At 69.7% G+C, this 55,673-nt stretch carries 54 protein-coding genes, 4 pseudogenes and 1 riboswitch (1 of these 59 running past the window's edge); of the genes and pseudogenes, 32 read left to right on the forward strand and 26 right to left on the reverse strand.

Translation table 11 applies throughout. From position 1 onward, the window contains the following. The 5 genes and pseudogenes from EES42_RS45125 to EES42_RS32880 form a co-directional block, all read left to right on the forward strand. Positions 1 to 320, forward strand: a pseudogene (locus EES42_RS45125) (hypothetical protein); the annotation flags it as partial. A 116-nt stretch (positions 321 to 436) separates the two neighbouring features. Then, positions 437 to 1,474 (forward strand): LacI family DNA-binding transcriptional regulator, encoded by a 1,038-nt coding sequence (locus tag EES42_RS32865; protein WP_124721868.1) that lies wholly within the window; start codon positions 437 to 439, stop codon positions 1,472 to 1,474. 301 nt (positions 1,475 to 1,775) lie between these two features. Beyond that, positions 1,776 to 4,184: a glycoside hydrolase family 2 protein gene (locus EES42_RS32870; RefSeq protein WP_124721869.1), complete on the forward strand. Its 2,409-nt coding sequence runs from the start codon at positions 1,776 to 1,778 to the stop codon at positions 4,182 to 4,184. Between the two features lie 175 nt (positions 4,185 to 4,359). Then, positions 4,360 to 4,440, forward strand: a pseudogene (locus EES42_RS47385) (hypothetical protein); the annotation flags it as partial. 423 nt (positions 4,441 to 4,863) lie between these two features. Further along, entirely contained in the window at positions 4,864 to 5,397 is a 534-nt protein-coding gene (locus EES42_RS32880; protein ID WP_164495438.1) for a hypothetical protein, read from the forward strand. A 119-nt stretch (positions 5,398 to 5,516) separates the two neighbouring features. Here EES42_RS32880 and EES42_RS32885 read toward each other — a convergent pair whose 3' ends face one another. Beyond that, positions 5,517 to 6,161, reverse strand: a complete 645-nt coding sequence (locus EES42_RS32885) for a PH domain-containing protein (RefSeq protein ID WP_124721870.1) — start codon at positions 6,159 to 6,161, stop codon at positions 5,517 to 5,519. A 240-nt stretch (positions 6,162 to 6,401) separates the two neighbouring features. Here EES42_RS32885 and EES42_RS32890 point away from each other — a divergent pair, with 240 nt between their 5' ends. Next, positions 6,402 to 7,139, forward strand: a complete 738-nt coding sequence (locus EES42_RS32890) for a class I SAM-dependent methyltransferase (RefSeq protein WP_241196742.1) — start codon at positions 6,402 to 6,404, stop codon at positions 7,137 to 7,139. Between the two features lie 54 nt (positions 7,140 to 7,193). Here EES42_RS32890 and EES42_RS32895 read toward each other — a convergent pair whose 3' ends face one another. The 3 genes from EES42_RS32895 to EES42_RS32905 form a co-directional block, all read right to left on the reverse strand. After that, positions 7,194 to 7,901: a hypothetical protein gene (locus tag EES42_RS32895; RefSeq protein WP_124721871.1), complete on the reverse strand. Its 708-nt coding sequence runs from the start codon at positions 7,899 to 7,901 to the stop codon at positions 7,194 to 7,196. 231 nt (positions 7,902 to 8,132) lie between these two features. Continuing rightward, positions 8,133 to 8,738 (reverse strand): SMI1/KNR4 family protein, encoded by a 606-nt coding sequence (locus tag EES42_RS32900; RefSeq protein WP_124721872.1) that lies wholly within the window; start codon positions 8,736 to 8,738, stop codon positions 8,133 to 8,135. A gap of 81 nt (positions 8,739 to 8,819) precedes the next feature. Next, on the reverse strand, positions 8,820 to 9,635 hold the full coding sequence (locus EES42_RS32905) for an NAD(P)H-binding protein (protein ID WP_124721873.1): 816 nt from the start codon (positions 9,633 to 9,635) through the stop codon (positions 8,820 to 8,822). 85 nt (positions 9,636 to 9,720) lie between these two features. Between EES42_RS32905 and EES42_RS32910 the strand changes: the two genes are divergently transcribed. After that, the gene (locus EES42_RS32910; protein WP_124721874.1) at positions 9,721 to 10,143 is read left to right on the forward strand and encodes a winged helix-turn-helix transcriptional regulator; all 423 of its coding nucleotides are present in this window, start codon (positions 9,721 to 9,723) and stop codon (positions 10,141 to 10,143) included. A gap of 282 nt (positions 10,144 to 10,425) precedes the next feature. Here EES42_RS32910 and EES42_RS32915 read toward each other — a convergent pair whose 3' ends face one another. Continuing rightward, positions 10,426 to 10,977 (reverse strand): DoxX family protein, encoded by a 552-nt coding sequence (locus EES42_RS32915; RefSeq protein ID WP_124721875.1) that lies wholly within the window; start codon positions 10,975 to 10,977, stop codon positions 10,426 to 10,428. Between the two features lie 270 nt (positions 10,978 to 11,247). Here EES42_RS32915 and EES42_RS32920 point away from each other — a divergent pair, with 270 nt between their 5' ends. The 3 genes from EES42_RS32920 (at position 11,248) to EES42_RS32930 (ending at position 13,993) form a co-directional block, all read left to right on the forward strand. Continuing rightward, the gene (locus EES42_RS32920; protein WP_124721876.1) at positions 11,248 to 11,751 is read left to right on the forward strand and encodes an NUDIX hydrolase; all 504 of its coding nucleotides are present in this window, start codon (positions 11,248 to 11,250) and stop codon (positions 11,749 to 11,751) included. Between the two features lie 353 nt (positions 11,752 to 12,104). Then, positions 12,105 to 13,346: a DUF4303 domain-containing protein gene (locus tag EES42_RS32925; protein WP_124721877.1), complete on the forward strand. Its 1,242-nt coding sequence runs from the start codon at positions 12,105 to 12,107 to the stop codon at positions 13,344 to 13,346. After that, entirely contained in the window at positions 13,343 to 13,993 is a 651-nt protein-coding gene (locus EES42_RS32930; RefSeq protein WP_124721878.1) for a polysaccharide deacetylase family protein, read from the forward strand. The genes EES42_RS32925 and EES42_RS32930 overlap by 4 nt, the downstream gene beginning before the upstream one ends. Before the next feature lie 346 nt (positions 13,994 to 14,339). Here EES42_RS32930 and EES42_RS32935 read toward each other — a convergent pair whose 3' ends face one another. The 4 genes from EES42_RS32935 to EES42_RS47660 all read right to left on the reverse strand — a co-directional run bounded on the left by EES42_RS32935 (position 14,340) and on the right by EES42_RS47660 (position 18,307). Next, the gene (locus tag EES42_RS32935) at positions 14,340 to 15,314 is read right to left on the reverse strand and encodes an NAD(P)H-dependent flavin oxidoreductase (RefSeq protein WP_346775436.1); all 975 of its coding nucleotides are present in this window, start codon (positions 15,312 to 15,314) and stop codon (positions 14,340 to 14,342) included. 124 nt (positions 15,315 to 15,438) lie between these two features. Then, positions 15,439 to 16,143, reverse strand: a complete 705-nt coding sequence (locus tag EES42_RS32940; protein WP_124721880.1) for an alpha/beta fold hydrolase — start codon at positions 16,141 to 16,143, stop codon at positions 15,439 to 15,441. Positions 16,144 to 16,369: 226 nt separating this feature from the next. Continuing rightward, positions 16,370 to 17,710, reverse strand: coding sequence for an MFS transporter (locus tag EES42_RS32950; protein ID WP_241196778.1), 1,341 nt, complete (start codon positions 17,708 to 17,710; stop codon positions 16,370 to 16,372). Positions 17,711 to 18,013: 303 nt separating this feature from the next. Continuing rightward, positions 18,014 to 18,307, reverse strand: a complete 294-nt coding sequence (locus tag EES42_RS47660) for a MarR family winged helix-turn-helix transcriptional regulator (RefSeq protein WP_323138554.1) — start codon at positions 18,305 to 18,307, stop codon at positions 18,014 to 18,016. Positions 18,308 to 18,575: 268 nt separating this feature from the next. Between EES42_RS47660 and EES42_RS32960 the strand changes: the two genes are divergently transcribed. Further along, a complete protein-coding gene (locus EES42_RS32960; RefSeq protein ID WP_124721882.1) occupies positions 18,576 to 19,655 on the forward strand; it encodes a protein kinase family protein in 1,080 nt (359 codons plus the stop codon). 586 nt (positions 19,656 to 20,241) lie between these two features. Here EES42_RS32960 and EES42_RS32970 read toward each other — a convergent pair. Continuing rightward, on the reverse strand, positions 20,242 to 21,099 hold the full coding sequence (locus EES42_RS32970) for a bifunctional 5,10-methylenetetrahydrofolate dehydrogenase/5,10-methenyltetrahydrofolate cyclohydrolase (RefSeq protein ID WP_124721883.1): 858 nt from the start codon (positions 21,097 to 21,099) through the stop codon (positions 20,242 to 20,244). A gap of 22 nt (positions 21,100 to 21,121) precedes the next feature. Continuing rightward, a riboswitch (ZMP/ZTP riboswitch) is annotated at positions 21,122 to 21,207 on the reverse strand. Positions 21,208 to 21,571: 364 nt separating this feature from the next. Here EES42_RS32970 and EES42_RS32975 point away from each other — a divergent pair. Next, a pseudogene (locus EES42_RS32975) lies at positions 21,572 to 21,799 on the forward strand (aminoglycoside phosphotransferase family protein); the annotation flags it as partial. A gap of 125 nt (positions 21,800 to 21,924) precedes the next feature. Here the strand turns inward: EES42_RS32975 and EES42_RS32980 are convergent. The 7 genes from EES42_RS32980 to EES42_RS46600 all read right to left on the reverse strand — a co-directional run bounded on the left by EES42_RS32980 (position 21,925) and on the right by EES42_RS46600 (position 28,446). Further along, positions 21,925 to 23,166 carry an MFS transporter gene (locus EES42_RS32980; protein ID WP_124722211.1) on the reverse strand — a complete coding sequence of 414 codons (1,242 nt, stop codon included), beginning with the start codon at positions 23,164 to 23,166 and terminating at the stop codon, positions 21,925 to 21,927. 11 nt (positions 23,167 to 23,177) lie between these two features. Beyond that, complete coding sequence (locus EES42_RS32985) at positions 23,178 to 23,813, reverse strand: ArsR/SmtB family transcription factor (RefSeq protein WP_124721884.1); 636 nt, start codon at positions 23,811 to 23,813, stop codon at positions 23,178 to 23,180. Between the two features lie 92 nt (positions 23,814 to 23,905). After that, positions 23,906 to 25,435 carry a S1 RNA-binding domain-containing protein gene (locus tag EES42_RS32990; RefSeq protein ID WP_241196744.1) on the reverse strand — a complete coding sequence of 510 codons (1,530 nt, stop codon included), beginning with the start codon at positions 25,433 to 25,435 and terminating at the stop codon, positions 23,906 to 23,908. A 285-nt stretch (positions 25,436 to 25,720) separates the two neighbouring features. Beyond that, positions 25,721 to 25,924 carry a hypothetical protein gene (locus tag EES42_RS32995; protein WP_124721885.1) on the reverse strand — a complete coding sequence of 68 codons (204 nt, stop codon included), beginning with the start codon at positions 25,922 to 25,924 and terminating at the stop codon, positions 25,721 to 25,723. Between the two features lie 73 nt (positions 25,925 to 25,997). Then, positions 25,998 to 27,284 (reverse strand): alpha/beta hydrolase family protein, encoded by a 1,287-nt coding sequence (locus EES42_RS33000; protein WP_124721886.1) that lies wholly within the window; start codon positions 27,282 to 27,284, stop codon positions 25,998 to 26,000. A 262-nt stretch (positions 27,285 to 27,546) separates the two neighbouring features. Beyond that, positions 27,547 to 28,086, reverse strand: coding sequence for a GNAT family N-acetyltransferase (locus EES42_RS33005; RefSeq protein WP_124721887.1), 540 nt, complete (start codon positions 28,084 to 28,086; stop codon positions 27,547 to 27,549). 162 nt (positions 28,087 to 28,248) lie between these two features. Beyond that, the gene (locus EES42_RS46600; RefSeq protein WP_241196745.1) at positions 28,249 to 28,446 is read right to left on the reverse strand and encodes a hypothetical protein; all 198 of its coding nucleotides are present in this window, start codon (positions 28,444 to 28,446) and stop codon (positions 28,249 to 28,251) included. Positions 28,447 to 28,706: 260 nt separating this feature from the next. Here EES42_RS46600 and EES42_RS33015 point away from each other — a divergent pair, with 260 nt between their 5' ends. Together EES42_RS33015 and EES42_RS33035 are read left to right on the forward strand one after the other, a co-directional pair. Next, positions 28,707 to 28,904: a hypothetical protein gene (locus EES42_RS33015; RefSeq protein WP_124721889.1), complete on the forward strand. Its 198-nt coding sequence runs from the start codon at positions 28,707 to 28,709 to the stop codon at positions 28,902 to 28,904. A gap of 742 nt (positions 28,905 to 29,646) precedes the next feature. After that, positions 29,647 to 30,153, forward strand: coding sequence for a DUF6624 domain-containing protein (locus tag EES42_RS33035; RefSeq protein WP_124721890.1), 507 nt, complete (start codon positions 29,647 to 29,649; stop codon positions 30,151 to 30,153). Between the two features lie 132 nt (positions 30,154 to 30,285). Here the strand turns inward: EES42_RS33035 and EES42_RS33040 are convergent, their stop codons facing one another. Next, positions 30,286 to 30,561, reverse strand: coding sequence for a hypothetical protein (locus tag EES42_RS33040; RefSeq protein WP_124721891.1), 276 nt, complete (start codon positions 30,559 to 30,561; stop codon positions 30,286 to 30,288). A gap of 161 nt (positions 30,562 to 30,722) precedes the next feature. Here EES42_RS33040 and EES42_RS33045 point away from each other — a divergent pair, with 161 nt between their 5' ends. After that, entirely contained in the window at positions 30,723 to 31,328 is a 606-nt protein-coding gene (locus tag EES42_RS33045) for a dihydrofolate reductase family protein (RefSeq protein WP_124722213.1), read from the forward strand. Between the two features lie 317 nt (positions 31,329 to 31,645). Here the strand turns inward: EES42_RS33045 and EES42_RS33050 are convergent, their stop codons facing one another. After that, the gene (locus EES42_RS33050) at positions 31,646 to 31,849 is read right to left on the reverse strand and encodes a hypothetical protein (RefSeq protein WP_241196746.1); all 204 of its coding nucleotides are present in this window, start codon (positions 31,847 to 31,849) and stop codon (positions 31,646 to 31,648) included. A 7-nt stretch (positions 31,850 to 31,856) separates the two neighbouring features. Here EES42_RS33050 and EES42_RS33055 point away from each other — a divergent pair. The 3 genes and pseudogenes from EES42_RS33055 to EES42_RS33065 form a co-directional block, all read left to right on the forward strand. Then, positions 31,857 to 32,288, forward strand: a pseudogene (locus EES42_RS33055) (PadR family transcriptional regulator); the annotation flags it as partial. A gap of 138 nt (positions 32,289 to 32,426) precedes the next feature. Continuing rightward, positions 32,427 to 32,780 carry a hypothetical protein gene (locus EES42_RS33060; protein WP_124721893.1) on the forward strand — a complete coding sequence of 118 codons (354 nt, stop codon included), beginning with the start codon at positions 32,427 to 32,429 and terminating at the stop codon, positions 32,778 to 32,780. Positions 32,781 to 33,054: 274 nt separating this feature from the next. Further along, positions 33,055 to 33,585, forward strand: coding sequence for a GNAT family N-acetyltransferase (locus EES42_RS33065; RefSeq protein ID WP_124721894.1), 531 nt, complete (start codon positions 33,055 to 33,057; stop codon positions 33,583 to 33,585). Between the two features lie 655 nt (positions 33,586 to 34,240). Here the strand turns inward: EES42_RS33065 and EES42_RS33070 are convergent. After that, a complete protein-coding gene (locus EES42_RS33070) occupies positions 34,241 to 34,738 on the reverse strand; it encodes a MarR family winged helix-turn-helix transcriptional regulator (RefSeq protein WP_124721895.1) in 498 nt (165 codons plus the stop codon). A gap of 194 nt (positions 34,739 to 34,932) precedes the next feature. Between EES42_RS33070 and EES42_RS33075 the strand changes: the two genes are divergently transcribed. The 9 genes from EES42_RS33075 (at position 34,933) to EES42_RS33120 (ending at position 45,038) form a co-directional block, all read left to right on the forward strand. Then, a complete protein-coding gene (locus EES42_RS33075; RefSeq protein WP_164495418.1) occupies positions 34,933 to 36,153 on the forward strand; it encodes a cytochrome P450 in 1,221 nt (406 codons plus the stop codon). 13 nt (positions 36,154 to 36,166) lie between these two features. Further along, positions 36,167 to 36,364, forward strand: a complete 198-nt coding sequence (locus EES42_RS33080) for a ferredoxin (protein ID WP_124721897.1) — start codon at positions 36,167 to 36,169, stop codon at positions 36,362 to 36,364. After that, positions 36,361 to 37,632 (forward strand): NAD(P)/FAD-dependent oxidoreductase, encoded by a 1,272-nt coding sequence (locus EES42_RS33085; RefSeq protein WP_124721898.1) that lies wholly within the window; start codon positions 36,361 to 36,363, stop codon positions 37,630 to 37,632. Before EES42_RS33080 ends, EES42_RS33085 begins: the two co-directional genes overlap by 4 nt. A gap of 107 nt (positions 37,633 to 37,739) precedes the next feature. Next, a complete protein-coding gene (locus EES42_RS33090) occupies positions 37,740 to 38,537 on the forward strand; it encodes an SDR family NAD(P)-dependent oxidoreductase (RefSeq protein ID WP_124721899.1) in 798 nt (265 codons plus the stop codon). A 97-nt stretch (positions 38,538 to 38,634) separates the two neighbouring features. Continuing rightward, entirely contained in the window at positions 38,635 to 39,873 is a 1,239-nt protein-coding gene (locus EES42_RS33095) for a DUF4419 domain-containing protein (RefSeq protein ID WP_206433722.1), read from the forward strand. A 286-nt stretch (positions 39,874 to 40,159) separates the two neighbouring features. Beyond that, positions 40,160 to 41,260, forward strand: coding sequence for a helix-turn-helix domain-containing protein (locus EES42_RS33105; RefSeq protein ID WP_124721900.1), 1,101 nt, complete (start codon positions 40,160 to 40,162; stop codon positions 41,258 to 41,260). A 260-nt stretch (positions 41,261 to 41,520) separates the two neighbouring features. Further along, a complete protein-coding gene (locus tag EES42_RS33110; RefSeq protein WP_124721901.1) occupies positions 41,521 to 42,474 on the forward strand; it encodes an alpha/beta hydrolase in 954 nt (317 codons plus the stop codon). A 30-nt stretch (positions 42,475 to 42,504) separates the two neighbouring features. Continuing rightward, positions 42,505 to 44,130: a flavin-containing monooxygenase gene (locus tag EES42_RS33115; protein ID WP_124721902.1), complete on the forward strand. Its 1,626-nt coding sequence runs from the start codon at positions 42,505 to 42,507 to the stop codon at positions 44,128 to 44,130. Next, a complete protein-coding gene (locus EES42_RS33120; protein WP_124721903.1) occupies positions 44,127 to 45,038 on the forward strand; it encodes an SDR family NAD(P)-dependent oxidoreductase in 912 nt (303 codons plus the stop codon). The genes EES42_RS33115 and EES42_RS33120 overlap by 4 nt, the downstream gene beginning before the upstream one ends. 88 nt (positions 45,039 to 45,126) lie before the next feature. Here EES42_RS33120 and EES42_RS33125 read toward each other — a convergent pair whose 3' ends face one another. Next, complete coding sequence (locus EES42_RS33125; protein WP_124721904.1) at positions 45,127 to 45,957, reverse strand: SDR family oxidoreductase; 831 nt, start codon at positions 45,955 to 45,957, stop codon at positions 45,127 to 45,129. Positions 45,958 to 46,087: 130 nt separating this feature from the next. Between EES42_RS33125 and EES42_RS33130 the strand changes: the two genes are divergently transcribed. Next, positions 46,088 to 46,711: a TetR/AcrR family transcriptional regulator gene (locus tag EES42_RS33130; protein ID WP_124721905.1), complete on the forward strand. Its 624-nt coding sequence runs from the start codon at positions 46,088 to 46,090 to the stop codon at positions 46,709 to 46,711. A gap of 82 nt (positions 46,712 to 46,793) precedes the next feature. Then, positions 46,794 to 48,389 (forward strand): MDR family MFS transporter, encoded by a 1,596-nt coding sequence (locus tag EES42_RS33135; protein WP_124721906.1) that lies wholly within the window; start codon positions 46,794 to 46,796, stop codon positions 48,387 to 48,389. Positions 48,390 to 48,459: 70 nt separating this feature from the next. On the opposite strand, the gene EES42_RS33140 is transcribed toward EES42_RS33135, so the two are convergent. Together EES42_RS33140 and EES42_RS47665 are read right to left on the reverse strand one after the other, a co-directional pair. Further along, entirely contained in the window at positions 48,460 to 49,236 is a 777-nt protein-coding gene (locus EES42_RS33140) for a hypothetical protein (RefSeq protein ID WP_124721907.1), read from the reverse strand. A gap of 82 nt (positions 49,237 to 49,318) precedes the next feature. Beyond that, positions 49,319 to 49,645 (reverse strand): alpha/beta fold hydrolase, encoded by a 327-nt coding sequence (locus EES42_RS47665; protein ID WP_323186646.1) that lies wholly within the window; start codon positions 49,643 to 49,645, stop codon positions 49,319 to 49,321. A gap of 80 nt (positions 49,646 to 49,725) precedes the next feature. Here EES42_RS47665 and EES42_RS33150 point away from each other — a divergent pair, with 80 nt between their 5' ends. Beyond that, on the forward strand, positions 49,726 to 49,989 hold the full coding sequence (locus tag EES42_RS33150) for an LmrA/YxaF family transcription factor (protein WP_206433726.1): 264 nt from the start codon (positions 49,726 to 49,728) through the stop codon (positions 49,987 to 49,989). A gap of 29 nt (positions 49,990 to 50,018) precedes the next feature. Here the strand turns inward: EES42_RS33150 and EES42_RS33155 are convergent, their stop codons facing one another. Beyond that, on the reverse strand, positions 50,019 to 50,876 hold the full coding sequence (locus tag EES42_RS33155; protein ID WP_124721908.1) for a class I SAM-dependent methyltransferase: 858 nt from the start codon (positions 50,874 to 50,876) through the stop codon (positions 50,019 to 50,021). A gap of 190 nt (positions 50,877 to 51,066) precedes the next feature. Here EES42_RS33155 and EES42_RS33160 point away from each other — a divergent pair, with 190 nt between their 5' ends. Continuing rightward, entirely contained in the window at positions 51,067 to 51,567 is a 501-nt protein-coding gene (locus tag EES42_RS33160; RefSeq protein WP_124721909.1) for a DUF1203 domain-containing protein, read from the forward strand. A gap of 567 nt (positions 51,568 to 52,134) precedes the next feature. After that, on the forward strand, positions 52,135 to 52,713 hold the full coding sequence (locus tag EES42_RS33165) for a GNAT family N-acetyltransferase (protein WP_124722214.1): 579 nt from the start codon (positions 52,135 to 52,137) through the stop codon (positions 52,711 to 52,713). 88 nt (positions 52,714 to 52,801) lie between these two features. Here EES42_RS33165 and EES42_RS33170 read toward each other — a convergent pair whose 3' ends face one another. Both EES42_RS33170 and EES42_RS33175 read right to left on the reverse strand, forming a co-directional pair. Continuing rightward, the gene (locus EES42_RS33170; protein ID WP_241196747.1) at positions 52,802 to 54,190 is read right to left on the reverse strand and encodes a hypothetical protein; all 1,389 of its coding nucleotides are present in this window, start codon (positions 54,188 to 54,190) and stop codon (positions 52,802 to 52,804) included. Further along, positions 54,180 to 55,673, reverse strand: the 3' portion of a protein-coding gene (locus EES42_RS33175) for a hypothetical protein (RefSeq protein ID WP_124721910.1). It continues 789 nt past the right edge of the window; the window shows 1,494 of its 2,283 coding nt (coding positions 790–2,283); the start codon falls outside the window, past its right edge; the stop codon is at positions 54,180 to 54,182. Before EES42_RS33175 ends, EES42_RS33170 begins: the two co-directional genes overlap by 11 nt.

Below are 55,673 nucleotides of genomic sequence, written 5' to 3' on the forward strand. Positions count from 1 at the left end.
CCGCCACCTTCAACCTCAAGAACAACGCCGTCACCCTCGCCCACAACACCCTCGCCAACATCCGCAGCACCCCCGGCAACCCCGGCGGCACCACCACCGACCCCCGGCTCACCGACCCCACCGGCGCACTCCCCGACGGACTGCGCCTGCGTTCCGGCTCCCCCGCCCTGCGCGCGGGCACTCCCGTCCCGGGCTCCCCGCGCCGGGACCTGTACGGAAACCCGGTCGGCAATCCGCCGAACATGGGCGCCTACCAGGGCCGTGGCGTCGCCGGACCGCTGCGGCCGACGCCCACGGCCGACGCCGGTAACGCCTCGTAGCAGCCACAGCCGGGGCGGCCTCCCGCAAGGACCGTCGGAAGGCCGCCCGGCCGGACGGTAGGGTCTCCCCAGACTTCCCCCACCGAGATCAGCTCGGCGCAGAACAGGAGCGGCGTGTGAAGCGGCCGACCATGGCGGACATCGCACGCCGCGCCGGCGTCTCCAAAGTGGCGGTCTCGTACGCGCTCAATGATCTGCCGGGCGTCTCCGAGACCACTCGCGCGTCGATCAAGGACATCGCCGAGGAGTTGGGCTGGCGCCCCAACAGCGCCGCCCGAGCCCTCACCGGCGGTCGGGCGCAGACCGTGGGCCTCGCTGTGCGGCGCCCCGCCCGGACACTGGGCGTCGAACCGTTCTTCATGGAGTTCATCAGCGGGGTGGAGAGCATCCTCGTCGAGCGGTCGTACGCGCTGATGCTGCAGATGGTCGACTCGCAGGAGAGCGAGATCGAACTGTGCCGCCGCTGGTGGGGCGAGAGACGCATCGACGGCGTCCTCCTGATGGACCTTCAAACCGATGACCCCCGCCCGCCCGCCGTCGAAGCGCTTGGCCTGCCCGCGGTCGCCATCGGGCCGCCTCATGCGACAGGCACGCTTCCTGCGATCTGGTCGGACGACGGTGAGAGCGTCCACGAGATCGTCCGCTACCTGGCGGCACTCGGCCATCGCCGGATCGCCCGTGTGGCCGGGCCCGCAGGGCTGGCGCACACGGCGGTGCGGGACGCGGCGCTGAGCGCGGCCTGCCAGGAGGCCGGCATCCCCGAGGCGACCCTGATCCACACCGACTACACGGGCGACGAGGGCGCCCGCGCGGCGCGGAGCCTGATGATCTCGCCCCGGCGCCCAACGGCGATCGTCTTCGACAACGACATCATGGCCGTCGCGGCGCTCTCCGTGGCCCAGGAACTGGATCTCTCCGTCCCCGCCGACCTCTCGATCGTCGCATGGGACGAGTCCCCACTCACCCAGGTCGTCCGCCCCGTGCTCTCGGTGACCACCCGCGACATTCCGGCTTACGGCGCACGCGCGGCAAGCGCACTCCTGTCCCTCATCGCGGGTGAACCGGCGGAGGACATCCGCATGGAATGCGCCGGCTTCGTCCCGCGAGGCAGTACCGGCCCGCCGTCGCCGGGCGGCGTCTCGCACTCTCGTTGAACGGAGATCCGTCGCACTGGCCTAAGCACTATGCCAGTCAGACCTGAACCGGTAAAGTTCAGACCCAGCGGCCGCTGCCCAGCGTCGAGTTCATTGCGCCACAACCCGCACAAGTCAGGCCCTAATGGCCTTCATTGACGACCGAGCGTGAGCCGACCGAAGCTTGATCGGTTCATGAACAGTGCGGCGACCGCGTGACCAATTCGTCGCCCCCGAAGGCCACGTCTGCCGCACAGGCCGGACACGCCGCCGAACCCCGTAAACGCATCCGTCAGCTGCCAGGCGATTGGAGCCGTACACCATGAAGGACGTCACCCAGCTGAGCGAGGGCTGGAGCCTGCGCCACGAGGACGCGCTGCTGCCCGCCCGCGTCCCCGGCTGCGTCCACGCCGATCTGCTCACCGCCCAGGTCATTCCCGACCCCTTCATCGGCCACAACGAGACCGAGATCGCCTGGGTGGGACGGCGGGCATGGTCGTACGTGACCGAGCTGCACCACAACAGCGAGCACGAGCGCACCGATCTGGTCTTCGACGGACTCGACACCGCCGCCGAGGTCGTCCTCGCCGACGAGAGTCTCGGCACCACGCGCAACATGCACCGGGTTCACCGCTTCGACGTCACAGGGCGTACCGGACAACTCGAAGTGCGATTCGATTCGGCCTACGACGAGGCGGACCGCGTCCGCGCCCTGACCGCGGAGCGCCCGAATGCCTACCCGGAGCCCTTCCAGTACATCCGAAAGATGGCCTGCAGTTTCGGATGGGACTGGGGCCCCACCGTCGTGACCGCCGGCATGTGGCGGCCGGTACGCCTTGAACACTGGTCCACCGCTCGCCTCGCCGACGTCCGCCCCCTCGTCTCGGTCGACGGCTCCACCGGCCGCGTCGAACTCCGGGTGCGCACGGAACGCACCGCGAACGGCGCCGGCCGACGACTGACGCTGCGCGCCTCCGTCGCCGGTGCCGGTGCAGGCATCGAGGCGGAGATCGCCTTCGAGGGCGACGAAGCAGTGCTGGGCCTGGACGTGGCGGAGCCGGCGCTCTGGTGGCCCCGCGGATACGGCGAACAGCCGCTGTACGACCTCGATGTGACGCTGCTCGACGAGCAGGGTGACCGGCTCGACGCCTGGACGCGCCGCATCGGCTTCCGCACCGTCGAGATCGATCGCTCCTCGGATGCCCAGGGCACCGGGTTCACCTTCGTCGTCAACGGCGTACGGATCTTCGCGCGCGGGGTCAACTGGATCCCCGACGACGTCCTGCCCTCCCGGGTCACGCCCGAGCGCTACCGCGAACGACTGACCCAGGCCGCCGAGGCCAACGTCGACCTGGTCCGGGTCTGGGGCGGGGGCATCTACGAGGACCACGCGTTCTACGACGTGTGCGACGAACTGGGGCTCATGGTCTGGCAGGACTTCCTCTTCGCCTGCGCCGCCTATCCGGAGGAGCAGCCGCTACGCGGAGAGGTTGAGGCAGAGGCCCGTGACAACGTTATCCGCCTGATGCCACACGCGAGTCTGGTGCTGTGGAACGGCAACAACGAGAACCTCTGGGGGTTCCGGGACTGGGACTGGGAGCAGCCGCTGGCCGGCAATTCCTGGGGCGAGGGCTACTACCTCGGCATGCTGCCCCGGATCGTCGCCGAACTCGACCCGACCCGCCCGTACACGGCGGGCAGTCCCTGGTCCGGCTCGTGGGAGCACCATCCCAACGATCCCCGGCACGGCACCCACCACTCGTGGGAAGTGTGGAACCGTCAGGACTACGCCGAGTACCGGGCGGACGTACCCCGCTTCTGCGCGGAGTTCGGCTGGCAGGCTCCCCCCGCCCTCGCGACGCTCCACCGCGCCCTGCCCGGCGAACGACTCGCCCCCGACTCCCCCGGCATGCTGCACCACCAGAAGGCCGAGGGCGGCAACGGCAAACTGGATCGGGGCATCGAGCATCACTTCGGGCTGCCCGAGGGCGACTTCGACCGGTGGCACTATCTGGCCCAGGTCGTCCAGGCGCGCGCCGTCGCCGCAGGAATCGAGCACTGGCGGGCGAGCTGGCCGGTGTGCGCCGGCGCCGTGGTCTGGCAGCTCAACGACTGCTGGCCGGTCAGCTCATGGGCGGCCATCGACGGCGACGGCCGATTCAAGCCGCTCTACCACGAACTGCGGCGGCTCTACGCGGACCGGCTGCTCTCCCTCGTGCCCACCGATGACGGCCCCGTGCTGACCCTCGACAACCAGTCCGGCTCCGCCTGGCGGGCGACGGTCCTCCTGCGCCGACTCGACACGGAGGGATCCGTGCTGCACGAGGCGTCCTTGGACCTGGAGGCGGGCCCGCGATCGGTCACCAGACTGACGGTGCCGAGCCCTCTGCTGCCGGAGGACTCCACCGGGCAATTCCTCGTGGCCGATGCCGACGGACTCCGGGCGGTGCATTTCTCCGTGCTCGACAAGGAGTTCGCCTACCCGGCTCCGCAGTACGACGTGCGCCTCGACGCCCGGTCCGGAGCCGACGCCGTCGATGTCGTCGTCACGGCCCGCACTCTGATCCGCGATCTCCTCCTCCAGCCCGACCGTCTGGCGCCCGACGCCGTGGCGGACCGGGGCTTGATCACGCTGCTCCCCGGCGAGGAGGCACGGATCACCGTAAGAGGCTGGACCGACCCCGACGCTGCCGCCGCACGCGAAGCCCTGTTCAGCGTGGGGGCCTCCTGAGGACGCCCGCCGACCGGGTCAGGAAGGTACCGGGCTGAGCATCCTCTGAACCGGACCGGATTGCCGGCAGTCGACCATCACCGCCCTCCGACATTCCTACGGCACTGTTGGGTAAGCCTCCTGACGTGATCGCAAGGAACGCCACGGTGCTGGTCGACATCCGGAAGGGCGAGTGGTGGACGGGACCGTCCTGCGCATGGTGGACCTCGATCTCGATGTCGTTCGGCACCGTGGCGGAGAAACCCGCATCGAGGACGAGGACGAGTTCGCCGAACACCAGGTCAGCTATGGCTATCCCGAGAGCGTCACCAGCAGGGCCCGACAGACCTGTCGGTGGTTGATGGAGGCGGGCCGTCGCGGGCGTAACGGCGTCGAGCCCTTCTCCGCCGGCGTGAACGTCAAGACAGCCGATGCAAGACGCTCGTCCAGGTCACCCCGGACCCCGGGACGTATGTCGTTCCCGAAATCGTCTCGTCGGCCCCCGCGGGCGGCAGGGAAGCGGTTTCGGATGATTCATGACTGTGCTGTTCGGGTGGGGTCAGGGCGTACCGGTGTGGTGTCGAAGTGGCACAACGGGCGGCTACGGGAGGCTGGCGCTCCGGAAGCAGGCAGGAGAGAGCGTGTGAGTGGGCACAGCCGTCGAGGTGTCCGGAGCCCCGTGGTCGTGGGCGGGAGTCGGATGACCGGCGATGCCGGTGTGCTGGGGACCGCGCTTGCCGTGGTGCTGGCGTTCTCGCTGGCGCAGGGATCTTGGGAGTGGTTCTCCACCTATCTCGGTGTGACGCTGCTCGCGGTGGTCCTGTCCTTTGGCCATGTACCGGTGTGGACGCCGGACCGACGGGCTGCATACGGGTGGAGTCTGGCGGCGTTCTCGCTCGTGGTGGGTCTGTGCGTGGCACTGACGTTGGCGCCGGCGCTACAGCGCTGGGACTGGCTGTTTCCGATGCCGGGCACCCGGCACGAGTGCGTGGAGTCGGGCCGGTACGAGAGTCTCAGAACACAGGCCGCTCTTGGGAACCTGGCCGGTCGTGACAGTGACGCGCTGGCCCACACGCAGCTGATGCAGAGCCGCCAGGCCGTGGCCGACTGCCTCGCGTCGACGACGACACGTTGGCTGCCGGTGTACGCGTTGGGAACGGCTCTGTTGGTGGGTGCGGGTTCGTGGTCATGGGAGCGGGCACGGGTCCGGAAGGCGGCGGTCGGTTCCGATTGAACCGGCGCCGACCCCGGCCCGCTGCTCTTCGCCCCGGTCACAGTCGCTGTCACGATGTCGGTGACTGTCGGGCTGCTGTCCGTCCGACCCAGTGCCCGGTCCCGCTCGGTCCTGCTCGGTCACGAACCGGTGCCGCCGTGCTCGGCCGGCAGGAGCCCTGTGCCCGGGACGAGGGCAGTCGCACGCACTTCGGGATGAGCCCGTAGCCACTCAACGAGCGGAAGGACATCATTCGCGGGCGCGTAGAGGCGGAGCAGTGTTTCGTTGTCCTCGCGGCGCGGCCTCCCCGCCACGCGGTAGGCACCCATCTGCCGGGCGAGCCGCAGGTGGGGCCCGTTGGTCACCTGAACACCGACCACGTCGGACCAGGGCACCTCCACTGTTCCGAGCCAGTTCGAACGCACCACGTCCGGCGTCAGCTCGACTGCCGGCTTCCGTGGTCGGGCCACGGCCCGCGCGCCGGCCACTCCGAATCCGGCAGCGATCAGCAGGACCAGGCCACCGGCGAGCACGACGGCCGGGCGGTAGGCCGCTGTCGCACCGAAGCGGCCGGCGAGCTCAATGTGTTCCTGACCCCACTGGGCCACCGCGCTGACGCAGGCGATGACGCCGGCAACCGCCAGCAACACCAGGAGCACGATCAACAAGGCGGCCCGGCGGCGGCTCTGCCGGAGATCGGCGGAATCCTGCGGCGCATAGGCGAAACCCGACTGCCTCGCCCGCCACCGGCTCGACAGTGGTGGAGGATGCGGGACTTCAGTCATGTCCGGAGTCTACTGTTCCGGCCGACCTGTACCGCAATCATGTTCGACCTGGCAGGGTCATGAGCCGCCGGAGTCCCAGGGGACGCCGGGGACGAGCGCCGGGGACGTGCACCGGGGGGCTGTATCGCAGGGCGGCGCCTCCTCGTTGCCATGCGTGCAGCCTTGTAGGGGTTGGCCACAGAGGTCGCGGCTCGTGTCAGGATGTGCGGCATGTCTGATCGCGCACGGAGCTTCGGAGTGATGGCGGAAGCCTACGAGCGGTTCCGGCCGGGGTATCCCGTGGAACTTTTCGATGTGGTGATGGCGTACGCGGGTCATCCGGTCCGGTCTGCCCTTGAGATCGGCGCCGGGACGGGCAAGGCCACCCGTCTGTTCGCGCGACAGGGGATCACGGTCACCGCGACCGAGCCTGACGGGGCCATGCTCGACGAGCTGCGCAAGCACGTTCCGGCGAGCGTCAGGACGGTGCGGGCCGCTTTCGAGGATGTGCGGCCGGGTGAGAAGTACGGGCTGGTCTATGCGGCAGCAGCGCTGCACTGGACGGCCCCGGAGGGTCGATGGACCCGCATGGCCGCGCTGCTGGAGCCGGGTGGTGTGTTCGCCTCGTTCGGGGGGCCGATCCAGCTGGCCGACCCCGCGGTGGAGAAGGTGGTGCGCGCAGCACGAGCACCGTTTCTGGAGAGTGACGAGATCCCGTCCCCGGACGGGACACCTCCGGAGTGTGACATGCAGTGGCCGGGTACGGAGCTCCAGTGGTCCGAGTGGTTCACCGACGTTCAACAGTGCGTGGTCGAAAGACGTTTGACGATGAGTGCTCGCGAATACATCGGCCAGCTCTCGACCATCTCTGCCTATCTCGTCCTGCCGGCCTTCGAGCGGGAGCAGGTGTTCAGCCAGATCATGCAGGTTCTGCCTCGGACAGTCGAGATCGCCGCCGACGTCACTGTCCATCTCGCCCGTGGACACCACGAGCAGTAGTGCCTCGGCAGTCGGACCGCTGCCTCTGCGAACGGTCGTCCTGCCCGTTTGCCGCTACGAGTTGGGCGGCAGGAGTTCGCGGGTAAGAGTGAAGGCTGTCGTGGCGGTGGACAGGAGTGCGTTGATCCTCGCGAGGATGCGGGTTGTTCGGTCGGCGTCCTGCGAGTCGACGGCTGCGGCCAGGTCGTCGGCGTACTCCCGGGCCCGTACCCCCTCATCGGACGTTGCGGTGGCTGCGTCCGTACGCAGGGCGTCGATCAGCTGCTGGTGGGGGATGTCGGACGCGTTCGCCCGGTTGCCGTAGCCGCCGTGTGCCACGGCGTGCGCGCTGTTGACGTTCGCCACGACGAAGCCGCCCGTTGTGGAAGAGATGTGCACCCCTTCGCCTCCTGTCCAGATGAACTTGCGCTCGTACTCGGACCAGCCCTTGCGCGTGACGCTGTACCCGCCGAACCTCCATCCCTTGATCTTGATCATTTTGTGCTTGATCGGCTCGGCCAGGATGCGCATGGCGTCTGCCCGATTCCACCCTCGCTCGGCAAAGTAGTCCGTCATCGTGACCTGCGGGCCCGGGCTCGCGGACCGTCGACAGATCTCACGGAATGCCTGCCCCTGACACATCTCCAACTGGCTCGGGGCGAGCGACGGCTCCGGCAACCTCCATCGGTGTACGGCGCCGCGGATCCCCACGAAAATCCGGTAGATCAACCAGCAGAACAAGGCGATCACCACACCTTGCACGAGCGGCAGCTCGGAAGCCATTCACCCTCCCCCGCCATTCCCAAGTGAGTGAATAATACGAGGAGTTGGGGAGCCAGGTAAGCGGTTCGCCAGTAACGAAATGGCCGAACGTGACCGGCTCACCGGCCCGCAATCGGACGGCTGGAACTCGCTGCGCGGACTCGGTCCGGCCCGATCCGGACCGGTCCGATCCGATCTGGCCCGACCCGGACCGGTCCTCCCGACAGGAGCACCGGGACCCCGTCGCGTGGGCTACTGGCGGAGGTATTTCAGGAAGGCCACGGCATCGACTGCGGGTGCTCGGTCACGCAGCAGTGCGGCGAGCCGGTCGTGATAGGCGGGCGGCCGACTTTCGTCGTCGTCCTCGTCTCCGCCGGGACCGTTGAGGTACTCGACGACGTAGGACTCGGTGAAGCAGGCCAGCAGCATGACGAAGTCAGCCGGCGTGGGCGCAACCCAGAACGGCCTCCAGGAGCCCGTGCCATGAACTGCGATGCCGACTCGTGTGCCCGGCACCGCGGTGTCGGCGATGAACGGATCTCCTGAGTGGTCGGCGATCACCACCCACTCGTCCGGCCGCTCGTTCAGTCGGTGCCCCTGGTTGCTGTGCCGGCGGTAGCCGGGCTGATAGGAGACCAGATCCCGGGCAGGGGTGAGCGCGATCGATCCGAGTGGAGCTGGGACATTGACCGTGCCGAGCGGTCCGCAAGTCCCGTAGAAGCTCAGCAGTTCCGCCGGAAGTGGCAGGTTCCGAGCCACCGTCTGGAGATCGGCGGCCGGGCAACGCCCGAACCCTGCATCGACGTCGGCACGATGCAGCGCCTCGGACAGCACGGCGATCGCCGGCCCGATCGCCACTTCATGGTTCGGCATGCTGTGGAGCATATGACCTTGGTGAGCCCATCCGGCCGGCACATCGTGATGGCCGGACCACGGAGTTCAGCCGGACTCCGGCCGCGCGGCGGAGGCCGCCGCAGCGGCGATGGCCAGCGCGTCGCGTGCAGGGTGGTCGAGAAGGTCCTGAAGGTCCGTGTTGGTGGTGCCGAGGAAACCATGGCGGACACTCGTGGCGATCGAGGAAAGCATGGGCGGCTGGAACGGCAGGAGCCCAGGGGTGTCCAGGAGCCTGCGCCGGTATTCCGCCAACCCGATGGTGCGGTGGCCCGTTCCCAGGTGACCGGCAACGGACGCCGCCGTGATCGGCACGCCGACAAGGTCGTAGACGCGTCCGGTGTGACGCTCCGGATCGACTGCGACGATCGCCGCCACATCGGCCAGGTCCGCACGGGCCACTGCTGCCAGCGCGCCCGCGCCGAACGCGGACTCCAGCGTATCGCCGTCCCACGTCATCAGGGCGCCGAAGAGTTCGGCGTACAGGCCGTTGCGCAGGATTGTCCAGCTCAGGCCGCTGTCCGTGACGAGCTGTTCGGTTGCACGGTGGGCGAGCGCGAAGCCGAGGTGGTCACCGGCACCGGTCAGGCTCGTGTAGATGATGTGCTGGATGCCGTCGCGGACGGCAGCTTCGACAACTGCCGCGTGCCGCCGGACCACCTGGTCGTCCTCCGCGTAGCCCGCGGAGACCAGCACGACGGTGGTGACACCGGCCAGGTCGAGGCTGGACGGGTTGTCGAAGTCCAGCAGCCGCATCGCGTCGCCGGGCGTTCGGCTGCCGCCTGTCGCGTCCGCCTTGCGGGCGTGCAGAGCGGCGAGAGTGAGTGCGCCGAGATGTCCGTTCGCTCCGGTCACCAAGATCATGGGTCGCCGTCTCCTTCGTGGTTCTCTTCAGTAACTACGATGGGATCCTGACCCGTCCGCCCACCGGCCACAAGAAGGCAGTTCGATGTCACCCACGCACACCGGAGTAACCCCCGAGCCTGCTGAGCTCGACCCCTGCGGGCGGAAGGACCACCCCGACTGCGGCATCCGGGATGTGCTGGACCGGGTCGGCGACAAGTGGTCGGTCCTCGTGATCGTGGAGCTCGCCGGCGGGCCGCGCCGTTTCCGGGAACTGCAGCGTGCGATCGAGGGCATCTCTCAGCGCATGCTCACGCTCACCGTGCGCAGGCTGGAGCGCGACGGGCTCGTCCTCCGCACGGTGTATCCCACCGTTCCGTCCCAGGTCGACTACCGCCTCACCGAAACCGGCGCAAGCCTGACCCACCTCGTCAAGGCGCTCGCCGAGTGGTCCTTGGCGCACCGAGCAGGCATCGCCGAAGCCCGACACGACTACGACCAGAAGCACCCCGGCCACGATGTGCGTTGACCGGACCGTCCTGGTCCACGCACGACGCCATCCCACCATCAGCCAATGCGCGCCACCGACACCGGCGGCATGGATCGCTGTTCGCCAATCGCAGCCGCGTCAGGCGGTTCGTTGTCGGAGGCAACTTGCCGTTGGGCAATGACCGCTGGGAAGGATCACGGGTGAGCAGGCCGTGCTAGGACTCGACTTCGCGCGGCGCACAACCCTTGGAGATCATCAGCGTCGCCGCCCCGGCAGCACGCGCCAGACCGGGCAGAGAATTGGACCGCGGGGAAGCCGGACTCAAAGGCTCAGCACGATGGCAGCTCCGATGCCGCCTACAAACAGCGCGAAGGCGGCCTCTGGCCAGCCACCCCGCCCCCAGCGGAATGGTCTGTCGAGGGCGAACCGCCCGGGCCCGATGGCGGCGATGGCCAGGGCCACCACCGCGATGCACACATTGAACTCGACGCCGCCTTGCGTTTCCCATAGGCCGTGTGCCGCCGTTACGGTCGCCATGGCATTGATCATCACACCGATCAGGGCAGCCGAAGCCAATGGCGTGAAAAGCCCCAGGGCCAGCCCCAGGCCGCCCAGAAACTCCGAACCACCGCCTATGGCGGCATAGAGCGTTCCTGGGCGGTACCCCAGGGCGGCGAAGCCCTTGCCTGTTGCGTCGAGACCTTCACCACCGAGTATTCCGAAGAGTTTCTGGGATCCGTGCCCGGCCATGAGGAGACCGAAGGTGATCCTGACAAGGAGCAGACCGCAGTCACCGGCGGATACCGCGGTCTTTCCCTGAACGCGGGCCGCCGGCTGGGGCGGGGCACGCAATTTCTCATCGATGAACTTCATTGGATTCTCCAAAATCGCATTGCCTCTCCATCCTTACCCCTCCCCCAGCCGGTATCGAGCCCGGAGCGGTGGAGTGCGCGCGGTATCAGCAGGTACGACGAGGCGTGACCTCCACTGATGCGGGTCCCGGGTGTTCTGCGCCGGAACTCCTACCAGCACGTCCGGCAACGCTGGGAGACAGGCGGCCGGAGCGGGCGCGGCCCGGGCATGGGACATGGGACTCCGGGTTGTTCACGGCCTGGTCCCGGCGGCCGGTGTACGGTCTGCGGCATGACAGCCGAAGATTCGAAGGCCCCCGAACCCCGGGTGCAGCTGGTCATTGGCATCGTCCGCCAGGGCAACGAGATCCTGCTCGTGCGAGAGAGTCTCGGCACTGACGGCGAGATGCTCTGGTCCCTCCCCGGTGGCGGGGTCGAGGACGGCGAGCTCATGCACGAAGCTCTCCGGCGCGAACTGCGGGAGGAGACCGGGCTGCTGGTGGGCGACCCGGTGCGGACCGCGTTCCTCATGCACATCGACTCCGAACAGCACCCGTCGGCGTTGGCCGTTGCCTTCGAGATCGAAGAGTGGTGCGGGGACGTTGCGCCGGAGGACGACGACATCGCACAGGCTGCCTTCTTCCCCCTGCCTGATGCCCTGAAGCTGCTCGGCGAACTGGACAGTGCAACGCAGCGGGAGCCCATCGTCGGCTATCTGACCGGGGCCATCGCGCCGGGGACCACCTGGCTGTACCGCAACCGGGGCAAGGAGGAGACGCTCGTCGCCCGCTGGTGACGCCGGACAGTGGCCACCACATGAAGATCACGATCTACGGCTGGAGTACCGACAGCGGGATGACAACGGCGGCTCGGACCACGTCATGGGCCAGTCCGTGGAACCGATGCCATACACATACTCACGACGGACGAACTGTTTCGACGGATTCGACAGGTCCGGCAGATCCGCGAGGTCCGACAGGAGTGGACCGGTTTCCGGCGTCCGGGTCGGCTGATCGCGATGGCTGCTGCGGCTCACCCCTTCCTCCGGCTTCGCGGCCCGGCAGAGCCTCGTCGAATACCCGCAGGTCGTCGCCCACTACGCGCCCACCACCGGATTGCAGGCCTCGACGCCCTTGGTAGGGTCCACGGATGCGTTTCGACTGGGCCGGTCTTCAAGCGGCGATACGGGACCAGGTCGTCGGCTTCGTCCGACGCATGTGCGCCGAGCATCCTGACGAGCACATCTACGGCGCGGCTGTCCATGAGTTCTACGCCGAGTCCGGCGGCACCATCGCCTGGACGCTCGTCGGTGTGGCGAGCGAGGAGAGACTCGCAGCCGCCGCGCCGGACGCACTCGATGCTCAGGCCCTGCGGTGGAGCCCGGCGGACTGGCCATGGCAACTCGACCCGGGAGCGGCCGAGGAGGAGTGGGCCTCCCGGCTGGAGACAGCCGCGACGGCAGGGGACGGCCGGCACTGGGACACGGTCCACGAGCGCTACCTCCGTACCGCTGCCAAGGCCTGCACAGCAGCGAGGAAGCAGCTGGTGGCCGACGGGATCGTGGGCGGGGACTTCGTCGTCGTCGCGATGGACGAGGCGTGGGAGCTCATTCCGTTGAGTCTGACCCGGGCGCAGGTACGCAAGCACTTCCCCGAACTGGACGCCGAGCAGCGAGAGGCGGACCGACTGGCCGCGCTGCCTCCGGAGCAGCAGGTGGCCGAGCTCGTCGCGATCGTCGGGTCGCACTCGTCGCCGTTGCCCTCCGAACGGGCCATCCAGTGGCTTCGGGCGCTCGGTGGGCTCACCGTCCCCGCCGCGCTGGCGTGTCTGGACAGTTCTCCCGACAAGTGGCTCTGGGCGAAGCTCCTGGCCGACATCGGCATCACGTCGGCCGAGGTGTCCGATGCACTGGAACGAACCATGACGAACAAGCACCTCGACGAGCCGGACCGGTCCTGGGCCGCGGCAGCGCTCTCGCGTCTGGGCCGGATGGATCTGGTGGTGAAGCGGCTCGACAGTATTCCGCCGGGGGTGGCAGTACAAGGCTTCGCCGCACCCTATACATCGTTCCGCGACCACGGCGCCCACGGTCCCCTCGACTACGCGCCGCTGGAGAACGCACTGGCAGTGTGCCCCGACCGTCGTCCCGACGTGTCCGAGCAGCTCGCCCCGGGGAGGGGGCTCTGCTCGATCGGCCCGGACGAGGCCGGGACAGCGCTCGCGGCACTGGCCTCGGCGCTGCCCGTCGTACGGCGCCACGCGCTCCTCGTACTGTCCGGCGCACCGCTCAACGCGGAGCAGCGTCACCGCTACACCGCGCGGCTGAAGCACCTGAGCCAGGACGACCCGGATCCGCAGGTACGCGAGGCCGCCGCCATGCTCGGCGGGTGAACGGAATCGGGCTGTTGCCTGTTGCGGTGCGCGGCACGGGCTCTGCTCGGCGGCTGGGGAGCCGGCTGCGCGAACTGTCCGCGGACGGTCTCACGGTGGGCGCCCATGGCCTGCGGCACCTGAACGCAGCCGAGCGGGTGGCCGAGGTGGGCTCGGACGCCTACCTGTGTGACGAGGTCGCCCCCTGTGCGGCTGGACTGCGTGCGGAGGGGTTCGACCCGCGTACCTTCGCCTATCCGTGCTCCGCCCGTTCGGAGTCCTCGGATGCGCTGCTCACCGAAGTCTCCACCCGGCTTCGTGGCAGCGTCAGCGTCCCGGAGGGCCGAGAGCTTGCCGGTATCGACGATTTCTTCGTGCCCGTCGCCGAACTGCCCGAACGCCGCATCCTGATCGGTGCCGGCGCGGACAACGGCGCCCAGCACCAGCCCCGTGGCCATTCCGATGCCATGCTGCTCGGAGGGCTGCGTCGAGCGGTGGAGCGCGGCAAGGTGTCAATCCTCATCGCCCATGCGATCGCCGACACCCACGAACACGACTACATCGCCCCGGCCCGGATCGAGTGGCTGCTCACTCGGGCCGCCGAACTGGGTCTGCGCTGCCTCGGCTTCGACGATCTGCCGGAGGCTGGATCCCTCACCGCTGCATGAAGGTGCCGTTCTCCCGGTACAGGCCGAGGCATTCGTGGACCGGGGCGAGGTCCGTTCGGTCTCGTGTGCGGCATCATCTGCCTCTGCCGACCACCTGCCAAGGCGCAAGTGGCTCCAAGTCCCTCAGGTATTTCAGTACTTGGGCATTCCGACTCCCGTCGGGACCCGTCCGCCGAGGCCCGCCCAGGTTCATCGTGTGGCCCTCGTGCGCCGAGTCGACTCCATCGGGACACTTCCCGCCCAGCAGCATTCGCGTCTCGTCCCAAAGCGATCAGTCAGTGCCTCAGCGGAGCCGGACACCGGACCTGGCGGCCGTCCGCAGAGCGAGAACCCAACTGGTCCCCGATCAGCGTCTGCCTGCTCGGGACAGTGCGGCCTCGGCCTGTGCAGCCAGGGTTCCGACCAGGTCGGCCGCGGACGGCAGGTCGTTGATGAGGTCGATGGCCTCGCTGGCCCACTGGGGCAGTGCGGGGATCTCGCCTCGTACCACGGCGTCCTGGTATGCCTGTTGGGAATGAGGGGCAGCTGCGAGCTCGTCCTCCCGGCCCCACCAGCCATCGAGGTAGGGGTGGCCAAGGGTGCGTGCGGTGTACTTCGTCGGCCACCGCGAGCTGCGGGCGATGTCCAGCAAGCTGTTGCGCTCGGTGTCCTCTCCACGCCCCGCAACGATCGCCCGGGCGGTCTCGGGAGCGAGCAGCGCCTCGGGCGTGGCATGGAAGCGGGTGCCGACCAGTGCTCCCTCAGCCCCCAGCGCCAGGGCGGCCGCCACACCGCGCCCGTCCGCGATTCCGCCGGCCGCCAGCACCGGGGTCGGCGTGGCCAGGTCCACCACGACGGGGACGAACGGCAGCGTGGACCGTCCGTGCCGGGCCCCGTGTCCGCCGGATTCGGTGCCTTGCGCCACGATCACATCGGCGCCCAGTTCCACCGCCCTCCGAGCCTCCTCCAGATCGGTGACCTGGATGATCAGCACCGCGCCCGCGCTGCGGATGTGCTCCACGAACGGGCCGGGGTCGCCGAAGGACAACATCATCGCGGTCGGACCGTGTTCCAGCGCCCGCGCGACGACAGCGACGTCGACCGCCCACGACAGAAAGCCGATGCCCCAGGGCTTCCCGGCTGCCTCATCGACCAGGACGGGCAGCTCCCTGGCCAGCCAGTCCTCGTCCCCGCCTCCGCCCCCCAGCAGTCCGAGCCCGCCGCCGCGCGAGACCGTCCCCGCCAGTGCTCCACCGGCCGAACCACCCATCGGGGCCAGGGCAATCGGATACTCCACACCGGATATTTCCGTGAATGCCGTCGACAATCCCATGCCCTCCATCCTTGCCCCACCGTCCTGCCCGTCGCAGCGAAACCGGCGATCGCATGCAGCGCGCCGAACAGGCCGGTGCAGAGGCATGGTGGCGTCCTGGCGAGCAGCGGCCCGCTTCTGGCCCTCGGGCGGATCAGGCGGCTCCAGCCGGACCGGCAAGTTCCACGAGGTGCCGGGCTGTGCCGGCAGGGTCGACGATCTGATGGAGGTGTGCGCCGGGCAGGTGTGCCACGCGCCAGCCGCGTTCGTGTGCCTCGGCGGAGCAGTCCTCGTACGGCGGGCCGAACAGCAAGTAGGAGCAGGGGTGGTCGTCCCAGCCCTCGGGGACCGGGATGCGCTGCTCGTAGTAGGACAGCGGCAGGCTCGGCTGCTCCTCGACGACCGTTTGCCGCACTGTCGGATCGGAGAACATGGGTGCGACGTCCGCCTCGTCCCACCAGTCCGTCCAGCGCGGCAGCCTGCCGTTCACCGCCATCGGGCGGAGGAACTCCTGAAATTCGGGAGAGGCGACAGGTGTCGGCCCGATCCGGGCCGGCAGCGCGGCATCGACGAAGATCGATCCGGCCACCGGATGATCCAGGCCGGCACGGATCGCCGGGAGGAACAAGCCGGCGTTGCTGTGAGCGACCAACGTCACTGGGTTGCCGACCGGGACCTGCCGCAGGTCATCGCGGACGGCATCGGCGACACGGGGCCAGAAGGGCGGAGCACCGCCGCCGATGTGCAGCAGGGACGGCACCCGTACCGTGTATCCCGCGGCCGTGAGATGTTCGGCCACGGGTTGCCAGGTCGAGGGGCCTACGGACGGACTGTGGACGAGAACGAAGATGGGCTGCATATGACGATCCTGTCGCCTGTCCACCGGGGACGCGACAGCGTCAGCCGATAGCGGAACGGGGGCTTCGCAGCGGGCCGGAGACCATGTCGTATGTGACCGCGGCGGTCAGTCGGTGAGCGAGTTCGACCGCGAGGCGGACGGTCGAGAGCACCACGCCACCTGTGGCGATCCCGGCGAGCACCAGGCGAATAACCGGGATGCCGGTTTCCCGGGCCGCTGTGGGTGCTCAGGCAGCGAGTGAGTGCAGGCGTCGGTCGAGGACCGTGACCAGCAGGTACAGCACACCTGCACCGGCCATCACCCAGGCCAGCTCGTGCATGCCACCGGTGTCGGCGTGTTGGCCGAAGGCGAGCGCCGACGCAGCGGATGCGACCATCGAGCCCATGTAGGAGAAGGTGCGCAACAGCCCGGAAGAAGCTGCTATGCGCTCCGGATCGGCCTGTCGGTACAACGAGTTCTGCAATGCGAGGCTGTTGAGCCCCTGCGGCACACCGAAGACCAGCGCGACGACCAGCAGCATCCAGATCGGACTGCTCGCGTTCAGACACAGCATCAGCACACACGCGACGATCTGGCCGACGGCGCCGATGACGAGCCGGCCCCAAACGGCGTTGCGTCGACCGGTGAACGCCGAGACGGCGATGGCCAGCAGGAACATCGGCAGCTGCACGAGTCCCGCCTGGGAGGCCGAGAGTCCGCGGCCCTCCTCCACCCACTGAGTGAAGCCGTAGAGGAAGGCGTAGGAGACGACGTACGCGACCAGGGCTCGCCCATAGGTGGCGAGCAGGGGTGCGTTGCCGCCGAGGACTCGCAGGTCGATGAAGGGTTCGGGGGCCCGCAGCTCACGCCGGGCGAACAGGATGGCCGCCGCGGCTGCAATGGCGGGGAGGTACAGCGTCCGCACGCTCAGGTTCATGAGGAACAGCAGCAGGGTGACGAGCATCGCTGCGAACAGGCCGATGCCGGGGAGGTCGAGACGCGTCGCGATGCGTCCGTGGCCGCCGGGGCCTTCCGGACCACCGGGCTGGACGTGCGGGGACTTCGGCAGCCGTAGCGCGCCGAGAACCAGCGCGGCCGCGGCGAGCGGGATGTTCAGCGCGAAGGTGGTGCGCCAGCCGCCCACGCCGATCAGCAGGCCGCCGAGCGTGGGGCCGATGACGGCGATGGTCTGGTTGGAGACGGCGAGCGCGGTGAGTACTCCGCCGGGGTTGTCGTTTCCGGTACGGTCCGCCTCGCGGCGCAGCAGTGACATTGCGGCCGGATACCCGACGTAGGTGCCGAAGCCGAGCACCACCCGGGCGCCGATGAGGACGCCCAGGTTGGGGGCGAACATTCCGATGATGCCTGCGGCGCCTACGAGTGCGGTGCCGATCAGGAAGAGTCGGCGCGGCCCGAAGAGGTCGATGAGGCGACCGACGACGGGCTGCCCTATCGCGGTGGCGAGGTACAGCGCCGAGACGAGCCAGGCGGTCTCCGCGGGCGGGGCGCCGAACGCGGCGCCGATGGGGACGAGTGCGACAGCGATGATCGTCGAGTTGATCGGGTTGAGGACCGACCCGAGGATCATCGGTGGTATCAGGCGACGATCGAAGCGGTTGCCCGGGGCGCTCCGCCCGCTGCCGCCCTTGCGGGGCGTCGCGTCGGGGGGAATGAGGGGCTTTTCCTCGCTCATGGTTCGAAGCTCATGTTTCGATGCTCATGGTTCGATCAGTCTTTCCAGCACGGCCATCGCCTGCACGACCGTCTGCCGCTCACTCTCCGTACAGTGCTCTTCCAGGGCACGGGTCAGCCAGGCGTGACGGGCCTCCCGGTCCCCCTCGGCGCGTTCACGGCCGGAGTCGGTGAGAGTGACGCGCTGCTTGCGGCCGTCCTAGGGATCGGCGTGACGCTCCACTAGCCCGAGACGGGAGAGCGACCCGATCGTGGTGGCCATGGACTGCGGCCGCACACCCTCCAGAGCCGCGAGGTCACTTGCCGTGGCGGGCCCGCTCTTGGAGAGCCGGGCGAGGACGGAGGCCTGGGAGAGAGTGATGTCCGCGGTGTCGTTCACGCTCCGGATGCGACGGCGCAGGCGCCCGACGGTTACGAGGACGGCGCCTGCGGCACGGACCGCGGAGGCGGACACGGGCGCGGAGGCGGAAGCGCTCTCGGTCTTCTTGGCCATGTTTTCACCGTAAGACCCTCAGTCATGGCTATCCAGTTCAGCTGTTCAGTTTGAGCTGCACAGCATCTACCGACGAAAGACAGGATGGTCATCCCGCCACACACGGCAGGACTTCGATGCAACCCCATGCCACGCTCCGCGTGTTGGGATGGCACGGCACCTCCATCTGCAACACATCGGCGCTCAGGACGAAAGCCGGTTGCCACGCATAGGATCGATCACGCCAGTGAGCCCGCTGATGTCGTGTTCGGGCATTGAGGAGTCGTTCATGGACCATCCGGACCCGCGGCACACCGCACGCCTGGCCGCATACGGATCTGTCTCCACCCACCTGTCGTTGCTGAGCGACCGTCGACTCGGCGAAGTCGTGGCCTCGGCCACCCCTCTCGGGTCCGGCATCGGCGGCAGGTCCGCGGAGCTCGATCTCTGCGGAACCCGAGTCTTCGTCAAGCGAGTCCCGCTGACGGACATCGAATTGCGGCCGGAGAACGTACGGTCGACGGCGAACGTCTTCGGGTTGCCAACGTTCTACCAGTACGGGGCGGGCTCATCCGGGTTCGGCGCATGGCGTGAGCTGGCCGTGCACACGATGACCACCGGCTGGGCCATCGGCAGCGAGTACGAAGGCTTTCCGCTGATGTACCACTGGCGGGTCCTGCCGGACTCCCCTCCCCGGGCATTCGCCGACGAATTCGGCGGCATCGACGGTGCGGTGGCCCACTGGGAGGGCTCGTCGGCCGTGCGTGACCGGCTGGAGGCCATCGGTCGCTCCTCGTCCAGCCTTGTGATCTTCCTGGAACACGTGCCACAGACTCTCGGCACGTGGCTCAGGGACCACAGAGCGGCCACGGCAGACAGTCCGCACGACGTGGGGTACGCGTGGGCGGAGGAAGCTCTGATACGTGGGGCCGACTTCATGAGCTCCCGCGGGCTCGTCCACTTCGACGCCCACTTCAACAACGTCCTGACCGACGGCCGGATCATCTACTTCGCGGACTTCGGCCTTGCCCTGAGCTCCGAGTTCGAACTCTCGCAGGCCGAGACCGAGTTCCTCTCCGACCACCTCACGTACGACGGCTGCTACATCGGGAACCACCTCATCCGTCACCATCTGCCCGACGATCTGCACGTCGGCACGGAGCACGGGGTGTTTCTGCGCAACTGGATCGAGGGTGAAAGATCCGAAAAGGTCCCACCCGCCATTGCCACGGTCATCAACCGGCATGCTCGGACAGCCTCTGTTCTGGACGAGTTCCACCGTCGGCTGCTCTCCGAGAGCAAACTGACCCCGTACCCGGTCGCCGACATCGAGCGGGCACAGCAGCAGGGCGACTGTTCAACCGACTAATGGGCCGGGAACGCAACACCGCCCACGCCGATCCGTCGCTGGCCAGTCGGATCAGCGAACGCACCGACTGGTGAACGACTCGGCCGCGGGCGACGGTGAGAAGTGGCCGCAGCGCGTTCCGGGGCCCCTTCGGAGGGCCGGCAGGGCCACCGGTCGGCAGGACGGTGTCCGCACCATCCGCCCTATTCACCGGTCCTGGGCCGGTGAATACGCCGGCTTTCCGCCCGGCGGCTCCTGGTCACCGGCTCCGCGCTCCGGGCCGTACAGCTGGGGGCGGTCCCGCTCGCGCACGTGACGGGGGTGCTCACGCCGTCCGTGTACGTCGGGCTCTTGGGCACCTCCTCGCTGCTTCACGCCTGGGGCAGGCGGGAAAGCACGCCCTCTTCGTTCCCTTGCTCTCCGACGGTCAGCGCCTGGCGGCCAACAGCACGCTCAGCACCAGTCTGTGGAGCGCAACCATCGCGGGCCCTGCGTCGTCAGCCGGAACTCTTCGGCCTGCTCCTCCTCCTGACCTGGGTGTTCGACCTCGCCTGGGCGCGGCCGGACGGCTTCCCCTGTGGCCGGCCATGCTCGGCATTGCCGCGGGTCACATTCCGAGCTGGTTCGCGGCAGCTTCCACGGTCTGTGCGAGCAGGACGGCGATGGTCATCGGCCCGACGCCACCGGGCACCGGAGTGATCAGACGGGCACGGGTGAGAGCCGTGTCGAAATCCACGTCGCCGGTGTTGCCCGGGTTGTAGCCGGCATCGATCACCACAGCTCCAGGTTTGATGTCCTCACCCCTGATCAACCGTGGCCGCCCCACGGCAGCTACCACAACGTCCGCTTCCTGGACGATCGACGAAAGGTCCGCCGTGCGGGAGTGGCAGTACGTCACTGTGGCGTTCTTGGCGAGCAGAAGCATCCCCACCGGCTTGCCGAGAATCGCGCTTCGCCCCACCACGACAGCGAGCTTGCCGGCGAGTTCGACGTCGTACGCCTCCAGAAGTCGCATGATCCCGCCCGGTGTGCAGGACATGAAGCCCGGCAGGCCGAAGCTCATCGCGGCGAAGGACTGCATCGTGACCCCGTCGACATCCTTCTCCGGGGCGATGGCCTCGAACGCCGCTCGCTCGTCGATGTGCGGGCCGCAAGGATGCTGGAGCAGGATGCCGTGTACTTCCGGATCGTCGGACAGGCCGGCGAGGACGTCGATCAGTTCTGCTGTCGTGGTTTCGGCAGGCAGGCCGATGTGCCGGGACTTGATGCCCGCCTTCGCACACCGCGCCTGCTTCATACGGACATAGGTGACCGAAGCGGGGTCCTCCCCCACCAGCACCGTCGCCAGACAGGGGCTGGTCCCCGTCCGTCGCGTGATGTCCGCCGCATTGGCAGTTGTCTCTTCAATCATGCGTCTGGCGAGGCTGGTGCCATCCATGAGCTGTGCTGTCTGAGTCCGGGACATCGTCGCCCTCCAGGCGTTGCTGACCACTCGCCCAGGCGCACGGCATCGACTCTTCGTCAGACCGCTCCCCGGTGGTACTCCACCTCAGCGCCAGTCACGGTCCAGACACCACTGTAGTAGACGCTGCGCACTGGCACTGGTGAACAGTCTCGGATGGTTGCGGCTCATGAAGGATCGGCCACTCGGCGCTGGAGTCGGCCGAAGGCCGGGTTGGCCTGGTCCGACGTGAGCATCCGGCAGGGTTCCCGGAGGGCGCGGCCGCTCATCGGCAGCTGAAGGGCGCGGAGGCTTCGAAGCATGATTCCAGTGGTGCACGCGGCGTCGTCCTGTGTGACTTCTGCGGAAGCGTCGTTTCGCGGAGATCGAAGACCTGTCGGAACTTGTGCGCACGCTCGAAGCCCTCTTCGAGACTGATCCCGAGCGCGCCTCGGGGGCGCTCGACGATCCTGCCGAAATGCTCGGCGCGATGCACGAGTGGGAGCATGTCTTCCTCCGGCCCCGCTTCGGCGAGCGGTACGCCGTACCGGACCGGCCCGGTCTCGATCCCCGACGGCTCGACCTGTACATGCTCGCGGTGCGACTGTCGCTGGTGGCCGGTCCCCTGCGGCTTCTCGACAGCGACTTCCCCGACCGCGCGTTCATGCAGGGAGTCGCCGACCGCAACGCGAAGCAGGCGCTGGCACTTCTGCCGTCGGTGTAGCCCGCGGCTGCGCCGAGCGGCGCGGAGCCGTCGCCTGTTCCTCGACGCAGCCGACGCGAACGGGAGGGCCAAGGGCGGGGAACGGGGAACTGTTGCCGGTCGAACTCCAGCACTCCGCAGGGCGTTTACTGTCCGGCTCGCGCGGCGGGCCCGGGTGGTTGGAGTTCGGCGCGTCGTAGCGCGGGAACAGCCAGGCCGAGCGCGGCGGCAAGCAGACAGATGGCGCCGCATCCAGCGAAGAACGCACCCGCGCCCCACAGGGACACCGTCACACCGACGGCCGGGAAGAGTGCGGGGGCGAGCCCCAAGGTACACAGGGTTGTGACCGAGGTGACCCGGCCAAGGTATCGGGGGTCGGCCTCCGTCTGGAGCAGAGCACCCGTCACGACCGTGGTGAAACCGCTCGTCAGGCCGATCAGCGCTCCGAACATCACAGCGACGGGCAATGAGGGCGCCCGCCCCAGAGCAACCGCTCCCACCGAGGTCACGAGCAGCGCCGCGGACATCATCAGCCCTGCGCGCGGGATCCGGGGCGACACGGTGAGCAGCAGCCCCGCGGTCGCTCCTCCGACGCTGAACGCGCTCGCGACCCAGCCCATCCCCGAAGCACCCCAGCCGCGTTCGTCCGCCAGGAGCACCAGGCCGGTGGCGACCGGGCCGCTGAAACACATCTCGCTCAGACCGATCACCATCACCAGGGGTGCGAGCATCCGGTGGCGGCGGACATAGCGCAGACCGTCACCCAACTCACGCCGGGCGGAGGTGCGCCGAGGCACCTCGCTCGGTGTGGCGATCCGTACGCTGAGCAGGACGACGAGCGATACGGCGAAGAGAACCCCCGCGGCCGTGAACGCACCGGCCGCGCCGCCGATCGCCAGCACCGATCCCGCCAGGAGCGGGCCGACGGCGTTGCTCAGCCTGATCGACAGCCCGCGCATCCCCTGGACCCTGGCGAGTTGTTCGGGTGATGTGATGCGTGGTGGAAGGGCACCCACCGCCGGCATGAACACCGCGTCGACCACGCCGAAGACCAGCGCGACCGCGACGAGCAGCCACACACCCGGCGAGGTCGACATGACCGCCACGGCCACGGCGAGGATCAGCGCGCAGCGGGCCGCATCGCTGACCACAGCGACCCGGCGCGGCCCGAACCGGTCGGCCACCACACCCCCGCCGAGCATCAGCACCGCCCGGGGAAGCGCCCCGGCCGCGACCACCATGCCCGCCTGCGAAGGCCCGCCGGACCGGGTGGCAGCCCAGGACAGGGCGAGGAAGTACACGACGTCGCCGGTGACCGAAGCCGTGTACGCGGAGAGCCAGCGCAGGACATTGACGTCCCGGTGAGCAGGCCGTGCGCCGGCGGCTATGCCGTGTGTGCTCACTCGTCGCCGGCCGGTGGCAGGGCCGTACCGGGCACCGGAAACGCCTGCACTTGCAGCACCACGGGGGCGGAGCCTTCAGGCGCCTCGCCCGCTCCGTGGCGGTAGCGTGCGATCACCTCGAAGAGTTCGGACTTCATCCGGTCCGCGTCGCCAGGGGTCAGGTGCAGGAGGAAGTCGCTGTACGAGGTGGCTTCAAGCCACTCCTGAGGGAGCAGGGCCACCTCCTGCGCGGCCCTGCGCAGTCGGTCGGCGGCGGCCACGGCGACTGCCTGTGTGTACGCGCGCCCGGCCTCGCGCTGTTCCACGGGCGCGGTCGCGGGGTCGTGGATGGACTGGCGGTGGACGGACTTCCACCATCGCTCCCGCCCGGTGCCCCTGCCCGGCTCGTCCACGATCAGTCCGCCCGATGCGAGGCGACGCAGGTGGTAGCTCGCCGCGCCGGGGTTGATGCCGAGTTCCTCGGCGATGAGAGTGGCGGTGGAGGGGCCACGCTCACGCAGCAGGGTGAGCACGTTCAGGCGTAATGGGTGAGCGAGTACCCGCAGGGCGGCGGTGTCGAGTTCGACGTCCCGTTCCGAAGACTCGATATCCCGTTCCGAGGACTCGGCGGATTCAGCGGAGGAAGCGGCCATGCGCCGAAGATAGACCTACAACAGTTGTTTCGAAAGAGATGTTGTGAACAATCGCGCAAAGAGCCGAGCCCGCGGTGCGTCGCCTTCGCCCGTCACCCGTCGGCGGGACGGGACTGATTACACGCAAGGGCGGTGCGGCGCGTGACATCGACGTCGAGGATCTTCACGGTGAGGATGTCGCCCACTCGCACGGCGTGCTCGGACCTCTCGACAGGAGTGTCGGCCAACCCTTCGATGTGCACCAGCGCCGCGATACCGTCCTCCCGGTCTTCGATACGTACGAAGAGCCCGAACGGCACGACCTTCGTGACCGGGCCGGTGACCACTTGTCCGATCCGCTGCGTGAGCTGCGGCCACGGGTCCTCCTGCACCGCCCTCAGCGACAGCGGAACCCGCTCCCGGGACATGTCGACGTCGAGTACTTCGGCCGTGATCTCCTGGCCGACGCTGACGATCTCGGTCGGATGGTCGAAGGGACGCCAGGACAGCTCCGGAATATTGATCATCGCGGTGAAGCCGCCGATGTCGACGAAAGTGACACCGAAGTCCGCGATCCACTTCACGGTGCCTGTGACGAGTTGACCGCGCCGCAGGGTCTTCAGGAAGGCCCAGTCCCGGTCGCTGGGCGTCGGCTCGGTCCGCCAGCGGGCGCGGAGTATGCCGTCGCTGTCGGGCAACACTGCGGTGAGGAGCGGGAGCCGCTCGTCACCGGTGATGGGTATGACGGCGGCGGCCCGCGCATCGGTGATGCGACGGGTCACTGCCTCGAACCGGGTCTCGTCGGCAATCGTGCCGGCGATCCGGCCGTTCGCGTCCTCCCAGAGGATCTCCACCGTGCCCTCGTCGGGCAGCGCGGCAACGGCCCCGTCGACCTCGGTCAGCAGGTCCGGCCAGACCGCCAGTTGAGCGCGGGGAGCAAGTTGACCACGCACGGTCTCGATGTTCTCGTACGTGAGGCGGTGCCAGCGCGACGCGTTCCTGACGTAGGTCTCCTCCAGGAGTGTCGCGCGGTGGGAGCTGACCACCCACCGCAGGCGGGCCCAGAAGTCGGCATCGGCCGGACGCTGTACGTGTTGCTGATCGAGGTCGAAGTCGTAGGGCGAGGCGTCCAGGCGCTCCGGGAACAGTCCGAGCGCGCGGGTTCGAGCCAGCGCTGCTTCGCACGGCCGGCTGCTGCCGACGTACAGGTACTGGTCCCACCCGACATGCACCGAGATTCTTCCTTCGACCTCCAGGCGGCACCATGCGCCGTTGTCGCGCAGCATGGCACGGACGATCTCCAGGCCGACTTCGACCGGCACCTGCGCGCCGTCGTGGAATCCGGCGAGGTCGTGTGGGAAGAGGCCCGCCATTCCGTGGCCGTCGACCGCCGGCTCCGGGCCGACGTGGGCGAAGCCGCTGATCTCCGGTTCACGGATGGCCAGTTGGCCGACACCGGTGTCTTCGGCGAAGGCGGCGACGGCCATCAGGTAGGCGGCCTCGACCGGCCCGTGGTCACTGATCTCGGCTTCGGCACCGATGTAGTGGCCGTGCTGATCACGGTCGGCCGGGTCGTATCTGGTGATCCGGTAGACATGGGGCAGCACGTCACTGCCTGCCGGACGTCGAAGGTACTGCTGCATTCCGCTGGTGTTCGGGGAAGTGTGGAGGTACGTGTCCGTGGTTGTCGTGGACCGTGGCGAACCTGTCGGCCTCAAGGGCAACGGGACTGACGGGTCGGCACTCCAGACCGGCCAGGAAGTTCAGGCCTGCCAGGCAGTCCGGACCGTGCAGGCTCTCGCTCCGAGCGGGCAGGCCCTGCCTGAAGGGGCGGCATCCCACGCCGCCGACGCGTTCGCTCATGTCCGCAGCGTACGGGAACGCTCGCCCGGCCTGAAGATCACCGGGCGGGCTCGATTCTCCCACCGTCAGTGTGGTTCGGTCTCCCCTTTCTGCCCCGGATCACGGACAGGTCGATCGTTCGGTACATGACTCATCGGAATCGATGGGGTCTGGGCGGCGGCCTCGGCACTGTGATCACCGGGCAACAGGGTGCTCAGGACTTCCGGCGGCAGGGCAGCGTTCCGCCAGGCCGAGTGCTGGACACCGCAGTCGGCATCGGTCTCGATCATCCGTCCGATTGAACCGGTACGGATACGGAAGGTTCATGGGGCGTCGGCGAGCCCGAGGCCCGCTCGGGACGTCTCAGTCGGCGTCAGCGGTCTCGTCGAAGAAGCGGACGATACGCGGAAGAGCCTGCTCCACCGAGTTGTTGTGGTCGTGGTCACCGACGTCCGTGAGCCGGAAGTCCGCACCGTTGTCCTTCAACTGCTGTGCACAGTATGCGGAGTGGGAGGCGTCGACGTCCTTGTCGCCGCGGGCGTGAAAGAGGCTCACGGGTACGTTCGGCTTCCAGTCACAAGTGGTGTCCAGCGCATGGAGTCGCTGTTTGAGGACACCGCTGGGTGTGCGGATCCTGTCCAGGAAGTCCGAGGTGAACAAGTCCTTGGATGCGGGCGGCAACGCACCGGCGATCTGCTCGGTCGTGTGGTAGCCGTCGAAGAGCTCCTCCACGATCTGGTCGTACGGTGCACGGAAGGCTTCGCTCGGCGAACTGTAGAGGCCGTAGGTCTTGTTCCAGGCAGTCGCGAAGTAGGCGAGGTAGAGGCCTGACTTGTCGATCTTGTCGTCCGCCGCGGCCGCCTCGAAGGCGGACAGATGGAACGGCCCGGCGACCGGGGCGAGCGCTCCGAGCCGGAAGTACTGGTCGGCGCCTTCCTCCTGGAGGGCCCGGCCGACCAGCATGGTCGCGGGCCCGCCTTGCGAGAACCCACTGACCTGGACCTCACGGTCGAGCTCCCGGCCGTTTCGATGAGCGAAGGCGCGTGCCGCCCGCAGCCCGTCGACGGTGGCGGCAACGGTGGCCCGTGGATCGCCGTACGGGTGGAAGCCCTCGCCCGCGCCGAGGCCGACGTAGTCGGGTGCCGACACCGCGCGGCCGGTCGATGCAAGCAGGTAGGCGGCGAGCCGGTCGCTGGAGCCAGGGTTCTCCGACGCGGTGTCCTTGCGGTAGGCGATGGTGCCGTGCAACCAGGCGACGGTCGGCAGATGACGGCCGACGGTCTTGGGCAGCACGAGAAACTGGCTCGCCGTGGTGGGCTCGCCCGCGCTGTTCGTGGTGCGGTAGACGACCTGGTACGCCGTCACTCCGTGGCGTACCAGGTCGGATTCGACCTCTCCTTGCAGTTCCGCGGCTACCTGCTGGGCCGTCAGATCGGCTACCCGTCGGGAGGAGATGATGGATCCGGCCTGTGCCGGCCGCATACGGGTGTCGGCGATCGGGGCTTGCCGGGCCGGAGTCGGCCGGGTCTGGGCGTACACGGTCGAGGTCGCCGCCGATGCCGGTGCCGGTACGGTCAGGGCCACACTGGTGCCGAGGATCGCCGTTGCAATCAGCAGGCGGGCCGGGGTGTGGTTGCGCTGTGAAGTCATGTATGGATCCTGCCTGTTGGCGGCTCCACCAGGACATGAGGCCAGCTGCCCGCTCTGCGTAGGGCCAGCACTACCGGGTTTCCCTAGGGGTCTGTGGGGCGGGCGAGGCACGAACCCACGTCCCGGCGATCTCGTCCGGGTCAGCCGGCGAGGGCTGAGACGGTAGCGGCAGTGGTAGCGGTGAAGGCGGTGGCAGTCCGGTCTCACCGGTCAGGTCTCCCCGCCCCATGGCCGCATCAACGATCCACACAGACGGGGTCATTCATGTGCTCGGCAGTCCGCTCTCGTCGGGCAGGCTGAGGAGGTACCAGTCGGTTCGGTTGCCGTCCTCTTCCAAGAGCTGCTTGTCGTAGGTGAAGCCCGACCGTCGCGCGACTGCTGCCGACGCGTGGTTCTCCGGATCCACCCGGATCACCCCCTGGGTCGCCCCTTCGGCTGCCGCGTACCGGCAGATCAGGCGGACAGCACGGCTCACCAGCCCCTGACCCCGCCAGGCCGGGTAGAGCACATAGGAGATGTTGACCTGCCCAGGCTCCAACCCCTCCACATCGAATCGCAGGTCGATGTAACCCACCAGGGTTCTCTGGGCAGCCGTACGGATCCCCAGCGCGCGCAGCGGTCCACACGTGGCCCATTGCTCGATGCAGTGGCGGAAGTACGCCTCGGTGCCGGCCCGGGTTGCCGGTTCGCCACTGAGCCAACGGACCAGGAGCTCGTCCTCGCCGGCCAGGTGCGCATCGACATCGTCCAGGCGCAGAGGAGACAGAACTACAACCCCATCGGAAAGGTTCAAGTCATGCATACAGCCACCATCGGCTCCGTGGCCCCCAAGCTGCAAGCACGTAATTACGGAGTAGTGCACCGGTGGTGCAGGGGGCAGCCAGTGCCTCGAAGCCGAGAGCCGGCGGTCAGCCGTCGGCCTGTCCCCGTCACAACCATCACCTCACCACACCCCACCACGAGATCAATGATCGGACTGTTCACGACCAGGATCGTGCACAGGGTCGGGCACGAACAGACTCAGCCGGTACGTGGTCGGCTGCACCAGGCGGCCACAGAGAGTGTCGATCCGAGTCATCGCCCAGTCGATCCGCTCCGGCCCGGCACGCAGATGACGCAGGTGAACACGCCACTCCGACTCGTCCTGCGTCTCGAAGAGCACCTCCCAGTGACCTGCACCGAGGCCGGCACGATCCACAGCCTGCCGCTGACGTTTCCTCTTCCGCTGTCCTGGCACCGGCCCAGCATCACCGGCTCGCCACCACCGCAGCAAGTCCATTGGGCAAGGTCACCGGACAACCGGACAGAGATCATTTGTCCGGCAGGCCCAGGTCCGTCCTGCCGAGTACCCCATCCCCGCGCACCAGTCCCGTCCTCGTTCTGTGAGAGTTGACCGGACTGCAGGGACCGGGAGGGGTGACCATGGCTGATCGCGACTGGTACGACGACAGCGATTACCAGGACGCGGTCCAGCGGGCCGAACGAGCGACACGGTTCGGCTGGGCAGCGATCGCCGGGACAACAGGGGTGCTCGGCTGCATGTTGATCGCCGTGGCGATGATCTGCGCAGTCGCGGTTCTCTCGTGCCTTTACGTTGTGGCGGCGATGGATCACGCATGAGCTCGTGCACGGTACTGAACTTGAACTCGTGATGTCGGTCTGACGGAGGCGGGTGTGCGCTTTGCCGGGACTCGGCCGTCTCGGACGTGCCCTCCATCACCTCCCTGACGGAACTCCTGCAATTCTTCTGACCCATCCGGCACGGTCTTCCCGGGTCTGGTCGCAGCGCTGCGACGGAATTGCGGGCAGCCCGGCCCGGGTCGGCTGTAGAGGTCCAGACCGGTGCTGGTGAGGCAGCCGTCAATGACGCGAGGCCGGAACTGCAGCGCCTTGAGCTTGCGCTTGACGGCCTGGGCTATCTGGCCCAGGCCGGCGGGCGGCAGGGTTACCGAGGTCGCGCTTGACCAGGGACCGCACGCCTTCCTGCGGGTTCAGGTCGCGCGACCACATCGATCCCGACCAGCGCGTCCGCGTCCGACTCACTCGCGCGGCGCACAACGAACTCACCCATGTCCACTGCATCCATGCGGCCATGCTGTCAGCTCGCATCGGAAGTCCGCCCCACACCCGTCCGCTATCACGGAAGTCGTAGTGATGGGTCCATGGCGAGTACGGACCAGCCGCAGCAGCCGGGGACAGCAAGGGTGGTAGTCCCGCCGCCTTCGACGACTTGACGTAGATCCATTATCCCCATGCGAGAAGGCGCCTGTCACCGTTCTCCAGAATGATCTTTACGCCCGAGATGCACCTTTAGGGTTACGGTCGAAGAACACAACACACCTACCCATCCACGGAGTTGAGAGTGACGCACGACGTTGCCGCGCTGGCGGTGGAACTTACGGACATGGCTGCGGCCGATCACCGGTCCTCGGTCGGCGCGAACAGCGACGATCCGGCCGAGCAGCTGGCATGGCGCCGGCTGACCGCACGGCACGGCGACCGGCTCGGCGAGATCATGGACGAGTACGGCTGGCCGACAGCCGCTCTGGTCGGCGAGGAGGCCGCACATGCGGCGTGGTTGATCGCCCAGCACGCCGACCGGCAGCTCGACGTCCAACGTCGCGCCCTCCATCTGATGCAACAGGCTGTGTCGACAGGCGCGGCCGGCCGACGTGAACTGGCTTTTCTGCGCGACCGCACACTGGTCAATGAGGGCCGCAAACAGGTCTACGGCACTCAGATCGCCGGTGTGAAGGACGGTGCACCGGTTCCGTGGCCCTGCGAAGAGCCCGAGCGCATGGACGATCTGCGTGCGCAGGTCGGCATCGAACCCTTCGACGAGTACGTCGCCAAGTTCGCGATGCCCTGACGCCCCGCGCCCCGGGCCGACACTGGGGCACAGGGCTTTCACCGGCACTGCCTGGAGCTGTGTGCAGTCGGCCTGGGCCGCGCCCCCACGATGAGGGCGCTCACCGGCCCGGAATGCTCCGTCCGCCGCTGTTCATTCAAGAGCCATGTACTCGGCTGAGGGCTGGGCCAGTTCGGGACGCCCCACGGTGTACCGGTCTCCGTGGATCGCGAGCATCGCCCAGTGCCACGCCTCGTCATGGAAGATGAGTCCGCGGTACGGCGCGTCACTCGGCTCGTACGGGTAGCGGTCCAAGGCCGCCGCCCAGGCTTCTGCCGGTGCCAGCTCGCCGTGCCGCCGCATCAGCCACGCGTAGCGACGCCGCTCGCCCCGAAGACACTCGACGTACTCCGTCTCGCTCCAGGTCATGGGGCCGACCCTAGCCGAGGCTCCTGGACGCGCGGCCGCGAGGTCGTGGTCGTGACAAGCACGTAGTGATCATGGAGACTCCTGGCACTCGGGCGTGCGGCTTACGTCACTTCGCACCGCATGCCGTCACCTCCACCGAATCGATCAACGGAAGGTCTTCCGTGCGCAGACTCGTGTACTACATCGCGTCCTCTCTCGATGGATTCATCGCGGGACCCGACGGTTCCGATCCTTCGAGTCCGGACGGCTTCTGGCCGATCCCCGAGGACTACATTCAGCACATCATCACCGAGTACCCGGAAACCCTTCCCGGACCGGCCCGGGCCGCATTCTCCATCACTGACGGCGGCAAGCACTTCGACACCGTCGTCGAAGGACGGCGTTCCTACGAGATCGGGCTCAAGGCCGGTCTGACGAACGCCTACCCCCACCTGCGGCATCTGGTGTTCTCCCGGACGCTGAGCGAGAGCCCGGACCCGGACGTGGAACTGGTTGCCGACGATCCGGCAGCGACGGTACGCCAGTTGAAGCAGCAGGAAGGCAAGGACATCTGGCTGGTCGGTGGTGCCGAGCTGGCAGGTGCGCTGTATTCCGAGATAGACGGGCTGGTCATCAAGTTGAGCCCGATGACAATCGGCTCGGGTATTCCGCTCTTCTCCCACAAGGCAGTGTTCGATCCGTGCAATTGGGATCTCACCGACCACACCGTCCTGAAGTCCGGGGCCGCCTTCCTCACCTACGCGCGCAGGATCCCCACCGCGAGCTGACAAGGCCGCAAGCGAGCCTTGTCAGCTCGAAGAGCAGTCGGGAATCCCCGATCCCGGGAATTCGGGCATCGCGGTACGGAGCGGGGAGAGGGGACTTGTGACCGGTCGGCCGGTGGACCGGTGGAGGGCCTGATGCCGCGACTCGCTGTCCGGAGCCCTTCTCTCCTCGGGCTCCGACAGCGTGCTCGTGGGCGCGGGCCGGGCGTTGCGCACTCAGCAACCGCCGGTCCGCGGCCGTCCCGTACGACAGCACCGGCCCCCACGACCCGTACGGATCCTGAAGGCCGACGTCACACCACACGGTGCCGGTGCCGGGGTCAGGCTCCGCAGTGCGGGGCGGTCCTCACATAGCCGCCGAGGTTCTCGTCATCGGTGCCCAGCAGGGCGTCGGAGGAGCCGGGCAGGCATTCCACTGCCTCGATCTCGTACTGCGGGTAAGTCCCGAGCACCGTCGGGGACGCCGCGAGCGTGACCCGTACCCGGCCGGCGGCCGACACGGTCACCCGGCCCGCGTCGCTCACCGCGGACTTGTCCGGCCACGCCCGGCCGGTCAGCGACGGCAGTCTCTACCCGGCGTTCAACCGCCTGGTCAAGGCCGGGCTGCTGGACCGGCGGGCGGAGCCGGGCGCCTCGGCCGCCCAGCGGCACACCCTGAGCCTGACCACCACCGGCCGCACCGAACTGCTGCGTCGGCTGCGGGACGCCAACGGCCTGGAGATCAGCGACGGCACTCGGTACACGGTCCTGGCCTTCCTCTCCCGGCTCCCCGACACCGCCGACCAGCACGCGGTGCTGCGGCGACGGCTGGAATTCCTGGAACAGCCCGCGAGCTTCTTCCACGACGGCGACGTCCCGCTCGGTGTCGAGGACACCGACGACCCGTACCGTCGCGGCATGCTCACCATCGCCCGTGCCACCAGCCGCGCGGAACGTGCCTGGCTGCGGGAGGTGCTGTCCTGACGCCGGGCGGCAGCGCCAGGGTGCGGCAGGGCCGGCCGGGGTACGGAAACGTCGTGGCCGACCGCCTTGTCGGCGGGTATCGTCCGGTCCCCCGATCAGCCGCTCCGGCGGCCTCCGACCCCCAGAGAGCGATTTCCCATGAGCAGCCGGCAGGCAACGACGACCCTTTGGCGCCCGACCGGCCCCAAGGAGCTGGACCTGGTCCGGGAACTGAACTGGCGCGCGTGGCCGCCCCGTCTTCCCGAGCAGCCCATCTTCTACCCGGTTCTCAACGAGGACTACGCGATCCGGATCGCCAGGGACTGGAACGTGAAACACGACGGGGCCGGGTTCGTCACTCGTTTCGAGGTCGATTCGGAGTTCCTGTGCCGCTACCCCGTCCAGCAAGCCGGCGGGCGGACGATCCTTGAGCTGTGGGTGCCGGCCGAGGAACTCGACGAGTTCAACGCCCATATCGTCGGCGTGATCCGACTCGTCCACGAATTCCGCTGATTCCGCCAATTCCGCCAGATCGCCGGGTCGTCGGGTCGTCGGGTCGTCGGGTCGTCGGGTCGTCGGGTCGTCGGGTCGGAACGCCTCCGGAGCCTGGGTGGGGCGTCGTTCCGCCCGCCCCATCGGTGGGCAGCAGTCGATGTTCGATTGCCACCCATGGCCGTCACGCAGCCGAACACGGCCCAGCTCTTCCGCGCGCAGCACACGTTCCCGGGAGCGCACAGTGGCGGCGGCCCGGTGCGGCCCGGGCACTGCGTGGTGCGAGGATCGCGACATGAAGAACGATCTCCGCTTCCGCCTCGCCGACGACACCGACCTCCCCACTCTCGTCCGGCTGCGCGACGATGCCGCCCGCTGGATGCTCGCCCGGGGCATATCCGGCCAATGGCAGCCCGGCGAGCTGGGCAAGGATCACTTCCGCCGGATCATGGCGAGTGGCGAGGTCTGGGTCGCCGAGGCCGACGGCCGCCCGGCCGGGGCCTGGGAGTTGTGGTGGGCGGACGAGGACGCCTGGGGTCCCCAGCCGCCGGTGGCCGGCTATGTGCACCGGCTGATGGTGGACCGCACCGGCGCCCGGCCGGGTACGGGGCGGCGGCTGCTGCGAGCTGCGGAGCAGCGGGTGGCCGCGGCGGGGCGGGCGTTCGTCCGTCTGGACTGCCTGGCCGGGAATGCCGCCCTGAGCGCCTACTACGTGAACGACGGCTACCGGGTCGTCGGCCACAAGGCGGGCAAGCAACAGCCGGGCGGCGTACCCAAGTCGTTCACGCTCCTTGAGAAGGCCCTGCAGGTCGGCCGCGAGGGCTGAGCGGCCACGGCCACGGGGGGCGCACCAACCGGTCAGCGGCGGAGCGCGTAGTGGGTCAGGCGGGAGCGGGCGGTCCGCCGGCTGACCCGGAGCGCCTGGGCAACGCCGTCCCGGTCCGGCCCGGCCACGGTGTCGAGGTTGTACGCGGCATCCGCCGCCGCGCGCCGGGTCGTGCGTTCCAGGGCGGCGGCGGCCCGGATCGCGGGCAGTGGCCCTTCGGCGGTCGGGGCGGTGAGACGTCTCGACCTGGTCGAGGAAGGCCGTGAGGTCGACCGGCGGGGGAACAGTGCGGGCCTGTACGTCGGCGATGTGGGCGTCCCAGTCGTCTTCCGGGCCGCTGGTGTCGAACAGGTACGGTTTCCGCCGCTCTACGGCCTCCCAGCCGAGCGGGGAGCGGGGCGTGCCGCGCCGGCCGTACGAACACGCACCGCGCATCTCGGTGGCGACCGGGACGCCGGGCGTGCCGTCGTAGACGTACCGGTCAGTGCTCTGATGCGCCGTCGGCCCGCTCCCGGCATCGAAGTGCACCGGGCCCGGCTCGGTGCCACCGGCCAGCAGTACGCCAAGCCGCCCCTCGTGTTCGTCGGCGAATTCCTCGGTCTCCCGCATGCCGGACTCCTCCCCCCACCGGAACGGCCCAGGAGTGCTGTACCGGTCAGTCCGCCGTGGCCGAGGGGGTGTCGGCTCGGCCCGCGCGGGACCAGGTGAGACCTTCGAGCTGTTCGATGCTCTGGTTGAACTCCACCAGCAGGGTGAGGAACTGCTCGGTGCGCTCCCCCGTCCACCCCGACGCCTCGATGAGGCGCGTGGTGCCCGCCCGGCTGATGGCGCGATCCGCCTCCAGGCGTTCCAGGCCGAGTGCGGTGGGGCGGAATTTGCGTGCCATCCCGCCCTCGGGGTCGGGGAAGCGTTCCACCAGGCCGTTGCGGAGCATCGCGCTGACCTGGCGGTTGATGGTGGAGACATCGACCTGGAAGGTGTGCGCCAGTTCCTTGAGCGTGAGCGGATCACCGACTTCGAGTCGGGTGAGCAGGACGTAGGCCGAGCGTTCCAGGCTCTGGCCGATGCGGGGGCCCCGTGCGGCGATGAAATGCCGGGACAGCAAGGTCAGTTCCCGCTCCAGATCGCTCAGCCGGTGCTCTTGCTCGCTCATGTGCTCGGTCCTCTTCCACCGTCGGTTCGCACTCATCATCGCCCATTCCCGCCCTGTCCCGGCGGACACCACGGAGGAAGCTTGTGCATCATGCACATCATGTGTATCTTGAACATCATGTGCATGATGCCTACTGAAGTCCGCGCAGACCGCACAGCCCACGCTCTTGACGCACCCGAGGCATGGAGTCCCGCATGAGTGCAGACCAGCCCGAGGACGAAACAACCGCTACGTATCCGACCGCACGGACCTGCCCCTTCGACCCGCCCGCCGAATTCACCCGGCTCCGCGCCCTCCCGGGGCTCCCGCGCACGCGCGCCCTGGAGAACGCACGTCCCTGGCTGATCACCCGGTACGAGGACACCAAGGCCGCACTCGCCAGCCCGGCGTTCTCGGCGCGGCTGGACAGTCCCGGCTTCCCTCTCTTCAGCCCGGGTGACGTTCAGCAGCGCGACGACCGGGTCGAGAGCCTCATCCGTAGCGACGACCCCGACCACCTCACCCGGCGCCGTCGGCTGACCAGGCATTTCACGGTCAAGCGCGTACACGCCATGCGCGAAGAGATCCAGCAGGTGATCGACTCCACGCTCGACGACCTGCTGGACGCGGGATCGCCCGCCGATCTGGTGGTGCTGGTGGCCCGCCCCGTTCCGGCACGGGTCATCTGTCTGCTGCTCGGTGTGCCCTATGCGGACCACGCCTTCTTCCAGCAGGCAGCCGCCTGGGCGCTGGCCGGCGACGCGGACCCCGCAGACGTGCGGATCGCCCTGCGCGAACTGGGCGACTACCTCGACGTGCTCGTACAGGAGAAGGCGCGTACGTCCGGCGACGACGTCCTGACGCAGCTGACCCGCGACTTGCTGCTGCCGGGCACCGTCGACCGGGCGGAGCTCGTCAATACCGCGATGACGCTGCTCGTCGCGGGCTTCGAGACCACCGGCAACATGATCGGTCTGGGCACCGCGCTCTTCCTCCGCCATCCCGAGCAGCGGGACCTGTTCATGTCCGGGGACGAGGCCCTCGGGGCCAACGCGGTCGAGGAGTTGCTGCGGTACCTCTCGGTGGCCCAGCATCCGCGCCAACTGGCGGTCCGGAGCGAGGTGACCGTCGCCGGATGCCCCCTATCGCCCGGGGACGGCGTGTTGATCTCACTGCCGTCGGCCAACCGGGATCCGCAGGAGTTCGACTCCCCCGACGCGTTCGACATCGGCCGGACCGCCCGTGGGCACCTCGCCTTCAGTCACGGCACCCACCAGTGCCTCGGCCAGGCGCTCGCCCGGCTGGAGCTGTTGCTGACCTTCCGCACCCTGTTCGCCCGGGTGCCCACGTTGCGACCGGCCGACAGCTCCGAAGGCTTCGACGTCAACGCCCGGAGCCGTGTCCACGGTTTCAACTCGCTCCAAGTCGCCTGGTAGGAGAGCCGCCCCGATGAAGATCGACATTGATCAGGACAAGTGCGTCGGTGCCGGCCAGTGTGTACTGGTCGCTCCCGAGGTCTTCGACCAGCGGGACGAGGACGGGGTCGCCGTCCTGCTGACCGAGGATCCCCCGGCCCAGGAGCGCGGCGGGGTCGAGGAGGCCGCCCGGATCTGCCCCGCCGCGGCCATCCGGCTGGACGGCCGGTGAACCGGCACATTGTCGTCGTCGGCGCCGCGGCAGCGGGGCTGGCCGTCACGGAGCAGTTGCGCCGCCTCGGTTACGACGGTGACCTCTCGCTCGTCGGCGCGGAGAACCATCCACCCTACGACCGTCCTCCGCTGTCCAAGCGTTTCCTCGCCGGTGAACTGAAAGCTGAGCAGCTCCGGTTGGCGGGAACCGAAGCCCTGGACCGGCTCGCGCTCTCCCTGCACCGCGGCCGCCGGGCGGTCACCGCCGACCTCGACTCGCGCACCGTCACCCTGGATGACGGGACCGTGCTCATGTACACCGACCTGGTCGTCGCCACGGGCGTCGCTCCGCGCGGACTCAGCGGCACCGGGCCATCGGACGGTGGCGGAGAGCCGGGCGACGTCGGACGGCCCGGCCCTGTCGGGACGCTCAAGACCCTGGACGACGCGCGGGCGCTGGCCGAGCAGCTACGGCCCGGTCGACGGGTGGTCATCGCGGGTGGCGGCTTCCTCGGTACCGAAACCGCGTGGACAGCCCTTGCGTTGGGGTGCGAGGTCACCCTCGTCAACCGCGCCGCGACTCCGCTGACGGTCCTCGGCGATCACGTCGGCTCCCTGGTCGGTGAGAGGCTGCGTGCGGCCGGGGCCGCCCTGCTGACCGGACGCACGGTCCGGGCGGTGCACCAGCGGGACGGGCTTCCCGAAGCCGGGCGCCTGACCGTCCTGCTGAACGACGGCACCCGGCTGCGCGCCGATGCCGTACTCGGTGCGATCGGCTCGGTACCGGCGACGGACTGGCTCGCTTCGACCGGACTCGACCTGTCCGACGGGGTGCGCTGCGACGCGGGCGGCCGGGCCGCACCCGGTGTGTACGCGTGCGGTGACGTGGCGTCCTGGTACCACCCCCGCCACGGTGGGCATCTGCGTCTGGAACACCGGATGCACGCCGGCGAGCAGGCGCGTGTCGTGGCCGCCAATCTGCTGGGCGGCACGGAGGTACTGAACTCCGTCCCCTTCTTCTGGACGGATCAGGGACCGCACAAGATCGTCGTGCACGGCCTGCTCACGCCCGGATCGGATTTCAAGCCCCTTGAGGTCGATCCGGAGCGTGACCGCTTCACCGGTGTCTACCGGCTGGGCGGCCGACCCGCCGCCGTACTGGCCTGGAACTCCCCGAAGGAAGCACTGCGCCTGCGCCGGGAACTGCTCACCGATCCCCGGTCCGCCGACGCCCCGACACCCGCCGCGCCTGCGGAACCTGCGGCCGGGATGCCCGTTCCGCAGTAGAACTTCGCCAGGCCGACTGAACGAACAAGCCCAACAGCACCACAGCACCACAGCACCACAGCACCACAGCACCACAGCACCAACAAGTACGACGAGAGGACATGGCCATGGAACGCCTCAAGGACAAGGTCGCGGTCATCACCGGCGCGGGCAGCGGAATCGGAAGGTCCGCCGCAGAGCTGATGAGCCGGCAGGGCGCCCGCGTAGTGGTCGCCGACCACAACGCCCAGGCCGCCGAGGAGACCGCCGCGATCATCGAGGCCGCGGGCGGACGGGCGCTGCCGGTCACCGTGGACGTCACCGACGAGGGCTCGGTCGCCGACATGGTCGCCGCGACCATCAGTGAGTTCGACGGCCTGCACGTCCTGTGCAACCACGTCGGCGGGACGAACCCGCGCAGGGACCTGGACCTGCTCCGCATGGACATGGACGAGTTCGACCGGGCCGTGGCCCTCAATGTGCGCAGCACCCTGTTGGGTGCCCGGCACGCGGTGCCCCACATGATCAGCGCCGGTGGCGGATCCATCATCAACACGGCCTCCGTGGCCGCGCTCGTCGGCGATGTCCTGCAGACCTCCTACGGCGCCGTCAAGGCCGCGGTGGTCAGCATCACGAAGTCGATCGCCGTTCAGTACGGGCCGCAGAACGTGCGCTGCAACGCCATCGCTCCCGGCGCGGTCATGACCCCCGCGCTGGAGAACAACCTCCCCGAAGACGTCGTCGAGGCGCTGCGTAGGGGCAATGCCCTGCCCTACCTGGGCTCTCCCGAGGACATCGGCCACACCATGGTGTTCCTCGCCTCCGACGAGTCGCGCTACCTCACCGGCCAGCTCCTCGTCGTCGACGGCGGGATGACCATGCAGTCCTCCGCCGCCCCCGGCCGGCGTGCCATGCTCCCCGGATAGGGTCCGGCCCGGGGGCGGCGGCGACCGCCCCCGGGCACACCGGCTCGTTAGAATCGGGGCCGGTCGTTGCTGGTGAGGGTTGTTCCCGGGGGTGCGGATGGCTGTCGAGATCGACCTGCCGCTCGGCGAGGGCGCCGATCCCGAGAGCCGGGCCAGAGCCGATGCCGATGCTTTCCGGCTCGCTTCCGAGCTCACCGAGATCGGCAACGAACGCTTTCTGCGGGCGGCACTGCCCGGTCCGGCACACTTCCACCACCGCAGCACCGGCCGGCTCATCGGCCGGCCCGGTCGCGATCCGGAGGCCGGCGAACCCACCTCCAGTCTCCTGCTGCGCGCGATCCATCTGTGCTTCACCGCCCACCTCCCCCTGAGCCTGTCGCCAGACCTGCTCTGGTACGCGATCGTGCACGAGACGGCCGTCCACATCCGGCTGAACTCCCGTACGTATGAGGGGGTGTTCACCAGCACACCCGGCGATCAGCAGGAGATCGCCGTCCGTGACGATCTGGCGGCGTTGGACTGGGGGCGCTCGATCGGCCTGGTCCAGCGGCCGTTGCGTACCCGGATCGGCGACGAGGTGGCCGATCTGTTCCAGCCCACGTTCTCCACCACCACCCCCGCCGACGCCACTGCCGCCCTGGTGGCGCTGATGGACGCGGTCAGTCCCTATTACCGATTCCGGTGGATCTCGCTCTGCGGCATCCCCCGGATCAGGCTGGAGGGCTCCGGCCGGGACTGGCGCCTGCTGGCCGGCCGCGTACGTGAACTGGAGGAGTGGTTCGACGGCCTGCGGCCGTGGTTCAAGGCCCTGCGCCCCGTGTTGGACGCGATCAGTGCGACGGCTTCGGGGTGGGGAGCGGACAAGGACTTCTGGCGTTCGCTGTACAAGTGGGAGTCGGCGTCCGGCGGGGACCGGGTAACGGGTTGGATCACTGCCTTCTTCGCCCACCGGTACACCGACGACGGACCCGTTCCGAAGAAGTCGTTCGGCCCGGGGGCCTCCGTGGAGGAGGAGTTTCCCTCGCACCTCTCGCAAGTCCCGTTCCGCTGGGAGACGCCGGCCGGGGATCACCGGATGGCCTTTCTCGGGGGCGTGCTCGGTATCACCCGTGACGGTGAGTGGATCCGCCCCCGGCTCGGTCATGCCGTGGTGGAACTGCTGTCGGCCGACTGCCCGGACCGTGAGCGCCCGGCGGACGAGCGCGCGGGTGACGAACGCAGGGGTGACGAACGCAGGGGTGACGAGTCCAGGGGTGACGAGTCCAGGGGTGACGAGTCCAGGGGTGACGAGTGCAGGGGTGACGAGTGTCCGCACCTGCCAGTCAGCGCGGACTGACAGACCGGTCGGCAGTCCTGGTGTCGGTCAGCGTTTCCAGGCGGTGCAGCAGCTCCTCGACCGCCTCGCGCGCGGGCGCCTGATCCCCGGGGCGGACCGCCGGCCATGGGTGTCCCGAATGCCTCGCGACGTACGGGGCGGCCGGCACTCCGCCCGGTTCGACGAGCACCCGGCGGGCACGGGCCGGGTGGCCCCGCCGGCCGCGCCTCTTCCCCAGTCCGTCGCAGTCGACGACACTCGTCGCAAGATCACAGCACTCTGCGACGGGGGAGATCGGGGTGGGCACATGCGAGGTCTCGTACTGCGGCTGGCCGGGCTCAATGCCGGGGCGGAGAGCGCCATGCGGCTGATCGGCTTCTTCGACACCCTCGTCGAACAGCGGCTCGGGCTCGACGGGGTACTGGGGATGGCGGCCCGGGTCGCCGAGTGTCCGGTCGGTCTGGCCGGGCCCGGTCCCGACGGTCTGACCGCCGGACCGGACGGCAGTACCCGGCCGGGCGGTCCTCCTCCGGGCGCGGCCGTACGGGAGCTGCGCGGCGGGCAGTGCGCCTGGCTGGCACGTGAGGGTGAGCCGCAGCCCTTCGACGGGTTGCTCCTGGAGCGGCTGGCGCTGGCCTGCGACACCGTGCTGAGCCGTCGCGGGAGCGAGGCGGTGCCGCTCGACCCGGCGCTGCTGGAGACCGCCATCAGCTCCACCGCCCCGCTGCCCGAACGGGCGCGCGCACTGCGGTTGCTGGGTTTCGCGCCTTCGGGCCCGTTCACTGTCCTGGCCGTCGACGGCGGGCACGGCCCGCAGGGACTGGCGCCGGTCCTCGAACGGCTCCCCACCACACCGGCGGGCCGGCGCCGCACGGCCGCACTCGGCCCGGTGCACGCGGTGGCCATGGCGGGCCCGCTGCCCGAGCGGCTGCTCGCCCCGGCGGGTTTCCGGATCGGGGTCGGCCCCCAGGTCACGGCGACGGAGGCGCCGCGTTCCTGGGAGGGTGCGTTGCGGGCGCTGCGGTTCGCGGGGACCTCGCGCTCGGATGTGGGGCTGGCCCCGGTCGCGCAGGAGCCCGCCATCTACCACTCCTCGCTCGGCGCCTTCGAGGTGCTCGCGAGGGAACTGTCCGGCCCGGCCATCGCCGGCATCGGGGACCTGGACGTCCTGGACGCGCTCGCGGCGGAGCCGGGCAGTGGCACGGAGCTGCTGACCACACTGGAGGTCCTGGTGCAGGCGGGTTCGCTGCGCGCGGCGGCGCGGGAACTGCACCTGCACCACAACTCGGTGGCGGTCCGGGTCGCCCGGGCGGAGGCCGCGCTCGGCTACGGGCTGGGCGAGACGGTGGGCCGTTTCCGCCTCGCGCTGGCACTCGCCCTGCGCCGGCTGCGGGACAACCCGGCGTAGCACCGACTGCGCGAGCAGCGCCGCAGAGAGGACGGGAGGGGAGAAAGGGGGCAGGGGAGGCCGTCGAACGGCCATGGCCCTGTCCCCTCCCCCTCCCCGGCGCAAGCCTCCAACCGGCGCGGACGGGGGCGGATCGCGCGCCACCCGGCTCATGACCCGGTCGGGGCGGCGGACCCAGACTGACGGACGTCAGCAGCGGTTCTCCCGGGCGGTCCCGTTCTCCGCCCGGGGCCGCTCCGTGCCGTCCGCCGGAGGCCCCCGTGTCCCTTCCCCTGCCCGTGGATCCCGAACTCGGCCCGTGGCTCGCCCTGTTGCCCGCTCTCGATGTCGGTGATGCCGCAGCCGCGCGGGCCACCGTAGAGGCGATGGGTGCCGCCTCGCCGCCCTTCGTCGTCCCCGAGGGCGTCGAGTCGAGCGAGCACCGCGTCCCGGGGGCCCCGGACGCCCCCGAGGTTCCGGTGGCGGTCTTCCGTCCGGTGGGGGCCGGGACCGCGCTGCCCGCCGTGCTCTATGTGCACGGCGGCGGGTTCATCCTGGAGGAGGGGGACGGGGACCGGGCCCTCGCCGCGCGCTGGGCGGCCGACCTGGGTGCCGTCGTCGTCTCCGTACGCTACCGCCTGGCCCCCGAGCACCCCTATCCTGCCGCCACCGACGACTGCTACGCGGCCCTGGAGTGGCTGGCCGGGAACGCCGCGGGGCTGGGGGTGGACCCGGCCCGGATCGCCGTCGCGGGGATCAGTGCCGGGGGTGGTCTGGCCGCCGCACTCTCCCTGCTGGCCAGGGACCGCGGCGGACCGGCGCTGTGCTTCCAGTTGCTGGACATACCGGAGCTGGACGACCGCCTGGAGACCCCCTCGATGCGGGAGTTCACCGACACACCGGTGTGGAACCGCCCCAACGCCGTACACAGCTGGCGGGCCTATCTCGGGGCGGACCGCGCCCCCGACGCCCCGGTACCCGCCTATGCCGCGCCCGCCCGCGCCGAGGACCTGACGGGGCTGCCGCCCGCGTACGTCGCGGTCAGCGACCTCGACCCACTGCGCGACGAGGGCCTCGACTACGCCCAACGCCTCGTACAGGCCGGTGTCCCCACCGAACTGCACCTGTTTCCCGGCACCTTCCACGGCGCGGCGGGCTTCGTGCCCGACACCGCCGTGACCCGCCGCATGACCGAGGGCGCGTTGGGCGCGCTGCGCCGCGGTCTCTCCGTCTGACACACCCCACTCCCCCGCAAGGAGCCGCACATGACCGACTCAGCAACCTCCGTACCGGAGTACGACGCACTCGTCGTCGGCGCCGGGTTCGGCGGCCTCTACGCCCTGTACCGGCTACGCGCGCACGGGTTCAGCTGCCACGCCTTCGAGACGGGCGACGACGTCGGCGGTACGTGGTACTGGAACCGCTATCCGGGAGCCCGCTGCGACGTCGAGAGCCTGGACTACTGCTACTCGTTCTCCGCCGAGCTGCACGCGGAGTGGGACTGGTCCGAACGCTTCGCCACCCAGCCCGAGATCCTGCGCTATGCCGGACACGTCGCGGACCGCTTCGACCTGCGGCCGATGATCTCCTTCGGGACTCGGGTGGCCTCGGCCGTCTGGGAGGAGGAGGGCAGGACATGGCTCCTGACCACCGATGACGGCCGCCGCGCCCGGGCGAGGTTCCTGGTCACCGCCGTGGGCTGCCTGTCCGCATCCCGCGTGCCCGACCTGCCCGGTCTCGGCAGCTTCGGCGGCGAGGTGCACCACACCGGTCGCTGGCCGCACGAGGGCGTCGACCTGGCCGGCAGGCGCGTCGCCGTCATCGGCACCGGCTCCTCCGGCATTCAGGCTGTGCCAGAACTCGCCTCAAAAGTCAGTCACTTGACGGTGTTTCAGCGAACTCCCAACTACAGCCTCCCGGCCCGCAACCGGCCGCTGTCGGGGCGGGAGAGCTGGCGGGCCAAAACGGAGCTGGACGAGCTGCGTACGTATGCCCGTACCGGATTCTCCGGCTTCTACATCGCCTCCACCGGCCGTTCGGCCCTCGATGTGGGCGAGGAGGAGCGCCGGGCCGCCTTCGAACGCAAGTGGGCCATCGGCGGGACCGAGATCATGTCGGTCTTCAACGACATACTGACGGACGGGAAGGCCAACGAGCACCTCGCCGAGTTCGTCCGCGAGAAGATCCGGGACGCCGTGGACGACCCGGAGACGGCACGGAAGCTCGTCCCGCTGGACTACCCCATCGGCACCAAACGCATCTGCGTCGACACCGGCTACTTCTCCACGTACAACCGGAAGAACGTCGATCTCGTCGACCTGCGGACCGAACCGCTCGTGGAGATCACCGAGGACGGCATCCGCACCGAAGCCGGCACCTACCCGGCCGACGTGCTGGTGCTGGCGACCGGTTACGACGCCATGACCGGGCCGCTCACCCGTATCGACATCCGCGGGACGGGCGGCCGGGCCCTGAAGGAACAGTGGGCCTCGGGACCGCGCAGCTACCTGGGCCTCGCGGTGGCCGGCTTCCCCAACCTGATGACGGTCACCGGACCGGGCAGCCCGTCGGTGCTGGTCAACATGGTGCGGGCGGTCGAGCAGCACGTCGACTGGATCGTGGACTGCCTGCGGCGGCTGCGCGAGGACGGGGTGGACCGGATCGAGGCGCGGCCCGAGGCACAGGACTCCTGGGTCGCCCATGTCAACGAGGTCGCCGACACGACCCTCTACCCGCGCGCCAATTCCTGGTACGTGGGGGCCAACGTGGAAGGCAAGGCACGGGTGTTCATGCCGTACGCGGGTGGGCTCAACCACTATCGGGAACGGTGCGAGGAGGTCGCGCGGTCCGGCTACCGGGGCTTCGCACTCGGTACGGGGGTGTCGGCATGAGGCGGGACACACTGAGGCTGGACGGGCGCTCCGTCGTCGTCACCGGCGCGGGCCGCGGCCTCGGCCGGTCCTACGCCCTGGACCTCGCGAGGCGCGGCGCCCGTGTCGTCGTCAACGACCTGGGGACGGCGACGGACGGCACCGGGAGCCAGGACGCGGGCCCGGCGGCGCGGGTCGTCGAGGAGATCCGGGCGGCGGGCGGGACGGCCGTCGCGAGCACCGCGGACGCGAGCGGCGTCGAGGGGACGCGTTCCCTGATCGCTCTGGCGCGCGCCGAGTTCGGCTCGGTCGACGGGATCGTGGCGAATGCCGGAATCTACCGGCCGGGGCTGGACTTCACCGACATCGACGAGGCGCTGCTGGAGCGGATGACGGCCATTCACTCCCTCGGTGCCTGGCGACTGGTACGGGCCGCCTGGCCCCACTTCACGGAGCACGGCCGAGGCCGGATCGTCCTGGTCACCTCGTCGGCGGGTCTGTACGGCATGGCGGGGAACGCCGCGTACTCCCTGCTCAAGGCTGGGATCGTGGGGCTCACACGGACGCTGGCCGCCGAGGGCGCCCCGTACGGCATCCGTGTCAATGCCGTGGCCCCGGTGGCCTGGTCTCGGATGTCGGCGGCGACCGAGGGCGTCTCGCAGGAGGTGCTGGAGCGTATGCGGGAGGAGGCGCCGCCCGAGGCGGTCGCGCCGGTGGTGGCCGCGCTGCTCGCGGACGAGGTGCCGGTCACGGGCGAGGTGCTGAGCGCGGGGCGCGGCCGGGTGGGGCGGGTGCTGACGGGTGAGACCCCGGGCATCCGCTCGGCGGACGGCGGTCCGCTGCTCGCGCAGGACCTCACCGAACGGATCGACGAACTCCTCTCCGTGGACGGGGTGGTGTACCCGGCCTCGGCGCACGAGACTCCCTGATCCCCGCGATCTCCGCGAGTGGAGTCGCGGGGTGGGGTGGGGTGAGTGGCGGGGGGGCTTCCTCCGCCACTCACCCCTGCGCACACACTCAAGCCTGCCCGGTGAGGAACCGGCGGGCGCCGCGCAAGGTCGTACGGAGCCGGCGCCGGGTGGCGCGGCTGTCGAGGCGGATGTCGAGCCCTCCGGGAAGGGAGCTGCCGGCCCGCAGGCCCGAGGGCAGGCGTGCGGCGTCGAGCCCGTCGCGCCGGGCGATGAGAGTGCCCAGTTCATGGCGGCTCATGGCGTCGGATCCTGCCAGATGGTGAACGCCCGTCGAATCCGCGGTCGCGAGTTCCAGCAGGGCGGCGGCCAGATCGGCGACATGCACCGGGCATCGGATGTCGTCGGTGAACAGGACGCCGTCGCGGCTGCCGGCCGCGAGTTCGTGCACCGCGCGTACGTGCTCGGACCGCCGGTCGTCGCCGATGATCAGGGAGGTACGGGCAATGACCGCGTCCGTGTGCACGAGACGGACCCCCGTCTCCGCCGCGGCCTTCGCCGCACCGTAGGGAGTCAGGGGGTCGGGGCGGCAGGCTTCGTCGTAGTGGACGTCGGCGCCGGAGAAGACCGCGTCGCTCGATACATGGATCAGCCGGCTGCCGTACTTCGCCGCGGCCATCGCCAGGCGGACGGGGCCCTCCGCCGTGACCGCCCAGTCGGCTCCGCCGCTCGTCGCGTTGACGATCACGCGTGGTGCCACCCCGGCCACGACCGCCTCGACGCGACCGGAGGCTCGCAGGTCGAGGGCGTGCCAGGCGATATCCCCGGCGCTGCCGGGTCTCGTCGCGAAGGTGGCGGCCGTCGGGTGCCCCGCCGCCACCGCCTTCCTGACCAGCTCGCTGCCCAGGAATCCGCTGCCGCCAACCACCAGGAGTGTCATGACGCGCCACGGTAGAGGATCCTCCCTCCGGCCGTGGCACCCGGATCCGGTTGCTGGCGGGCCCGGCCGGGCATGCGCACACCCGGAAAAGAATTTTGCACAACGCGCAAACTTGCATAGCATGCACTTCATGAGTGCCGACACCACCGCCAGCGTCGACGACACGGCCCTCGGGCTGCGCGAGCGCAAGAAGCGCGCGACGCGCAACGCGCTGGCGGACGCGGCACTGCGTATGGCTGCGGACCGCGGGATCGAGAACGTGACCGTGGAAGCGGTCACCGATACGGTCGGCGTATCCATGCGCACCTTCTTCAACTACTTCGCGTGCCTTGAGGACGCGATCACCCGCCCCGCCCAGGACAACGCCGAGCGGACCCGTAGGGCGGTACTCAACGCGCCGGACGAACTCACGGCGCTCAACGCCCTGCGCGAGGCGATCGGCCAGGAACTCGCCCACATCGAGGAGGACCACGAACGCTGGGAGCTCCAGATGGCGGTGCTCAGGACGAGCCCCTCGCTGCTGCCCAGCTTCCTGGCCGCCCGGGGTGCGGACGAGCGCGCGCTGATCACCGCCGTGGCCGAGCGCCTCGGCCAGGATCCCGAGTCCGATCTCCACCCCAGGCTCCTCGCACACGTGGCACTCGCCGCCGTGCGCGCCGCCGTCGAGCTCTGGGTGGCCTCCGGCCGCACCCGTACGTTCCAGAGCATCTACCACGAGGCGTTCGCCTCGCTGGCCGCCGGCCTGAACGACTGAAGCACAAACGACTGAAGCACATCCGAAGGCCCCGCACCGGGGCCGTTCACCCGAGTCACCAGAGAATGAGGAACGCCAGCCGATGAGCGCTGCCGTCACACCCGAAGCCGGCACGGCCGGTGCGCCCGAGGGGGCCGCACCAGCCATGACGCGTCGTCAGATACTCCAGGCCATGTCGGGCCTGATGGCCGGCATGTTCGTGGCCATCCTGGCCTCCACCGTGGTCTCCAACGCACTTCCCCGGATCATCGCCGACCTGAACGGCACCCAGTCCTCGTACACCTGGGTGGTCACCGCCGAACTTCTGGCGATGACGGCGACCGTCCCGATCTGGGGCAAGCTGTCCGACCTGTACGACAAGAAGCTGCTCATCCAGCTGTCCCTCTCGATGTTCGTCGTCGGCTCGCTCGTCGCCGGCTTCTCGCACAGCGTCGGTCTGCTGATCGTGAGCCGTGTGGTGCAGGGCATCGGCGCCGGCGGTCTCACGGCGCTCGCCCAGGTCGTGATGGCGGCGATCATCCCGCCGCGTGAACTCGGCCGCTACTCCGGCATCTTCGGCGCCGTGTTCGCCGTCGGCACCGTCGCGGGACCGCTCATCGGCGGTGTGCTCGTGGACACCTCCTGGCTGGGGTGGCGCTGGTGCTTCTTCATCGGTGTGCCGTTCGCGCTGCTGGCGATCGTGCTGCTCCAGCTCACCCTGAGGCTGCCCACGGTCCGCAGAGAAGTGAAGATCGACTATCTCGGCGCCGTCCTCATCATGAGCGGGGTCAGCGCACTGCTGCTGTGGGTGACCCTCGCCGGCAACCGGTTCGACTGGGCCTCGTGGCAGACCGCCGCTCTGGTCACCGCCGGTGTGGTCCTGCTGCTCGCCGCGGTACTGGTCGAGTCCAAGGTCCAGGAACCGATCATCCCGCTGGACATCTTCCGCAACCGCACGGTGGCGCTGACGACCGTGGCGAGCCTGCTGGTGGGCGTGGCCATGTTCGGTGGCACGGTGTTCCTCTCCCAGTACTTCCAGATCTCGCTCGGCAAGACGCCGACCGCCGCGGGTCTGATGAGCCTGCCGATGATCCTCGGTCTGATGATCTCCACGACCGTCGCCGGGCAGATCATCTCCGCCCGGGGCAAGTGGAAGGGCTTCCTGATCGCGGGCGGCATCATCATGACCGCGGGCATGGGCCTGCTGTCCACGATCAGCGCGGACTCCTCGTTCGGGCTGCTCAGCGTCTACATGGTGGTGCTCGGTGTGGGCGTCGGCATGCTGATGCAGAACCTGGTGCTGGCTGCCCAGAACGACGTACCCGCCTCGGAGCTCGGCGCGGCGACCTCGGTGCTGTCGTTCTTCCGCAGCCTCGGTGGAGCGATCGGCACGAGCGCGCTGGGCGCCGTGCTCAGCCACCGGGTGGCGAGCGAGATGGCCAAGGGCTTCGGCGGGGCGGCGGACAACGGGGGCGCCGGCCACGGCGTTCCCGACCTCTCCAAGCTTCCCGAACCGGCCCGGGAGATCGTCGAGCACGCGTACGGGGTCGCGACCGCGGATGTCTTCCTGATCGGAGCCCCCTTCGCGTTCCTCGCCCTGATCGCGGTGCTGTTCATCAAGGAGAAGCCGCTCAAGACGCAGAGCGGCATGGCACGGCTCGCGCAGGAGAACGCCGCTGCGGTGGAGTCGACACACTGATCCCGCAGGGACGCCGAGACCACTGGCCCGCAGCGATCGGCCGATCGCTGCGGGCCAGTGGTCTCGTCCGTCAGTCGGTGGAAGGGGCCGGCCAGGCGCCCGACGGCGCTCCGCGGTTGGGTTTCTTTCCGGTGGAGCGGTTGCTGATGAGCGCCTGCCGGATCTGCGCCGCGGTCGCCCGTGCGTGTTCCGAGGTGGAGATCGCCTCTGCCGTGGCGGGGACGAAGCGGTGGGCCGGCCGCCGGCAGTACGGGCAGGACGCTCCGTCGGCGAGGAGGTAGCCGTCCTCGCACGCCCGGTTCGAGCAGCTGCTGGGGCGTACGAGGGCCTCGGCGATCTCCTGGGGCGCCCAGCGGCGACGGTTCTCCTCGTCGCGTTCGTGGATCGCGTGCGACCAGCGGTTGCTCCAGCGCCTCTCGATACGGTCGAGGAGCTGGGCGGCCGTCCGGTGCTTGAGCTCCTCGAACAGGATGTCGGGCAGGGTGCGTGGAACCCGGTGCCCGAGCGCCTGGAGCAGCGGCTGGGGAAAGCCCTGCATGATGAAGCGGATCGGGTCGTTGCCCGGGCTCTGCTTCCACTGCTGGCAGTGGCAGACTCCCCCGTCGGGCAGCGGGCTGTGGCAGCGGGTGCACAGTCCGCGGCAGTCGACGCAGATCCCGTCGTTGAGCCCGTCCAGGTGTGACGCGGGCGCTCTGCCGCATTCGCGGCAGCAGGCCGCGCACAGCCCGCACAGCCGCTCGTTGCCCTGCTGGGTCGTCCAGTTCCGCTGCTGGCAGCGGCAGCACAGGCTGGTGTTGCAGTAGTCGCTGTGCTCGCCGTTGTGCCGGCCGAGGGGAGCGAAGGACATGGTGCTTCCTCTTTTCGTGCCCGCGCACGGTGTTGCTCCGTACAGACTACGGGCTGCCCGGCCGTGCCCGGTGGCCAAGCGCTCAGGCGTCCTCCTTGATGAACCGGCGCAGTTCCTGGGCGAGTGCCGCCGGATTGTCCATGGGGACCAGTGTTCCGGCCTCGGGGATCTCGACGTACCGCCCACGCGGCAGCAGTTCGGCGAGGCGCCGTCCGGTCCTGTGCGGCACCATCCGGCCTTCCGCGCCCCAGGCCACCAGTGCCGGCCGGTCGAAGTGCCGCAACCGTTCGGCGGCCCGCAGGTAGGTGTCCTTCTGGGTGGAGCGCAGAAAGCGGGCGAGGTCCCGGCGGAGCCGCGTATCTGGAGCTGATCGGCAGTCTGTTCGCCGACCCCGAGGCGGATCCGGCAGCCGCCACCGTCGCCGCCTTCACCGGCGCGGCCGAGACTCTCCGGGAACTGGACTTCACCGACCCGTGCCCGATCGCCACCGTGGCGCTGGAGGTCGCCAGTACGCACGAGGCGCTGCGTCGCGCGACGGCGGACGTCTTCGCCTCGTGGATCGAGGCCCTCGCCGGCTTCTACGCCAGGGCGGGCATCGAGGCGGAAACCGCCCGGGACACCGCGGGGTCGGTGATCGCCCTGCTGGAAGGGGCCTTCATGCTCGGTCGCGCGGCCCACGACACCGCTCCGGTCCTCGCCGCGGCCAGGGCATCCGCCGCGATCGTCCGCGATGCCCTGGGCCGGGCCGGGTAGCACCGGGCCCGGGCGGGGCCATCCGGCCGTCAGGTGGTGGCCAGGAGCAGGTCCTCGCCGCTCGACGGGCGAAGTCCGTCGGCCCGATCCGCGAAGTAGCGCTCGGCCAGCAGCGATCCCGGAACGTGCCGGGCGTCCGCGAGACCCGCTTCTTGAGCCAGTGCCAGCATCTCCTGCGGGGTGTAGAAGCTGACGAACGGCGTTCCCGATGCCCGGGCGCCCTCTTCCGACTTCTGGAGTCCGGGGCGGTCGGCGTCGTCGAGCAGTTCGGTCGGCAGCAGAAACGTCATGGCGAGGGTCGAGCCGGGAGCGAACGATGCGATCCGGCCCAGGGTGGCCGCGGTGGCGTCCCTGGTGAGGTACATCGTGACGCCGGTGGAGACGACGACGGCCGGCCGGGCCGGGTCGAAGCCTGCCGCGGTCAGCCGCTCCGTCCAGGAGTCGTCGGCCTCGAAATCGACCGGCACCAGTCTCAGCCCGTCGGGGATGCCATGGCCGAGTTCGAACAGGCGTCGGCGCTTCCATGCCTGGGGGCCGGGCCGGTCCACCTCGAAGACCCGCAGCCGGGAGGCGATCTCCGGCCTGCGCTGGGCGAAGGTGTCCAGGCCGGCACCCAGCACCACGTACTGGTCGACACCCTGACCGGCCTGCTCGACCACCAGGTCCTCGATGAAACGGGCACGGGCCACGACGGCCGCCCGGAACCCGCTGGTGGTGAGCGGGTCCATGTCCGGGCGGCGGCGCCAGCCGTCGTCGGGGGCCGCCAGCCGCAGGCCGATCTCGTCCTCGAACACATGGGGCGGAGAATCGACCTGAACGTGCATCGCCCGCCAGAGTGCGACCCGCACGGCCGTGCTGTCCGGTGCCTCGGTCCGCTGGTCTGCCACGACGTTCTCTCCTGACCGCCGCTCGCGGCGCTCGTTCGCCGGGCCCCTTCGGCCGCGGGCGTACCCCCATGGGAGACGATGCACGCTACTCGTACCGGCCGGGCCGTGCGACGCCGCACCGGGCGAAATCCGACAGGGCCGCGTCCGATTTCCGCCAGCACCCGGACGGGCGTCTGCGGATGCTGGAGCCATGACCACGACCTACGAGGTGCGGGCCATCGACCCCACCGTACTGAAGCAGCTTCGGGAGCGGGACGACGCCGGTCGTGCCCGGACGCCCGTCACCGATCCGGAGGGCGGTGCCCCGCTGCGCTGCTGTCTGCGGCACAGCGAGGCGGGTGAGCGGATCGTCCTCGTCTCGTACGCGCCGTTGCGGCGCTGGGCGGCGGAGGCGGATGCCGAGCCCGGACCGTACGACGAGTGCGGTCCGGTCTTCGTCCACGCCGAGGAGTGCGACGGAGCGGCTTCCGGCACCGTCTACCCGGTCGAACTTCACGGTGCCCGCCGGGTGTTGCGCGCCTACGACGATCGGGGGCACATCCTCGGCGGGCGGCTGATCGAGATCCCGAAGGAGCGGGCCGCCGAGGTGGACGACGCGCTGCACGAGGTCTTCTCCGATCCGGAAGTGGCCCTCGTGCACGTCCGTGCGGTCGAATTCGGCTGTTTCATGGTCGAGGCGCGGCGCCGGTAGGCGAGGCGGAGGGTGCCGCTCCGCGCAGCCACGCGGTCGGGTGGCGAGTGTCCGACCGTCCCTGCGGAGCCGGTGACGGCTGAGGCCACCGCTTCGGTCCCGGGCCGTCCGGTTGCGGCCATGCCCATCCGGTGTGGGCCGTGGTGGCGTGCCGCCCCATCTCCCTCGGCCGGGCGTCGGCCCCGGCGGCCGGAATCATGCGCCTGCACCGCCGACAGCGCGGGCACATGTTTCCGGCGCCGCTGGGGGTGAGGAGCACTCGGGTCTGCCACAGCCTCGTCCGCCGACGCTGCGCAGTAACTCCACCTCCCCAGCGGCACTCCCAGCCTGCCGCACGACACGGCACATCGGCGCACGTCGAACCGCAGGTCGGTACACGTATCTGCGCCGCCGGACCCGTCTCACCCCGATGGCGTCGGCATACGTACCGGCGTTGGGACGGGTATACGTACGGCTGTGGGGCGCGGCCGTGACTCGTCTTCGTCCGGGTCCGAGCACGCTCGCCGCTCACCGGTCTGACGTGGATATTTGGTGGCAGGCACGACCGCCGGTGGTGATGATCACGGCATGCATGTCTTCCTGGAGACCGAGCACCTGGTGCTGCGCCCGTTCACCGACACCGGCAGCGACGTCGATCGCCTGTTCGCGCTGGAAAACGACCCCGATGTCATGCGCTTCATCAACGGCGGCCGGCCGACGAGCCGCGAGGCGATCCGGGCACGGACCCTGCCGCGGCTCCTCCACGACCATCCGTGCTTCGGCACCCGTGGCTACTGGGCCGCCGACGAGAAGACCACCGGGACGTTCCTGGGCTGGTTCGCGTTCCGCCCGCTCGACGAACAGAGCCCGCTCGTGGTCGAGCTCGGCTACCGGCTGAACAAGGCCGCCTGGGGCAAGGGATACGCCACCCAGGGTTCGCGGGCCCTGATCGACAAGGGGTTCACGGACCTCGGAGTGCAGCGGGTCACCGCGAACACGATGACGGTGAACACGCGGTCCCGACGTGTGATGGAGAAGGCCGGGCTGTCGTTCCTCCGGAGCTTCACCGAGGACTGGCCGGAGACGATCCCGGGTTCCGAGCATGGTGACGTCGAGTACGAACTCGTCCGGGCCGGCTGGGAGCAGAAGCGGGAGCAGCGCCGGTAGCCGTCGATGTGCCGAGTCGGCCGGCGAACCGAGCAGCCGGGAACCGGCGGCCCGTCAGCGGTTCGCCGAACTCAGCGGTTCGTCGGAATCAGTCCGTGGCCGCGCCGTCATGGTCCTCGGACTGCTGCCGGGCGCGGCTGAACTCGCCGGTGCCGACCCGGGCGGCGAGGGTGTCGTCGGGGCCGGAGAGCAGGGAGCCGTAACCGGTGGCGGCCCACAGGCTGCGTTCGGCGGGCACCTCGAAGTAGGGAACGGTACGGCCCCGGTCCCGGACCGCGAGCACCTGCGGCGAGCGGCGGGCGCGCAGGGCCTGGGCGCAGTCCTCGCAGACCGCGACATCCACCCGCTCCCGGCGGCCGAGCGGGCGCCAGGTGGTCCGGCGGACGGCGGTGCCGTGCCGGGGGTCGAAGAAGCACAGCGGGAGCCCGGGGGCCGGGACCAGGGCGGAGCGTCCCTCGGCGACCAGGGCCAGCACTCCGACCAGGTCGGGGAGGCCCCGCGCCGCGTCCAGCACCCGGCCGGCCGCGTCGTAGGCGTCCAGAGCACGGCTCAGGCCCGGGGTGTCGGAGCCGTCGGCCTGTTCCACGGCCTCGCCCAGGGCGAGCAGTTCGGCGGCGGCCCGACGGCGCAGCCCGGCCTCGTCGGCGGCCTGGTCGGCGGCGAAGACGGCGTCGGGGAAGCTGAAGACGGTGTGCCGGGGCGAGCGGCGACGGCGCAGCACGAAGGCGGCGCCGGCGACGGCGAGGACCAGCACCGCGACGACCGTGAGCAGGGTTGCCGAGCCGCCGCCGGAGGCGTGCTCCTCGTCCTTCGGCCGGGCCGAGTACTCCTTGTCGATCCTGGCGGTCTCGGCCTCGTAGACCGCGGTGCCGTTGCCGGCCTTGATCAGTTCCACGGCCTTGCCGACCCGGGCGGCAAGACCGGCGTCGTCGAGTTCCTTGAGGAAGCCGACGGCGGAGACGGCGTCGCGGGTCTGATGGGTGTCGGTCGGCCACTCGGTGCCGTTGAGCCACTTCCCGTACTCGTCGGTGGTGATCAGGATCAGCTTCTGCTCACCGAGCCGTTCCTTGACCACCGCGGCGAGGGTGCGGGCGTCGCCGTCGAAGGCGTCGCCCTTCTTCAGCGGGACCAGCACCACCTTGATCGGCAGGCCGGTCGCGGCGATCCGGTCGACCAGGGCCTGCTCCTGGGCCGGGTCGACCGCGGCCGCATAGGACGGGTCGACGTGGACTGGGTCCGTGGCCAGCGACTCGGCGATCGTCGCGGCGGTCGGTCCGGTACCCGCGGTCTCCGCCCGGGCGGGGGCGCCGGTGCCGAGCAGAGACGTGCAGGCCAGCAGCAGCGCGGTCAGCAGTCCGGCGGCGCGGCCCCGGGAACCGCCGGCCGGGCGGCAACCGGTCGGCCGGCCACTGCTCAGGTGGTCGTTGGTCGGCCGGTCGCCGGCCGGGCGGTGACTGGTCGGTCGGTCACTGGACACTGGCGGACTCCCTGGCCCTGAGGATGAGTGCTTCGAGCCCTTCACGGGCGGCCGGCAGGACCTGCCCGGCCTCGTCCCAGGCGGTCCGGGAACGGCTGTCCGCCCCAGGCAGGCCCAGCAGCCGTTCAGCGGCTTCCCGTTCGCGGGCGGCCCGGTCGGCGGTGCTGCGGTTGGCGCCGCTGCCGCGGAGGGCGTGGTGGCAGGCGGGACACAGCCGTGCGGACCTGGGGCCGATGCCGGTGCCGGCGAGCCATCCAGGGACCTTGCCACCGGTGGCCTCGCCGTGCAGCGGGTTGAGCCGGCAGAGGCTGGGTTCGAGTTGTCCCTGGAGGGCGGCGAGCCCGGCCCGGGCGAGCACCGCGACGGCGGCCAGGTTGCCCGCCTGCGTGATTGCGTCCGGGTGCTCGTCACCGGAGTCGGCCAGCAGTCCGGCGGCGTCCAGGCAGTCCCAGGCGCGGGCGCGGCCGGGCGCGTCCTGGTCGGCGGCGGCCAGCCGACCGGTGAGTTCGCGGACGTCGGCGGTGGCCCAGGAGCGCAGTTGCCGGACGGACGGCAGCGCTGTGGTGTGCCGGGGCCCGGAGCGCTGCGGCGGCGAGGGGTCGGCCGCGTGCTCGCGGCGGGAACGCAGCACGGCCCGGGCGATGGCGATCACCAGCCAGGCGATCAGCAGCAGCACGCCCAGCAGCATCGTGCCGAGCATGATCCCGGGGCCGAAGTCGCTGCTGAACAGGCCGGGCAGCCGGTTGTCATGGAGCGGGGGCAGCTCGGTGTCCTGGGTCGCCGAGTCGTAGCCCTTCTCCGGCCGGGCGGCGGCGACGGCGTCCAGGGTCCGTTCCAGGCGCGGCACCACCCGCAGGTCGCCGTCCCTGCGGTACTCCGGGTAGCGGACGCCGGACGGCAGACGCATGAAGCGGCGGGAGGAGTCCTGGTCGGTACCGAAGGTCTCCAGGTCGATCCGGCCGGACACCGGATCGATCAGCACGTAGACGCCGTTCTGGCCGGTGCGTTGGTGGACCCGGGCGAGCAGGGTGCTGCTGTCGCCGCCGCTCTCGTCGTCGCTGCCGGTCGTCGTGGCCAGTACGTGCACCGGGCCCTTGGGGGCGAGTCCGGCGATCCGCTGCCGGATCGTGGGGAGGTCGGCGGCGGTCAGCACGTACGCGGTGGACGGGTCCTGGTAGATCGGTCCGGCGGCGAGCCCGGCGGCGACTTCCTCCACCCGGGCGTTCAGGTCGTCCTGGGTGACATCGAGATACGGGCTGTCGACGGTCTGCGGGAAGACGGTGGGCGCGGCCAGCACCACGGCGACCGCGGCGGCCACCGCGGCCACCACCGTCACGGGAAGCACACCGCGTCGGCGGGAGGCGGGCCAAGTGGCGCGGGCCGGAGCCTTCGACTTCGCAGCGGCCGTGCCGGAGCCCTTGCCCGTTCCCGTACCGGAACCCGTGCCCGATCCCTTGCCGGAACCTTTTTCCAGGCGGACGGC

It is taken from the genome of Streptomyces sp. ADI95-17 (genome assembly GCF_003846175.1).
In the GTDB taxonomy this organism is placed as follows: domain Bacteria; phylum Actinomycetota; class Actinomycetes; order Streptomycetales; family Streptomycetaceae; genus Streptomyces; species Streptomyces sanglieri.

Bases quoted from the DNA above. Each gene is read 5' to 3' on its own strand.
- EES42_RS32870 (WP_124721869.1), top strand. From the start codon at position 1,776: ATGAAGGACGTCACCCAGCTGAGCGAGGGCTGGAGCCTGCGCCACGAG.
- EES42_RS32880 (WP_164495438.1), top strand. From the start codon at position 4,864: ATGACCGGCGATGCCGGTGTGCTGGGGACCGCGCTTGCCGTGGTGCTG.
- EES42_RS32885 (WP_124721870.1), bottom strand. From the start codon at position 6,161: ATGACTGAAGTCCCGCATCCTCCACCACTGTCGAGCCGGTGGCGGGCG.
- EES42_RS32890 (WP_241196742.1), top strand. From the start codon at position 6,402: ATGGCGGAAGCCTACGAGCGGTTCCGGCCGGGGTATCCCGTGGAACTT.
- EES42_RS32895 (WP_124721871.1), bottom strand. From the start codon at position 7,901: ATGGCTTCCGAGCTGCCGCTCGTGCAAGGTGTGGTGATCGCCTTGTTC.
- EES42_RS32905 (WP_124721873.1), bottom strand. From the start codon at position 9,635: ATGATCTTGGTGACCGGAGCGAACGGACATCTCGGCGCACTCACTCTC.
- EES42_RS32910 (WP_124721874.1), top strand. From the start codon at position 9,721: ATGTCACCCACGCACACCGGAGTAACCCCCGAGCCTGCTGAGCTCGAC.
- EES42_RS32915 (WP_124721875.1), bottom strand. From the start codon at position 10,977: ATGAAGTTCATCGATGAGAAATTGCGTGCCCCGCCCCAGCCGGCGGCC.
- EES42_RS32920 (WP_124721876.1), top strand. From the start codon at position 11,248: ATGACAGCCGAAGATTCGAAGGCCCCCGAACCCCGGGTGCAGCTGGTC.
- EES42_RS32925 (WP_124721877.1), top strand. From the start codon at position 12,105: ATGCGTTTCGACTGGGCCGGTCTTCAAGCGGCGATACGGGACCAGGTC.
- EES42_RS32935 (WP_346775436.1), bottom strand. From the start codon at position 15,314: ATGGAGGGCATGGGATTGTCGACGGCATTCACGGAAATATCCGGTGTG.
- EES42_RS32940 (WP_124721880.1), bottom strand. From the start codon at position 16,143: ATGCAGCCCATCTTCGTTCTCGTCCACAGTCCGTCCGTAGGCCCCTCG.
- EES42_RS32950 (WP_241196778.1), bottom strand. From the start codon at position 17,710: ATGATCCTCGGGTCGGTCCTCAACCCGATCAACTCGACGATCATCGCT.
- EES42_RS47660 (WP_323138554.1), bottom strand. From the start codon at position 18,307: ATGGCCAAGAAGACCGAGAGCGCTTCCGCCTCCGCGCCCGTGTCCGCC.
- EES42_RS32960 (WP_124721882.1), top strand. From the start codon at position 18,576: ATGGACCATCCGGACCCGCGGCACACCGCACGCCTGGCCGCATACGGA.
- EES42_RS32970 (WP_124721883.1), bottom strand. From the start codon at position 21,099: ATGTCCCGGACTCAGACAGCACAGCTCATGGATGGCACCAGCCTCGCC.
- EES42_RS32985 (WP_124721884.1), bottom strand. From the start codon at position 23,813: ATGGCCGCTTCCTCCGCTGAATCCGCCGAGTCCTCGGAACGGGATATC.
- EES42_RS32990 (WP_241196744.1), bottom strand. From the start codon at position 25,435: ATGCAGCAGTACCTTCGACGTCCGGCAGGCAGTGACGTGCTGCCCCAT.
- EES42_RS32995 (WP_124721885.1), bottom strand. From the start codon at position 25,924: ATGATCGAGACCGATGCCGACTGCGGTGTCCAGCACTCGGCCTGGCGG.
- EES42_RS33000 (WP_124721886.1), bottom strand. From the start codon at position 27,284: ATGACTTCACAGCGCAACCACACCCCGGCCCGCCTGCTGATTGCAACG.
- EES42_RS33005 (WP_124721887.1), bottom strand. From the start codon at position 28,086: ATGCATGACTTGAACCTTTCCGATGGGGTTGTAGTTCTGTCTCCTCTG.
- EES42_RS33015 (WP_124721889.1), top strand. From the start codon at position 28,707: ATGGCTGATCGCGACTGGTACGACGACAGCGATTACCAGGACGCGGTC.
- EES42_RS33040 (WP_124721891.1), bottom strand. From the start codon at position 30,561: ATGACCTGGAGCGAGACGGAGTACGTCGAGTGTCTTCGGGGCGAGCGG.
- EES42_RS33060 (WP_124721893.1), top strand. From the start codon at position 32,427: ATGAGCAGCCGGCAGGCAACGACGACCCTTTGGCGCCCGACCGGCCCC.
- EES42_RS33065 (WP_124721894.1), top strand. From the start codon at position 33,055: ATGAAGAACGATCTCCGCTTCCGCCTCGCCGACGACACCGACCTCCCC.
- EES42_RS33070 (WP_124721895.1), bottom strand. From the start codon at position 34,738: ATGAGCGAGCAAGAGCACCGGCTGAGCGATCTGGAGCGGGAACTGACC.
- EES42_RS33075 (WP_164495418.1), top strand. From the start codon at position 34,933: ATGAGTGCAGACCAGCCCGAGGACGAAACAACCGCTACGTATCCGACC.
- EES42_RS33080 (WP_124721897.1), top strand. From the start codon at position 36,167: ATGAAGATCGACATTGATCAGGACAAGTGCGTCGGTGCCGGCCAGTGT.
- EES42_RS33090 (WP_124721899.1), top strand. From the start codon at position 37,740: ATGGAACGCCTCAAGGACAAGGTCGCGGTCATCACCGGCGCGGGCAGC.
- EES42_RS33095 (WP_206433722.1), top strand. From the start codon at position 38,635: ATGGCTGTCGAGATCGACCTGCCGCTCGGCGAGGGCGCCGATCCCGAG.
- EES42_RS33105 (WP_124721900.1), top strand. From the start codon at position 40,160: ATGCGAGGTCTCGTACTGCGGCTGGCCGGGCTCAATGCCGGGGCGGAG.
- EES42_RS33115 (WP_124721902.1), top strand. From the start codon at position 42,505: ATGACCGACTCAGCAACCTCCGTACCGGAGTACGACGCACTCGTCGTC.
- EES42_RS33120 (WP_124721903.1), top strand. From the start codon at position 44,127: ATGAGGCGGGACACACTGAGGCTGGACGGGCGCTCCGTCGTCGTCACC.
- EES42_RS33125 (WP_124721904.1), bottom strand. From the start codon at position 45,957: ATGACACTCCTGGTGGTTGGCGGCAGCGGATTCCTGGGCAGCGAGCTG.
- EES42_RS33130 (WP_124721905.1), top strand. From the start codon at position 46,088: ATGAGTGCCGACACCACCGCCAGCGTCGACGACACGGCCCTCGGGCTG.
- EES42_RS33135 (WP_124721906.1), top strand. From the start codon at position 46,794: ATGAGCGCTGCCGTCACACCCGAAGCCGGCACGGCCGGTGCGCCCGAG.
- EES42_RS33140 (WP_124721907.1), bottom strand. From the start codon at position 49,236: ATGTCCTTCGCTCCCCTCGGCCGGCACAACGGCGAGCACAGCGACTAC.
- EES42_RS33160 (WP_124721909.1), top strand. From the start codon at position 51,067: ATGACCACGACCTACGAGGTGCGGGCCATCGACCCCACCGTACTGAAG.
- EES42_RS33165 (WP_124722214.1), top strand. From the start codon at position 52,135: ATGCATGTCTTCCTGGAGACCGAGCACCTGGTGCTGCGCCCGTTCACC.